The following is a 40,736-nucleotide window of genomic DNA, read 5'->3' as shown; positions in this document are numbered from 1 at the left end:
TGGTACATGAGCATTTTGAGCTGGTTTTCAACGCCGTATCGCCGACGCGCAGCAGGCTTTGAACAGGTTCTTAGCGCTTGACCCGAGTCTGCGAACGCAGCTTGTAGCGCGACCCCGGGTGCGTCAGCCGCGCGAAACTGACCAGCTTCTTGTGCGACCAGGTGCGGCGCAACACCAATAGGCAGGGCTCTTGCGCGCTCATGTCCAGCATCGCCTGCTCCGCCGCGCTGGGCAGCACCGCCTCCACGCTGTGCTCGATATCGGTCAGCGGGCAGTTCTTCATCAGGAAGTCGTTGGGCGTGCGGCTGCTGAAATCCTGTTCCAGATAATCCGGCGCGAAGACTGGATTGACGTAGCGGTCTTCCAACTGGATGGCGACCTCGTCCTCACGGTGCACGATGAGCGAGCGGAACACCGTGCTGCCCTCCTTCACCGCCAGACGCAAAGCCACGTCCTCATTGGCCGCCACCGCCTTGAGCTCGTAGACGTCGGCGCTGTGGCGATGACCGCGCGCCTCGATCTCCTCGGCGATATTGTTGATGTCCAGCAGCGGCGACTCCGCCTTGCGCTCCGCCACATAAGTGCCGTCGCCGGCGAAGCGCAGCAGGATGCCGGCCTCGGCCAGATCTCGCACCGCCTTGTTGACGGTCATGCGCGATACCTGGAACTGACGCGCCAACTCCAGTTCCGGCGGAATCTTGCCGCCGGGCAGGAATTGGCGGGAACGAATGCCTTCAAGGATGTATTCCTTGATGCGCAGATAACGCGGTTGTGCTGTGGATGACACCTATCGGAACCCAGACTATTGAACGGTTTACACAAGGATTGTAGCCCAAAGCGGCACGGCGCCCCCTGATCCAGCGCAGACAAAACCGGCCGCGGGCATTGCCGCCGCCGCGCGGCTGCGCCAAGATGGAAGTCCGTCGCCCATTTGCGAGGCTCTCAATCATGACGCTAGAGCAATGGTTGCAAGAATATGACCTCAGCCACCGCCATCCCGTCAATATCCGCATCCACAAAATCTGCGTGCCCGCCATCGTGTTCGCGCTCCTGGGCCTGCTCTACAGCGTGCCGGCGCCGCTGAATCCGGCCTGGCTGGCGGTGGCCGCCGGCCTGCTGTTTTATTGGCGGCTGGGCCGCGCCCCAGCTGTGGCGATGGCGGTGTTGTGCCTGCCCATGCTGCTGGCGCTGGACATCATCGCGCGCGCCGGCCTGCCGCTGGCCTGGCCAGCCTTGCTGCTGTTCGCCGTCGCCTGGGTGGGCCAGTTCATCGGCCACGCAATCGAAGGCAAGAAGCCCTCCTTTCTGCGCGATCTGCAATTCCTGCTGATCGGCCCGCTGTGGACGCTGCGCCGCTGGCTGTAGCGCGCTATCATCGTTTCTTTTGCCCGGAAGCTCCGTATGTCCGCCGCCCTGCCTCCCGCCGCCGCGCTGTCCAGCCGCGCGCCCGGCGTCGATATCCTCCTGATCGCCACCCCGGACTTCCACGCCGAAATCTCGCTGCAGGGCGGACAATTGCTCGGCTTCCGCGCCGCCGGCCAGCAGCCGCTGCTCTATCTGTCGCCGCAGGCCGTGTTCCAGCCGGGCAAGGCGATCCGCGGCGGCGTGCCGCTATGCTGGCCCTGGTTCGGCCCGCACCCCGACGATGCGAGCCTGCCGGCTCACGGCGTGGCGCGCACCCATATCTGGCGCCTGGACGAGATCCGCGAGGACGCTGGCGCGTTCCACGTGAAACTGTCCGGCCCTGAGCGCGATGGTCTGAGCGCCGAGATCGAATACCACCTGGGCGCAACCCTGCAGGTGGCATTGACCACCCGCAACCACGGCGACCGCCCGCAACGCCTCAGCGCGGCGCTGCACAGTTATCTGGCGGTGGGCGACGCGACGCAAGCCTCGCTGTCCGGTTTGGCCGGCGCGCGCTGCCACGACAAGGTGACCGACCGCGAGGGCCGCTGGCCGGACACCGATTTCCATTTCCACGGCGAAGTGGACTGCATCGTGTACAGCGAACGGCCGGCCGTCCTGCGCGACCCGGTCTGGAACCGTTGCATCCGCGTCACAGCCGAAGGCGCCGGCAGCGTGGTGGTGTGGAACCCGGCGGCGGAAAAAGCCGCGCGGCTGAGCGACTTGCCGGACGCCGGCTGGCGCGACTTCGTCTGCGTGGAGACCGCCAACGCCGGCGACGATGCCCGATTGCTCGCGCCCGGTTCCAGCCACCGGCTGGCCTGCCGGCTGACACTGGAGCCCTTAGCCGCCGAGTGCGGGGTATAATGGCAGACCATAGCCGCCGCGACGCCTAGTCCGGCCGGTGGCGTTTTTCAGTTCCGGAACCCCTAGCGATGGCCAGACCAGACAAGATTTCCCGTTTCCTGCCGATCTCCTTTGCCAACGGCAACAGCGTGCGCCGCTTCGGCAAGCATTGCCCCAGCTGCCGCGCGATGGTGGGCTCGGAACACATGGAAGGCATCGCCAGCAAGCAGCAAGACAAGATTTTCCTGGCGGCCCAGGCGCGCTGCCCATCCTGCGGTGCCGGATTTCCGGTGCGCTGCGTGATCACCGACGACAAGCGCGTGCACCGCGTGCTGCTGCCGCACTGGGCTTTCCGCATGTGGCTACACATGGCCACCCGCAACGACCCGCAGCCGCCCGGCGAGGACAATTGGACGCTGGAGACGCCGCAGACTCAAGCCCCCCAGGGCACGGTGCTGCCGGACAACGCCTTCGTCACCCGCTCCGAGGAAGTGCTGGGTCGTTTCCAGGGCGAGCCCATCAACGCCTGGATCGAATACCAAGGCCAGCGCTTCGTGTTCGAGCGCGCCGCGCCGCCTAGCGGCGACGCCCGGCTGGACGCCAGCGAGCTGCTGTTTGAAGGCCGACTGATCTACCGTCAGGCCTGAAGGCTTCTGAGTCAGGACAAAGAAAACGGCAGCCCTTGGGCTGCCGTTGTCATGCGCGGCCTCGGCACATGTTTACAATCCCGCGCGCAAGGGCGAGACCAGGCGAAAACCGCTGAGAAAGCGGAATGTACACGTGGTACATGAGCACTGAGCTGGTACTCACCGTGTAACGCTTCACGACGCGCAGCAGATTATGAACAGGTTTCAGAGCGCCGCGGCCGGGTAGCGCTCCCTCACCCAGGCTTCGAAGCGGCGACACATCTCCGCCTCCCCGGCCTGGTTGTCGGCGATCAGCTCGGCGCCGTGCACCAGCCGTATCGTCGCGTCCAGCCGCTGCGGATAATCCTGCGCGTATACGCGCTCCGCCGCCGCCGCGATCTGCCGCTCCGCCTCCCGCCAGGCCTCGTCCACGCTGCGCTGGCAGGCCTCGGCCAGATAGCGGGCGTTGAAGTGCTCGCCGGTCAGGCTCAGCAAGGTGGCGTCGTGGCTCAAGCTATTGCCCGGCGCCCAATAATGTTCGGCCAGCAGCGGCCCGATCGCCGGGTTGTCGGTCAGATAACCATGCTCGCGCAGGAAGTGGGCGCGGGTCTGGTACACCGCCATATGCGCCAGCAGATAGCCGTGGTAGGACGCCGCCGACTCCTGGTTCAGCAGATGCGGAATCGCCAGCAGCGGCCGCGGGCCGCATTCGACGCCGAGAATCTCGCGCTCGCAACGACGCGCCAGCGCCAGCACCGTCTCCGGGCTCAACTCCGCCTCCGGCAACCGATACAGCTCGCGCTCGAAATAGGCGACCACGGCGATGGAGCGTTCGGCGAAGGCAAAGAAAGGCTGGGTCGCCTCGATGCGCGCGCGGATCAAAGCGTCCGGCATCGGCTCGCCCGCGGCGTTGCGCGCGTAGCGCTTCAGCCAGTCGGCGTCGTTGAGCAGGCTGTCGCAGAACATGCTCTGGGTTTCGGCGTAAGCCATCGAGGTGGGCGCGAACTCCTGCGAGAAGCACGGCGCGTTCTGGGTGACATTGGCGAAGTGGGCGGCGTGGCCGCCTTCGTGGAACAGGGTGTTGATCGCGCGCGCGCCGCTGCCCACCTGATCCGGCGTGGCGTCGGCGGTGAAATTGATCTGCCCCGACACCCAGCGGCCGCCGTCGTAATAACTGGGTATCGGACCGTGGCAAAAGCCGTTCTGGTACTTGCCCTTGCGTTCGACAAGGTCCAGCTGCATCGTGGCTTGCCGGTATTGCACGCCCAAACGGCGGAAACTCAGCACCCAGCGCTCCACCGCCTTGGAGAACGGCAGATAGGGATCCATCTGCCGGGTCACGTCGCCGCTCATGTGGAAGCGCAGATTATAAGGCTGCAGCGCGTCCTCGCCCTTGTCCTCCGCCAGCCGCCGCAGCGCTTGCCGATTGGCGTCGCGGGTGCGCGCCTCGAAATCGTCGAGCACGGCGAACAGCGCCTGCGGCGTCATCTGCTCATTCTTGCGCACCTTGTATTCGAAGTAATCGGCGCTGCCCAGGCTGCGCGCCAGCGCGTTGCGCTGTTTGACGATGTCGAGGAAACCATTGGCCAGCACCCAGCGCTCGAGATCAAGCAAGGCGTCGTGCGAGCTCTTGCGCGCGGCGAGATCCGGGTTGGTGGCCATATTGATCGCCAACATGGTCAGCGTCGCCTCTTCGCGCTCGCCGCGTTCATTGATGTGGCTGAGCGCCAGGTCGCGGCGCTTGGCGAACAGCTCGGCCTCCATCTCGATCAGCCTGCGCATCTGCTGCTGCGCCGCCGCGCTGTCGACGATATTGCTTTCAAACAGCGCCAGCCAGCCTTGATAGCCGTGCAGCAAAGCGTCGCGCTCGGCGCCGGACGGCTGCTCCCGCAGCCGTTCCAGCGCGGCGCGCACCGCGACCAGCCGCTCCGGACTGGAAATGAAGGCCTTGTACGCGGCTTCGGCGCGGGCGAAGCCGTCATGATCGTCGGACACCGCCATATAGGTATCCCAGAACAGGTCTTCCTTGGTCTTGTGCACCGCCAGGTAATCGCGGTTGAGTTGGTCGAACTCCGCGCGCAGTTCGGCAATCGCAGTCATCTTGCTGATTCTCCTTTGCGCTGGCCGTGGGCCGCTTGTGACGGCCCAGGACAGTCTGTTATGAAATTTGCATTGAGTGTGCGCGCCGGGATCGCACCGGTCAAGATTCAGCCGCCGCGCGCCAGCTGCAAGACTTCGCGCCGCGGACCGGAAAACGGCGGCGGCACCACGGACAAAAGCAGGCTCAGCCGCGGCCGCTCGCCCAGCGGCTGCACCACGAAGCCCAGCCGCCGCGCCAACTGCAGCATGGCGATGTTGCCGGGCGCGCAATCGGCCCAGATCCGGTGCCAGCCCAGCTGGCGATAGCCGAAATCCAGCATCACCCTCGCCGCTTCCAGCGCATAGCCCTGGCCCCAGGCCTGCTCCGCCAGCTCGATGCCGAAACTGGCCTCGCCGCCGCGTCCCAGGCCGCGCAGGCCGACCGAACCGAGCAGCGCCTTGTCCGCGCTGCGCCAGATCGCCAATTGCCAGCCGCGCCGGGGAGAGTCGCGCTGCTGCGCCAGAAAGCTCAACAACAACTGGCCGCTGCGTGCCGGCGTGATTTCTTCCGGTGGGTAATGTCGGGCGAATTCCCCGCCGCTGCGCACCAGCGCGTAAGCGCCGTGGTCCTCCGGCCGGAAATCGCGCAGCAACAGGCGACGGCTATAGAGCAAGGGACTCAGCATAAGCCGCCCTTCTCCAGCCGCAGACGATGAATGTCGCGTTCCAGCTCGACGCGTCGATGTTCAACTGCTTGGATGGAAGTGTGTTCGCGCAGCCAGGCGCGCTCGGTCGACGCCATGCGGTCGTCGCCAAGAATGTCGCGCAGCAAATGCCGCGACAGGGGAAAAAAGAACAATGCCATGATGGCGGTACCTGTAAAGAACGATAAAGATCATGGACGTCCGGCCCGCGGGGGGCGGGCGGAGGTCCGGCATGCGCCGCCGGGCTGGTGGAGCCTGGCGACGCAGCGCAGTCTGCTACCGGGATGGCATGGCGTCAAGCATAATCTGAGCGAAACATCCGCATGACATGAAAAGAAAAAACCGGAGCGCCGCCCGCGTCGACGCTCAGCGCCACCAGCCCAGGTAGCGAGCCAGGCTGGTGGAAATCGCGGCATCGGTCAGGCCCAGTTGCAGGCCGACCAGCGCGGCGTAAAGCTGCATGCCGTGCTCGTCCGGCATATAGGGCAGCGCCCAGTCGCTGAGCATCGGATACAGCAGCCAGGCCAGCAGCAAGCCGCCGCCCAAGGCCGCGCCCACCCAGGCGCGGGAACGCGCGCGCAGCGCCAGCCGGATCAGGATGTCGGAACCAAAGAAAACCACACTCACCAGATAGAGCGCCATGACGCGCCTCCTTGCAAAGTAACGGCCACATTCCGCCGCAAACAACGCGGGGACGGCCTGGGACGGATGCTTGTTTTTGGGGCAAACAGGGCGGCAATGGCATCGCAACGATGCATGGGTGGCGCGGTGCGGCCGCGCTCGAAACGCTTGAACGACAGGCGCGGGCCGGCTTCGGCTCGGCAATGGGCTGGCGCCGGAAACACTCGGCGCTCAGCCCATTGAGTGGTTTATAGCAAACTCTCCTAATGAAAACAGCCCGCATTTCTTGCGAAACGCGGGCTGCTCAGACGGCGGGAAAACTCAGGCCGCGGCGGCGCGTCGCCCTTGCCACAACTGCAACAAGCCCGCGGCGGAATACAGCAGCAGCGCCGCCCAGATCAGGCCGAAACCCAGCGCGCGGCCGCTGTCGAACGCTTCGCCGAACAACAACACGCCCAGCGCCAGCTGGATGCTGGGCCCGATGTACTGGATCACGCCCACCGTCGCCAGCTTGAGCCGGCGCGCGCCGGCGGCGAACAGCAGCAGCGGCACCGCGGTCACCACCCCGGCCCCCATCAGCAGGCCGGTCTGCGCGGCCGAACCATGGCCGAAGGCGCCCTGCCCCTGCCACTCGAACCACAACAGCGCCAGCACCGCCAGCGGCGTCATCAGGAAGGTTTCCAGCGCCAGCCCTTCCAGCGAGGCCAGCGGCGCCTTCTTGCGCAGCAGGCCGTACAGGCCGAAGGTAGCCGCCAGCGACAATGCGATCCACGGCAGCGCGCCGGCGCTATAGGTGATCCAGGCCACGCCGGCCGCCGCCAGCAGCAAGGCGGTGTTCTGCAGGCCGCTCAGACGCTCGGACAAAAAGATCCGGCCCAACAGCACATTGAACAGCGGATTGATGAAATAACCCAGGCTGCCCTCCACCACGTGGCCGGCGTTCACCGCCCAGATATAGATCAACCAGTTCAGCGACAGCAGCAAGGAGGACAGGCCGAAAATGGCCAGCTTGCGCGGCTCGCGCACCGCCGCTGGCAGCCAGCCCCAGTGATTGCGCACGGTCAGGATGATGGCGACGAACACCGCCGACCAGGCGATGCGATGGCACAGAATTTGCAAAGCCGGCACGTCGTGCAGCGGTTTCCAGTACAAGGGAAACAAGCCCCAGCAGATAAAGGCGGCAACGGTGAAAGCGACGCCGCGGCTGCTTTCGGAAGAAGAAACAGAACTCATGGGATATCACACAGCAAGGGAGGGGCTCAGGATGACAGCTTAACCAAATTGCCGCGGCGGAAAAACCGTCAAGTAATCAACAGATTGTTCAGTAATTAAAACAATGACTTTCCATGATCGCTCTATGCTGCGTTGGCACAATCGCCGCAGTCGCCGTCCACATCAGTCAATCTCTTTGACGTTGACGTAAACGTAACTTATAGTCCGATCAAATAGAGAAAAGACTCTAGAAACCAGCCCCGGACCAGGGACCGCGCCGGCATGCCGACGATCAAAAAAACACCGGCTGGAGATGGAGCTCAACCGCTGACAGCAAAGGAGAAGCCGTCGGCGCCACATAGACCGCAAACATGCGGCGGGCGCAGACACGCCGGGCCGCCGCCCCGGATGGAGCCTGTTTACGATCGTAAATAGGTTCTTGAAAGGCGGTGGCGCCGGGCCAGCGGGTCTAAAACTTAAGGAGAAGGCCGGCCACACGCGTCCACAAGGCGCAGGCCGGCCCCATCGCCACAAGCGATGGGTCGTCCGCCGCGCGGCGCTTGCGCCCGCCGGACGCGCCCGAGAATGACAGGAGGAGAAACCATGTCGATCCGCCACGCAGACCTGGAAGAAAAATACACGGCCCCCACCGGCCAGGTGCTGATGACCGGGATTCAGGCGCTGGTGCGCCTGCCCATGCTGCAACAACAACTGGACCGCGCCGCCGGACTCAACACCGCCGGCTACGTCACCGGCTACCGCGGCTCGCCGCTAGGCAATGTCGACCAGACCATGCAGAAGGCCGAGAAATACTTGAAGGAACACAATGTGGTGTTCCATCCCGGCCTCAACGAAGACCTCGCCGCCACCGCGGTGTGGGGCACCCAGCAGGTGAATATATTCGACGGCGCCAAATACGACGGCGTCTACTCGCTGTGGTACGGCAAGGGCCCCGGCGTGGACCGCTCCGGCGACGTGCTCAAGCACGGCAACGCCGCCGGCACCAGCCGCCACGGCGGCGTGCTGCTGGTGGCCGGCGACGACCACGCGGCCAAATCGTCCACCTTTCCACACCAGTCCGACCACATCCTGGCCGCCAGCATGATTCCGGTGCTGAGCCCGTCCGGAGTGCAGGAAATCCTGGACTACGGCCTGCACGGCTGGGCGATGAGCCGCTATTCCGGCTGTTGGGTGTCGATCAAGGCGATTTCCGACACCATAGAGAGTTCGGCCATCGTCGACATCTCACCGGAACGGCTGCAGTTCAAGATTCCGGCGGATTTCCCGCTGCCCGAGGACGGCCTCAACATCCGCTGGCCGGATGCGCCGCTGGCGCAGGAAAAACGCGTGCTGCACCACCGCCTGTACGCGGCGCTGGCTTACGCCCGCGAAAACAAGCTGAACCACATCACGCTGGATTCGCCCAAGCCGCGGCTGGGCATCATCACCTGTGGCAAGAGCTATCTGGACGTGATGCAGGCGCTGGACGACCTGGGCATAGACGAGGCGTTGGCCGCCGATATCGGCCTGCGCATCTTCAAGGTGGGCATGGTCTGGCCGCTGGAGCCGGAAGGCGTGCGCCAGTTCGCCGAAGGCCTGGAAGAGATTCTGGTGGTGGAGGAAAAACGCCAGATCATCGAATACCAGCTGAAAGAGCAGCTGTACAACTGGCGCGACGACGTGCGTCCGCGCGTGGTGGGCAAGTTCGCCGAAAAGGGCGAATGGGCGCTGCCTCACGGCGACTGGCTGCTGCCGGCCGCCGGCGAGCTAACCCCGGCGATGATCGCGCGCGCCATCGCCGGCCGGCTGGCGCTGATCTTCGACAGCCCCATCATCCACGACCGGCTGAAGTTCTACGACGAAAAAGAAGCCCAGTTGGTCCAGCCGCGCGAATCCATCGCCCGCGTGCCGCACTACTGCTCCGGCTGTCCGCACAATACCAGCACCAAGGTGCCGGAAGGCAGCCGCGCCGTCGCCGGCATCGGCTGTCACTACATGGCGCACTGGATCCAGGCCGACAGCACCAAGACCTTCACCCAGATGGGCGGCGAAGGCATCACCTGGGTGGGCCAGGCGCCGTTCACCCACACCAAGCACATCTTCACCAACCTGGGCGACGGCACCTACTTCCACTCCGGCCTGCTGGCCATCCGCGCCGCGGTGGCGGCCAAGGTCAACATTACCTACAAGATACTGTACAACGACGCGGTGGCGATGACCGGCGGCCAACATGTGGACGGCTATCTGGACGTGCCGATGATCACCCGCCAGCTGGCGGCCGAGGGCATCAAGCGCATCGTGATTACCAGCGACGACCCGGACAAATACCAGAACGTCCAGGGCCTGGCCGCCGGCGTGGAAGTATTCCACCGCCGCGAACTGGACCGGCTGCAAAAAGAGCTGCGCGAGACCGAGGGCACCACCATCCTGATCCACGATCAGACCTGCGCCGCCGAGAAACGCCGCCGCCGCAAGCGCGGCGACTTCCCAGACCCGGCCAAGCGCGCCTTCATCAACCAACAGGTGTGCGAGGGCTGCGGCGACTGCGGCCAGAAATCCGGCTGCCTGTCGGTGCTGCCGGTGGAAACCCCGCTGGGCCGCAAGCGCAAGATCGACCAGTCCAGCTGCAATAAGGACTACTCCTGCGTCGAGGGCTTCTGCCCCAGCTTCGTCACCGTGGAAGGCGGCCAGCTGAAGAAATCCGCCGGCAGCAGCGCCAGCCTGAGTTCGCTGCCGGCGCTGCCGGAGCCGACGATTCCACAAGTGCATGAGCCGTTCAGCATCATGGTCACCGGCGTCGGCGGCACCGGCGTGGTCACCATAGGTCAGGTGCTGGGCATGGCCGCCTACCTGGATCGCAAGGGCGTCACCGTGCTGGACATGGCCGGCCTGGCGCAGAAAGGCGGTTCGGTGTGGTCGCATGTGCGCATCGCCGACAGCCAGGACAAGCTGCACGCGGTGCGCATCGCCGCCGGCGACGCCAATCTGGTGCTGGGCTGCGACCTGGTGGTCACCGCCGCCGAGGAAGCGCTGGCCAAGATGCGCGACGGTTTCAGCCACGCCATCGTCAACAACTACGAATCGCCGACCAGCGCCTTCCTGAAGAACCCGGACGTGCGCTTCCCCAGCAAGGCGATGAAGGACGCCATCGTCGAATCGGTGGGCGCCGGTCGCTACAGCGAGGTCAACGCCACCCGCCTGGCCACCTCGCTGCTGGGCGACGCCATCGCCAGCAATATGTTCATGCTCGGCTACGCCTGGCAAAAGGGTTTGGTGCCGGTGACGCTGGAAGCCATCATGGAAGCGGTGCGCCTGAACGGCGCCGCGGTCAAGTTCAACCAGGACGCCTTCAGCTGGGGCCGTCACGCCGCCCATGATCCGGCGCGCATCGAGGCGCTGGTCAGCCCGTCAGCGGTGGTGGCCTTTGTTCCACGTGAAACTCCGGACGCGGTGCTGCACCACCGCTCCAGCGCGCTGACCGCCTACCAGAACGCGGCGCTGGCCGAACGTTACAAGACGCTGGTGGCACGCGTGCGCCAGGCCGAGGAAGCGCTGAACCCGGCCAGCAATGCGCTGACGCTGGCGGTGGCCAAGAACTACTTCCATGTGCTGGCCTACAAGGACGAGTACGAGGTGGCGCGGCTCTACACCGACGGTCAATTCCAGCGCGAACTGGCGCAACAGTTCGACGGCGACTTCCAGCTGCGCTTCCACATCGGCGCCAGCTGGATCACCGGCGGCCAGCCGCGCAAAGTGGCTTTCGGCCCCTGGCTGCTGACCGGGATGAAGTGGCTGGCCAAGCTGCGCTTCCTGCGCGGCGGCATGCTGGACCCGTTCTCCTGGCAGTCGGACCGCAAGCTGGAGCGGCGGCTGATCGGCGAGTTCGAGCAACAGGTGGAAGCCCTGCTCGGCGGCCTGACGCTGGACACGCTGCCGCGCGCGGTGGAGTTGGTGAAAACCTGGGAAGGCGTGCGCGGCTTCGGCCACATCAAGGAGCGCAACTACCAGCAGGCCAAGAGCAAACAGGCGCAGCTGCTGAGCGAGTTGAAGCCGGGAGGCAAAAGCCGCCAGGTGGCCTAAGAACCTGTTTACGATCTGCTGCGCTTCGTGGAGCGTTGCACGGTGAGTACCAGCTCGAAATGCTCATGTATCACTTTCGCCTTGTCTCGCCCTAGCTCGCGAGATCGTAGACAGGTTCTAAGTTGAACAGATTGAAGTTGCTGTAAACGTAGTACCCGAGTGTTCCTACAGCTTGCGGGCGTCGACCATGGTCGACGCCCTCTTTTTTTCCACCCGTTCTTTCTGCCGGCTGCGCCCATCTCGAATTGAAAATGCCAATCGCATTTTCTAGTATTGAAGATGCTGCACTGCTGCCAACTCAAAACTCGAACAATCCAATAAGGAGACTTGCCATGCCCCTGACCCCTCGCCACTGGCTGCTCGCTTCCGCCTGCGCGCTCATGCTCGGCTGCGCGTCCACTCCCGGCAGCGACCGCTGTGCCGGCCAGACCCAGCCGACCTTGCCCGGCATGGCCGCGGTGGACAATCCCGATCTGCTGAACAGCGCATTGGGCCAGCCCGGCAAAGGCGGCCTGTGCGCCGGCCAGGTGCGACGCCAGGAGCCGGCGGATCAAACCGTCACGGTCTACCGCGTGTACGACAACAATAAGGTCAATTCGCGCCTGGGCCGCTGGTGGTCGTTCAATCAGCCGCGGGGCCCGGTGGCCGCCTACCGCGCCGCCAACGCTATCTGCCCGAGCTGGAGCCAGCTCAACCGGGTGGTGCGCTGCCAGCTGAAAGTGGGCGCGCAAGTGGCGGTGGGACCCGGCCAGAGCGCCGATTGCGCGCCGGACGCCAATTACCCGCCGTCGGCGGTCAACCAGGTCTACATTCCCAACTCAGGGCCGGACACCTTGTGGGTGGAGCAATGCCAGGACATGGGCGATTTCCCGCCGACCTCTTGAGCCGGGCTCCGGATCTGCAGCGCTGCGGCGCGATAGATTGGAATAGGGTTTGAAAACAATGTTTTAAACGTCGCGGCCGGCGAAGCAATCCACGATGAAATCGATCAACACCCTGACCTTGGCCGGCTGCGGCTTTTTATTCGGATACACCAGGTAGACCGCGGCGCCGGGCGTGTCGTAATCGGCCAGCACCCGGCGCAGCCGCCCCGCGCTCACCGCGCCGGCGGCGACGAAATCCGGCAGGCGCGCGAAACCGGCGCCGGCCTCAGCCAGCCGCTCGTTGAGGCTGTAATCGCTGATTTGCAGCCAATGCCGCGCCGCCACTTCCTCCACCTTGCCGCCTTGGGTGAACAGCCAGTGCGCGCCGGCGCGCTGGCCGGCGTGGATCACGCAAGGCAGCGCCGCCAAGTCGGCCGGCCGCTGCGGCGCGCCATGGCGCTGCAACAGGCTGTCGGCGGCCACGATCCAGTCGCGGGTATGGAACAGGCAACGCGCCACCAGCGACGGCGCCAGTTGCGGCGCGCTGCGGATCGCCAGGTCATAGCCGTCCGCCTCCAGGTCCAGCAAGGCCGGGCTGATGTCCAGCTCCAGCCGCACCGCCGGGTATTGTTGATGAAAAGCCAACAGTAGCTCGGCCATGAAGGCGCCGCCGAACATCGCCGGCACCGTCATCCGCACCCGCCCGCTCGCCTCCTCGCGCAGTTCGCGCATCGCCGCGGTGGATTGCCGCAACAGTTCGCGCAGCTGGCGGCAGTACTCCAGATACCGCGCGCCGGCTTCGGTCAGCGTCAGCCGACGCGTGCTGCGGTATAGCAGTTGCACGCCCAGCTCCCGCTCCAGCCGGCTCAACTGCTTGCTGATCTGGGATTTGGAGCTGTGCATCGCCGTGGCGGCGGCGGTGATGCTGCCGGCCTCCACTACCGCCAGGAACGCCAGCGCCAGTTCCGAAGAAGGTTCAATTGTTTCCATATTGATTCCAATCATTCCACATTTCCCCGGTTTTTCCCAAGCCGCGCGCCGCTTATGCTCAGTGCTCCCCACACCGGAATGCATGAAGGAGCGAAACATGAAGATTTTATTGATCGGCGCCAGCGGCCACATCGGCCAGGCCGTCATCGCCGCCCTGGACGGCCGTCACGAGGTGATCACCGCCGGCCGCCACAGCGGGGACGTCCGCCTGGACATCGAGGACGAAAACAGCATCATCGAACTATTCCGCCGCCTGCCCAGGCTGGACGCGGTGGCGGTGGCCACCGGCGGCCGCAACGGCCACCTGGCGCCGCTGAGCGAGATGCGCGCCGAGCACTACCGCGTGGGCCTGGAATCCAAGCTGCTGGGCCAGGTCAACACCGTGCTGCACGGCATGGACAAACTCAATGACGGCGGCTCCTTCACTCTGGTCGGCGGCGTCAGGGACCCGCAGAGCATCGTGCCGCTGTTCAGCAATCTATATATGGTCAACGGCGCGCTGGAAGCCTTCGTCGTCGCCGCCGCCACCGAGCTGCCGCGCCGCCAGCGCATCAATCTGGTGGCGCCGCTGCTCTTGAGCGAGTCCGCGCCGCAATACGGCCACCTGTTCCGCGGCGCGCCGCAAGTGTCCGCCGCCGAGGTCGCGCGCGCCTACAGCCTGAGCATAGAAGGCATACAGAGCGGGCAGATTTACCGTTTCGGCGCCGGCCACGGCTGAGGCGGCATGGTTGACGCCTCCCGTCTAAGCCATCAGCATGGTCGTTTGTTCCAACAAGAGAAAACGACCATGCGCCTTAAATCCATGCTCGCCGCCGGCCTGTGCGCCGCCCTATTCCACGCCGGCCCAGCGCTTGCCGCCGAAGACAGCGTCGCCGCCGCCAAAGCGCTGCTGCAGTCCATGCGTTACGACGAGATGATCGTGCAATCCATGCAGCAGATGGAAAGCACCATGCAGCAGCAAATGGAGCAGCAGCTGTGGCAAACCCTGCCGGACTGCGCAGAAACGCCGGACTGCAAAAGCAAGGCCAGCGCGCTTTTGCAGCAGGTGCTGAAAACCCAGCAAGACTATTTCCGTTCGCCCGAAACCCGCAAATTGATGAACGAGATGCAGGTCCAGGCGCTGAGCAAGAATTTCAGCGTCGCCGAAATCCACGAGATGAACGCGTTTTATCAAACCCCCACCGGCAGCAAGATGTTGCGGCTGATGCCCAAGATCATGGCGGAAACCGGCCCGCTGCTGATGAAGGACATGGGCCAGCGCCTGCTGCCCAAGCTCAAGCTGCAAATGGATGAGTTCGCGCGCCAGCACAGCGCGCGCTGAGAGCCGGTTCCAAAGTCTCGCGAGCGAAGGCGAGACAAGGCGAAAACGAGCGAAAAAGCGGAATGTACACGTGGTACATGAGTATTTCGGAGACGTTTTCAACACCGTCTCACTGAAGCGGCGGATGACAAAACGGGGCCAAAGGCCCCGTTGTCGCACTTGCGCCGCTCAGCCCTGGCGCACCACCATCGCCTGCTCCGGCGCCGGGAAGCCGCCGGCGGCCAGGGTTTCGCGAATGGCGCGGTTGCTGTCGAAATACACCTGCCAGTAATCCTGCGGCTTGCAGTACGGCCGCACCGCCAGCACCGGGCCCAAGGGCGTGAACTCCAGCAAGCCGATGTCCGGCGCCGGGCTGGCCAGCACATTGGGCACCTTGGCCACCGCCTCCCGCAACAGGCTCATCGCCGCCGCGTGATCGGCGCTGGCCGCCAGCTGGGCTTTCAGGTCCACCCGCCGCTGTTCGTTGACGCTGAAGTTCTGGATGGTGTCGGAAAATATCTTGTTATTGCCTATCAGGGTCAGCACTCCGTCCGGCGTATCCACCGCGGTGGCGAACAGGCCGATGTGCTTGACCGTGCCGACGATGCCGGCGACGCCCACCGCGTCGCCCACCTTGAACGGCCGCAGCACCACCAGGAAGATGCCGGCGGCGAAATTGGCCAGCAAGCCGCTCCAGGCCATGCCTATGGCCACGCCGGCGGCGGCGATCACCGCGGCGAAGGTGGTGGTCTGCACTCCGAAGAAGCCGAGGATGCCGATCACCAGCACGATGGTCAGCGTCACATCCAGGAAGGATTTCACATACTGGCGAATGGTGTGGTCCAGCGACTTGCTGGCCAGCTTGGCGTCCAGCATCCGGGTGGCGAACTTGATCAGCCAACGGCCGACCAGCCACAGCAGGATGGCCGACACGATATTGAGGCCAATCTTCACCGCCAGATCCGCCCAGTGGCTCCAGTTGATGGCATCCATTTGTAAATCCCCTTTTTAACGGTTTCGCAACATGATTAAAGATAGGAGCTTACTGCAAAAATACCAAACGAATCTTGCGGCCTCGCCGGCCGTGGCTTCAGGCCTCCGCCAGCGCGCGGCAGGTCTCGCCTATGCCGCCCTGAATGCGCAGATCGAACGCATGATCCATGCGCGTGGGCGTGTAATTGATCAAGGCGGTGGCCACGCCGGCCTGCGCCGCCTCCAGCGGGATCAGATTGACCGGCGACACCTCCAGCGATGAGCCCAGCACCAGCAGCAGCTCCGCCTGCAGCGCGGCGTCGAAGGCCAGGTCGATCAAGGGCACCGCCTCGCCGTACAGCACCACGTCCGGCTTGAGCACATCGTGGCACAGTCGGCAGATGGGCAGCGGGTGGTGCAGGATGTAGTCCAGCGCATGCGTGGTGCCGCAGCCGGGGCAGCTGGCGGTCAGCAGGCTGCCGTGCAGCTCCAGCACCCGGCTGCTGCCGGCGCGCGCGTGCAGGCCGTCGATATTCTGGGTCAGCACCGTCACCCGCTTGCCCTGTTGCTCCAGTTCCGCCAGGAACTGGTGGCCGGCGTTGGGCCGATAATCGCCGATCAGCTTGATGCGAAAAATATCGCGGAACGCCTGCCAGAACGCCTCCGGATCGCGGCGGAAATAATCGATGGACACCACCTCGGCCAGGCTCATGCTGCGCGACCACAGGCCGTTGGCGGAGCGGAAATCGGGGATGCCGGATTCGGTGCTCATGCCGGCGCCGGTCAAGGCCACAATGGTTTCCGCCTGCTCCAGCATCTGGCGCAGGCGGTGGATTTGCTCGGACATCTATGCATTCCAGCTAGTGAATTAAGCAAAATGTTAAGCCAGGCTCGGCCCGCGGCAACCGCGCCAAGCCCCAGCTTAACTTTTTCATGACAAAGGCTCAGCCGGCCGTTGGCACAGGGTATTTGATGGCGTTCTTGGCCATCTTGTCGCGGACCGCCGCGTCCAGATCCACCCCGGTCACCATCGCCAGCCGCGTCAGGTAGAGCAGCACGTCGGCGATTTCCTCCTGCAGATGGGTGAAGCGCGTCGGATCGGCGCGCAGCGCGGCGGCTTCCTCGTCGCTCAGCCATTGGAAGATTTCCGCCAGTTCGCCCACCTCGCCCACCAGCGCCAGCATCAGGCCGCGCGGCGTGTGGTAGCGGTTCCAGTCGCGTTCATCGGCGAAACGCTGCAATGCGGCGGTGAGTTTTTCAGTAGAGATCAGGGTTTCGCTCATCGTTCTATCCGGGTTTCACGTGGAACAACAGCCGCTTGCCGCCTCAGAGCCTGTTCAAGGCTCGCGAGCAAGAGCGAGACAAGGCGTTGCGGCTGAGAAAGCGGAATGTACACGTGGTACATGAGCATTTCGAAGCGGTACTCACCGTGTAACGTTCCACGACGCGCAGCAGACTATGAACAGGCTCTCATGCGCCAAGCACCTTCAAGGCCGCCTGCTCCCCCCACCACGCCGCCTCCTCGAACAGCGACAGGCCGCTGAGATCGGAATGGGCGAACAGGAGCGGGCCATCGGCCGCGCGCAAGGCTTGCAAGCCGGGGTTGGACAAAAAACCCGGCGCCGGGCTGGCCATCGCGTGGCCGCGCGCGGTCAACTCCACTTGCAGCAGCGACTGACGGAAACGCCAGCCGTACACGCTCAGCATGTCGGCGGCGGCGGTGGCGAACAAATCCTCGGCGCTGGCGGCCTCCAGCATTTTACGCGCATCCGCCGGCGCCAGGTCGGCGAAGGCGTGATAGCTGGTGAACACGCTCTGCTCCGGCTTGGCCGCGCGGATCAATTGATGAGTGGACACCACATAGCCCAGGCCGCGGCTGCCGTACACCACATTGTCCCAGGCCAGCGGCGCGGCGGCCGGCTCCGCCGGGAAACGGTCGATCAGGAAATTGCCTATCAGCCACGGCGCGCGCGGCGGCAGATGGCGGCGCTCGAAGCCCAGCTCCGGCAATTGGCCGCTCAGATGCAGGCTGACATGCAGCGGCGTCGCCAGGATCACCCGTTCGGCCAGCAGGCGCCGGCTGGCGCCGGCCGCGTCCAGATAGTCCACCGCCATGCCGGCGCCGGCCGGCGCCACTCGCCAGGCCACGCCCGGCCATTGCCGCTCGGCGCCGATGCGGGCGCGCAGATGGCGGATCAGCGGATTCAGCCCGTCCGGCCAAGTCAGCACCGCGCCCTCCTCGGCATTGGCCGCCTGGCCGCCGCGGCTGCAGAAATAATGCAGGCCGGCCCAGGCCGAGGTGGCGGCCAGCGCGCTGCCGTAATCGTCGCGGCAGCAGTAGTCCAGATACCACAGCAGGCCGGGCGCGGTGTAGCCGTTGGCGCGCAGCCAGTCGGCGAAGCTCAACCGATCCAGCGCGGTCCAGGCCGGGTCTTGCGAGGACAGCGCCAACGGCACGCAGAACACGCGGCGGCCATCGCGGCCGCGCTGTTCGCGCCAGGCGGCGGTCTGGGCGAGAAAACGCCGCTGCTGCGCCAGTTCGTCCGCTCCCATGCCCAGCCGCGGCAGCAAGCCTTCCTGCCACTGGCCGTTTACCCACAGCCGCTCGTCCGGCGCGTGCACGGTCACGTTCTCGTCGAAGCGCGGCCGCGCGCCGAAGGGATCGGCCTCGATCACGCCCATCTCGGCCAATAGTTCGCGCACATGGCGCGACTCCATCGACGGCAGCGGCAAATAGTGGGCGCCGGTGGGATAGCGATAGCCGCCGAAGGCGCCGGCGGCGGCGTTGCCGTCCGGCTCCGGCCCGTCCAGCACCACCACGTCGTCGAAGCCCTCCTTGCGCAGCCGCCAGGCGGCGAACAGGCCGGCCACGCCGCTGCCGACGATGGCGACGCGGCAATGCCGGGTTTCACGCGGCGGCGGCGGCGTCATGCCGCCGCGCAGCCGGTGGCCGGCGGCCATGCCCGGCCGGTTCAGCCGCAAGGGCAGGCCCAGCCGCATCACCCGCTCGCAGCCGGACAACACCGGCAGGCCGGCCAGCGCCGCCGCCAGTTGCAACACCTCGCGCCGGCGCATCAACGCAGCACCTGCGACCAGTCCTGCTCGAAGTAGTGCACCAATTGCTGATTGTTCAGCTCATTGGGCAGCACCTTCCAACGCGGCATGTCCGGCGGGAAGAAGAACATCTGGCGCGTGGCCTCCTTGTCCAGGAAACGCAGCGGCACCGTATAGCGTTCCGGCGGCGTGTAGCCGGGCTTCTTGGACGCGATGATGAAGCCCCATTCGCCGAAGGACGGCACATAGGCATGGTAGGGCGTGGTGTGCAGGCCGGCGGCGCGCAAGGTGGCGTCCACGCTCCAGAACGAGCGCGGCGCGTGCATCGGCGAGGTGGACTGCACCACCGCCAGGCCGTTTTCCGCCAGGTGACGCGCCAGCAGCCGGTACAGCGGCACCGAATACAATTTGCCCAAGGCGAAATTGGATGGGTCCGGGAAGTCGACAATGACGGCGTCGAAACTGCCGTGGTCCTGTTCCAGCCAGCGCGCGGCATCGTCGTTGACCACGGTGACGCGCGAATCGGTCAAAGAGCCCTGGTTCAGCGCGCGCAGCGGCTCGGAGCGGCTGAACAGCCGGGTCATCGCCGGGTCCAGGTCCACCAGGGTGATGTGCTGGATATTGCGGTATTTCAGCATCTCGCGCACCGCCAGGCCGTCGCCGCCGCCCAACACCAGCACATTGCGCGCCCACGGCAGCTTGGCCAGCACCGGATGCACCAGCGCCTCGTGGTAGCGGTGCTCGTCGCGGCTGGAGAATTGCAGATTGCCATTGATGTAGAGCCGCAGATCGCTCTTCCACTTGGTGATCACCAGGCGCTGGTAGGGCGTGGTCTCGGCGTGGATGATCTCGTCGCCATACACCGCCTTCTCGCTCCAGCGCGTCAGCTGGTCGGAGGCCAGAAAACCGCCGATCAGCAGCAGCAAGACCACGCCGCTGCGCGCCAGCTGCAGGCCGGGCCGGCGCAATTCATGGCGGAAGGCGCGGCAGGCCCATAGCGCCACGCCGGCGTTGAGCAGGCCGAACAGCAGCGCGCTGCGCGACAGGCCCAGCCTGGGCGCCAACACCAGCGGGAACAGCAGCGACACCGCCAGCGCGCCCAGGTAGTCGAAAGTCAGCACCTGGCTGACCAGCTCGGAAAAGCTGGCCTGGCGCTGGTTCATCGCCCGCATCACCAGCGGGATCTCCATGCCCACCAGCACCCCGATCACGAAGACCAGACCATAGAGCACCAACCGGAACGGCTCGCCGGCCCAGGCGAACACCAGGAACAGCACGGCGGCGGACACGCCGCCGATCAGGCCGACCAGCAATTCGATTTCGATGAAGGCGTCCAGCACCCGCTCGTCCTTCACGTATTTGGACAGATGGGAGCCCACCCCCATCGCGAACAGGTAACAGCCTATGATGGAAGAGAATTGCAGCACCGAGTCGCCCAGCAGGTAGCTGGCCAGCGCGCCGGTGATCAGCTCGTAGGCCAGCCCGCAGGAGGCCACGATAAACACCGATACTATCAACAAGCGATTTCGCATTGGATTGTCATTGTGGGTAGAATAGCCGCCATTATGCCCCAGCCCACGGCCTACCGCCGTGCGCGCACCGCACCGACAAAGGACGCCCGACCATGATTGCCGCCTTCCTGCCCGCCCTGCTCGCCTACCTGACTTATATGGGCAGCGGCCTCGCGCTGTTGGCGCTGTTCGCGGTGATCTATTGCTGGGTCACCCCGATAGACGAGCTGAAGCTGATCCGCGACAACGGCCACGCCGCCGCGGTGTCCTTCGCCGGCGCGCTGCTGGGCTTCTCGCTGACGCTGGCCTCCAGCGCCTGGCACCTGAACAACTGGAACAGCTTCATGCTGTGGGCGCTGCTGGCCATGCTGGTGCAGATCGTCGTCCACATGGTGGTGGCGCGCTGTCTGAAGGATCTGAGCCGCGCGCTGATAGACAATAATCTGGCGATGGGCATCCTGGCCGGATCCATCCACCTGGCGGTGGGCCTGATCAACGCCGGCAGCCTGTCCTGAACCCGGCCGCGCCTTTTCAATTGGAGCAGACACTATGAGCCTGATGTCTTTCATCAAGAAGCAGTTCATCGACATCCTGGAGTGGCAGGAACAGGAAGACGGCGTGCTGGCCTGGCGTTATCCGATGCAGGACAACGAGATCCAGTACGGCGGCAGCCTGACGGTGCGGGAATCGCAGGCGGCGGTGTTCATCAACGAAGGCAAGATCGCCGACGTGTTCGAACCCGGCATGTACAAGCTGACCACCCAGACCCTGCCGGTGCTGACCTATCTGAAGAACTGGGACAAGCTGTTCGAATCCCCCTTCAAATCCGATGTGCACTTCTTCAGCACCCGGCTGCAACTGGGCCGCAAATGGGGCACCGCCCAGCCGCTGACGATACGCGACCAGGACTTCGGCATGGTGCGGTTGCGCGCCTTCGGCGTCTATTCCTACCGCGTGGCCGATCCGCGCCTGTTCTTCACCGAGGTCAGCGGCACCCGCGACAGCTATACCCGCGACGAACTGGAACAACAGCTGCGCAACCAGGTGGTGGCCACCATGAGCAGCGTGCTGGGCGGCAGCGGCGTGCCCTTCCTCGACATGGCCGGCAATCAGGGCCTGATGGCGGACAAGATCCGCGAGGCGCTGGTCCCGGTTTTCCAGCGCCTGGGCCTGGCGCTGGACAGCTTCGCGGTGGAAAACATCTCGCTGCCGGAAGAGCTGCAAAAAGCCATAGACAAGCGCATCGCCATGGGCATGGCCGGTGATCTCAACCAGTACACCCGCTACCAGGCGGCGGAAAGCATTCCGCTGGCGGCTCAGAACGAGGGCGGCATCGCCGGCCTGGGCGCCGGGCTGGCGGCAGGCGTCGGCGTCGGCCAATTGATGGGCCAGGCCATGCAGCAGGCAGTGCAGCCGGAGGCGCCCGCCGTGCAAGCCGCGCCGGCAACGCCAGCCGCCGCGCCTGCGGCGGACAATCCGCAAGCCAAGCTGGCCCAGCTCAAGGGCCTGCTGGACCAGGGCCTGATCACGCAGGCGGATTACGACGCGGCCAAGGCCGACGTGCTGAAGAAACTGGTGGGCTAAGCTAGCGCATGTACCGTATTGCCTGCCCCTCCTGCGGCGCCGATGTCGAGTTCAAGTCCGAAGCCTCCGCCATGGCGGTGTGCGCCTATTGCCAGAGCACCCTGCTGCGCGACGCGGACAGCGTGCGCGACATCGGCAAGATGGCGGCGCTGCTCAATGATTACTCGCCGCTGCAGATCACCAGCTGCGGCCAGTACCTGGGCCGCGGCTTCAACGTCGTCGGCCGCATCCAGCTGCGCTACGACGCCGGCCTGTGGAACGAATGGTATTTGCTGTTCGACGACGGCGGCGACGGCTGGCTGTCGGAAAGCGTCGGCCAGTACACGCTGACGCTGGCCGGCGGCGCGGTGCAAGAAGCCGGCGACTTCGACAGTCAGCAACCCGGCGCGCCCTTCCGCCACGGCGATGCCGATTTCGTGATTTCCGATGTGCGCACCGCCGAGTGCACCGCCGGCGAGGGCGAACTGCCGTTCCAGGTGGGCGCCGGCTGGCAGGCCAAGGTGGTGGACGCGCGCCGCCAGGCGCAATTCCTGACGCTGGATTACTCCGACGATCCACAACACCCCCAGCTCTTCCTCGGCAATGCCGTCACCCTGCCGCAACTGCGCATGGAGCGGCTGCGCGACACGCGGATGATAGAAGAGGCCACCGGCAAGCTGAAAGGCAGCGTCGCCTCGCTGGAATGCCCGTCCTGCGCCGCGCCGCTGAGCTACCGCGCCGGCACCGCCACCCAACTGGTCTGCGGCCACTGCCACGCCCAGGTGGACGCCAGCGGCGACCGCGCCGTGGCGCTGGGCGCCGCGCAACAGCAGTTGGACACGCCGCTGACGCTGGAGCTGGGCAAGACCGCCACCATAGACAAGCTGCCATGGACGCTGACCGGCGCGCTGGTGTGGGCCGAGGCAGAGGACCCCGACAGCCGCTGGTGCGAATACCTGCTCTACAACGTGGACAAGGGCTTCCGCTGGCTGGTGGAAAGCGGCGACGGCTGGTTCATCGGCGAGTTGATGGACGTGTGGGTGGACAGCTTGCGCGCCGATTACGCGATGCTGGGCAACAAGGCCTATCAGCGCGCCTATCCCGACTACGCCGCCCGCGTCGTCTACGCCGCCGGCGCCTTCCCCTGGCGCGCCAAGCTGGGCGACCAGGTGCAGCTCAGCGAATACCAGATCTCCGGCGGCCAGAAGCGCTTGTCGCGCGAGCTGTCGGCGCAGGAACTGACCTGGAGCTGCAGCAGCCTGGCCACCTCGGTCGAGGTCGGCCGCTGGTTCGGCAGCGCCACGCCGATAGAGCCGGGCTTTTCCGCCGCCGAGGACGACGGCGGGGATTTGAAGGCCATCGCCGTCAAATTCGGCCTGGTGCTGTTATTGATCAATCTGCCGCTGGCCTTCCTGAGCCAGGATATCGGCGATGGTCTGCTGATCTGCTTCTTCGCCTGCTGCGTGCTGGCGATACCGCTCAAGCAGAAGGAATGAATGCCGATGTCGCCAGGACTCTATAAAGCATTTTGCCTGCTGGTGATCGTGATCACCACCATGCTCAATTTTTCCAATATGGACAGCCGCGCCTCCAGCTCCCGCAGTTGGAGCAGCGGTAGCGGCGGCGGCTCCTCCGGCTGGGGCAGCGGCGGCGGCGGCCATAAATGAAGACGGCGATTGGCCGGCATCTGCTGGCGGATTTTCACGGCTGCCCGCCGCAGCGCCTCAGCGATCCGGCCCGGGTGGAACAGGCGCTGCGCCAGGCGGCGCAGGCCGCCGGCGCCACCGTGCTGGCCGGCCACGTCCACCACTTCGGCGAGGCCCAAGGCGTCACCGGCATCCTGCTGCTGATGGAATCCCACCTCAGCATCCACACCTGGCCGGAACACGGCTACGCCGCGCTGGACCTGTTCATGTGCGGCCAGGCCCGCATCGACGCCGCGCTGGCGCGGCTGCGCGAGGCGCTGCAACCGGCCGAGGTCCACAGCCAGCTGCATAGACGCGGAGATCCTCTTGCCCCTCTCTCCAAGCCCTCTCCCATAAGGGAATGAGGGACGTTAACGACAACTACTCCACCAGCTCCAGGCTCACCGAACCGTCGCCATGCTCCGCCGCCAGGCGGAACTGTGGCTGGCGCGCCAGATAGCGCAGCGCGCCGGCGCCGGTGTCGAAACGCACCGCGACGCCGGCCACCGGCTGGATGTGCCAGGCCGGCTTGACCGCCGGGTTCACCACCTTGCGCTCGGCCAGATAGGCCGCCACCGCCGCGCGGTTTTCATCCGGCGAATCCACCACCACGCGGCTGGCGTCGATGCCGGGGAAATGGCCGCCGCCGGAGGCGCGGTAGTTGTTGGTGGCCACCAGGAAGCTGGCGTTCTCGTCTATCGGCTTGCCCTGATAGCTCAACTTGACGATGCGATGGCTGTCCGGCGCCGCCAGCTTGCCGTCGGCGTCGTAGCGCGCCGGCCGGCTGACGTCGATCTCATAGCTGACGCCGGCGATGCTGTCGAAGTTGTAGGAGCGGAATTCAGGGTTCAGCAACGGCTGGCTCTTGGCTCCCTTGGGATCGACGCGCAGGAACTGCCCGGCCGACATCTCCAGCCATTCGCGCACTTCGCGGCCGCTGACCTTCACCGCCTTCAGCGTATTGGGATAGATGTAGAGATCGGCCAGATTGCGGATCGCCAGCGGGCCGGCCGGGATGTCGGTGTAGTAATTCCAGCCCTGGCGGCCGCCGGCCTTGAACGGCGCGGCGGCGGACAAGACCGGCAAGCCTTCGTACTCGGTGCCCTTGACCGCGTTCTTCACATACCAGGCCTGGGCCTCGGCCACGATCTGCACCGAGGGGTCGTCCGCCGCCTGGGCGAAGTAGCTGTAGATAGGCGCGCGGGTTTCCGCCACCTTGCCGCGCACATAGTCCAGCGTCCGGCGATGCTCGGCGGCGATCAGCTCGGCCACCTTGGGCTCGGCGGCCGCCAGCGATTTCTTGGCCTGCTTGTCGTAGATGGCGCGCAAGCCGGCCTGTTTGCCGCTGACTTTCCAGCCGCCGTCGCCGCGCTCCAGCACCAGGTCCACCACGCCGATATGGTCGCCCCAGCGTCCCGGCATCACCGCCGGCACGCCGTTGATGGTGCCGGCGGCCAGGTCCACCTTGGGATAGCCGGCGAAGGCGGAAGACGGGAATTCCGCGTGGGCGTGGCCGAACAAGATGGCGTCGATGCCGGCCACCTCGGCCAGGCCGGCCACCGAGTTCTCGGCGAAACGCGCGCTATCGCCTTTTTCGAAACCGGAATGGGGCACCGCGATCACGATGTCGGCGCCCTTCTGCTTCAGTTCAGGCAGATAGCGACGCGCGGTGTCGACGATGTCCCTCACCTCCACCTTGCCCTGCAGATTGGCCTTGTCCCACTGCATGATCTGCGGCGGCACAAAGCCGATCACGCCGATGTTAAGCGTCTGCGGCTGGCCGTCCTCGTCCTTGAATTCGCGCTTGAGCAGCACATAGGGCTGGAAATAGGGCTGACCGGTCCTGGCGTCCACCACATTGGCGTTGACGTAGGGAAAGGCCGCCGTCTTCAGCGCCTGGCCGAGAAAGGGCAAGCCGTAATTGAATTCGTGGTTGCCGATATTGCCGGCGTCGTAACCCAGCCAGTTGAGCACTTTGTAGGCGGGATGAACCTCGCCGGCGCGCAGCGGCTGAACCTTGGCCACCAGATCGCCCAAGGGATTGCCCTGCAACAGATCGCCGTTGTCTATCAGCAGGCTGTTGCGCGCCTCTTGCCGCGCCGCGCGGATCAGCGTCGCCGCGCGCGCCAGGCCGAAATCCTGCGTCGGCTTGTCCTGGTAGTAGTCGTAATCCAGCAGGTTCATGTGCACGTCGGAGGTTTCCAGCACCCGCAGTTTCAGCGGGGCGGCCCAGCCGTTTGCGGCCAGCGCGGCCAACAGGGAGGAGACGAGGAGAGGCGCAAGTTTCACGGGACAGCCCTTTTCTGGTTTTATCGCGCCCGCATTATACGCCCGCCGTCGGCCGCTCCAGATAGAAAGCACCCCAGGCGCACATCGCGTCTATCACCGGCCGCAGCGTGTCGCCCAGCTCGGTCAGCCGGTAGTCCACCCGCGGCGGCACCTCCGCGTAAACCGTGCGCGCGATCAGGCCGTCGCGCTCCAGTTCGCGCAGCTGCTCGGTCAGCACCTTCTGCGACACACCGCCCAGCAAGCGGCGCAGTTCGCCGGTGCGCCGGCTGTCCTCGGACAAATGGCACAGGATCGCGCACTTCCATTTGCCGCCCACCAGCCGCACGGTGGCGTCGATGGGAAAATTCAGTTCACTCATGCGGGCACGGTTACCTTTTGGTGCTTATGAAACAAAAAAGTGCATACTTATCAACAACTTGATCCATTGCTAGCATGGCCGCTCCCATTTTACAGGAAGCGCCATGAAAACCCTGATCATCGTTGCCCACCCCGATCTGGAACAATCCCGCATCAACCGTCGCTGGATGGCCGCGCTGAGCCGGCATCCGGAGCGCTACACCGTGCACTCGCTCTATCAGGCCTACCCTGACGGCAAGATCGACGTGGCGCGCGAGCAAGCGCTGCTGAACCGCCACCAGCGCATCGTGCTGCAATTCCCGCTGTACTGGTTCAGTTCGCCGCCGCTGTTGAAAACCTGGCAGGACCAGGTACTGGCGGAGGGTTTCGCCATCGGCGCATGGCCGGAAGACTGGCGCATGCGGGACAAGCGCATCAGCGTGGCGGTGTCCACCGGCATACGCGAGCGGGACTTCGCGCCCGACGGTCGCTATCTGTACCGGATGGAGGAAGTGCTGCGGCCGTTCGAGCTGACCTGCCGCTACCTCCGCGCCGAATGGCTGCCCGGCTTCGCGCTACACGGCGCCGAGCACGATCTGAGCGATGCCGAGATCGAGGCCAGCGCGGACGCGTATCTGCGGCACCTGCAGGCCGAGGCAGTATAAATCCACTCGCGATGAAAAATGCCCGGCCGGAGCCGGGCATGATCTTGTCTGGAACAACGAACTTATTCCTGTTCCAGTTGGAATTATTCCAGCAAGCCTTCCGCCTTCAAGGCCTGCTGCACGAAGGGCAGCGCCGCCACGCGTTTCTGGAAATCGATCAGCGCCGGGAAGTCGCCCAGCGAACGCTGCACGAACTGCGCCCAGTTCAGGCAGGTGAACAGATAGGCGTCGGCCACGCTGAAGCGCTCGCCCAGCAGATACGGCGTTTTCGCCAGCTGCTGCTCCACCAGCCCCAGGCGGCGGGTCAGCTTGTCCCAGGTCTGCTGCTTGAGTTCATCGCTATTGGGATAGAACAGCGGCGAGAAGCCCTTGTGCACCTCGGTGGCGATATAGTTCAGCCATTCCTGCAGCCGATAGCGCTCCAGCGTGCCATTGGCCGGCGCCAATTGCTTGGCCGGCACCTGGTCCGCCAGGTATTGCACGATGGCCACGCCCTCGGCCAGCAGTTCGCCGTTGTCCAGCAGCAAGGCCGGCACATAGCCGCGCGGATTGATGGTGGAGAAGTCCACCCCGCCCTCGGTCAGATGCGGCTGAACCTTGAGATTGACCTTCTCGGTTTCAAACGGCAGGCCGCTGGCGAACAACACGATATGCGGCGACAGCGAGCAGGCGCCGGGGGACAAATACAGTTTCATCGTTCATCTCCTGTCAGGATCGTTCAGAACAAAACACACTGCATGCGAAAACCCCGACAGCCTGAGCCAAATCAATGACGCTTGCAACCCTGCCGCCGATAGGGCCGCTGTCGCGGAGACTCAGCCCAGCAGGGAAACGATCCAGCCCGGATGAATGTTCCAGCCGGCGAAACCCGCCAGCCAGAAAAACACGCCCAGCGCGCCAAAACCCCAGGCGCACAATAGCGGAATGAAATTGGCGGCCAGCGCCGCCACCGCGGCGCAGGCGACGGCGATGGACAGGCCGGCGTCGCTGACGTCGAACAGCTCATGGCGCGCGTTCAACTCCTCGAAGCCCTGCTCCTTGGACTTGGCCTTGAGCTGCAAGGCCTGCGCCTCCGCCGCGTAGCGGGCGATATCGTGTTGAATCGCCGCCTGCTCCGGCCGCAAGGCCGCCGCCGCCGCCGGATTGGCCAGCGCCAGCAAGCGCGCCTGGCGCTGGCTGCTTTCCGCCAGGTGCTGCTTGATCTTCTTGGACTGGTATTCGGACCAGCTGTCCACCGCGTCCGCCTTCAATAGCTGGCGCGCCTGCACGATATTGTCGTCCTTCAGCTTGCCCAGCCCCATGAACACCGACAGCAGCACCACGGTCAGCGCCACCAGGCTGTTCAAGTACTTCTTCTCCGCTTCCACGCTGATTTCCAGTTCCATCTCACGCTCCCGGCTGACGATAGGGGGTTCCCATCGCCATAACGCAATACAGCGTCAAACCGTGGACAGGGACAATGGATCGTCAGGACGATTTTTTGGAAAACAGTCGCGGACGAGAGTCCGTTCCGGAACCGGCGGCCGCCTGCGGCCGGGTCTTCAGCGCCACGAACAAGTCTTCCACCTGCTGGCGCGCCCACGGGGTGCGGCGCAAGAAGGCCAGGCTGGATTTGACGCTGGGATCGTGATTGAAGCAGCGGATCTGGATGCGCCGGCCCAGCTCCGGCCAGCCGTAGTGGCCGACCAGCTGGTTCAGCATCTGCTCCAGCGTGACGCCGTGGGTGGGATTATTGGCTTGGCTTGCGTTCATGCATGTGTTCTCTGGCTTGGGCCGGCGCAGTGTACCCCGCGCCGGCGCCGCGGCAAAGCCGCGCTCAGGCCGCCGGCTCAGGCCGCCGGCTTGGGCTTGCGCTGACGCGGCGCGCGCTTGGTCGCCGGCTTGACCGTTTCCGCCGCCGCGCCGCCGTTGCGCTGCGCCACCCCCATCGCCAGCGCCAGCCGGCCTAGCCGCTGCTGCTTTTCCTGGCTGATGGGGCCGGCCGCCTGCAATAGCAGAATCGCCAGTTCCAGCGCGAAGCGGCGCTGCTGATCGGTGGGCAGCAGCTGCTCCAGCGTCGCCAGCGCGCGTTTCTCGTCGTTGCGCACCAGCCAGGTCTGGCGTCGCACCGCCTGCTTGAACTGCTCCAGCGTCAGGTCTTCGCCCAGCGCGGTTTCCTGCATCACCCGGCGGATAGCGTTGAATGGCCGCACATCCACCACGCCATTGCCGATGGCGACATAGATCAACAGCCGCAGAAAACCGTCCACCGGCCCGCCTTCGGCGTAATGCGCTTCCAGTTCCTGGCGCTTGAGCCGCAGCATTTCACTGCGCTCCCAGCTGCCATCCGCCTTGCGCACCCCGTATTCGCGCTGCGGCTTCAAACCGGCCAGCGCCGCGCTCCACGGCGACTCGAACAGCGCGCGGAAGCTCAGCTCCTGCCAGGCGTCGCGGCCGTCGCGCCAGCCGTCCAGCGTGGTTTCCACCAATTGGGCATAGCTCTGCTGCCACTGCCAGAAGGGATTGTCCTCCGTCACCGGCCGCCGCTCCTCGCGCACCCGCTCCGCCCATTGCCGCACCCCGGCCAGCCAGGGATTGCGGCTGGAAAACCAGCGCCGCTCCAGGCGAGACGGGTGCATTTCACGCAGCCAGCGCGCGGCGTGTTCATTGCCGTACAGCCGCAGCCACGGCGAGACAAAGGTGTCGTACAACTGCTGGTTGACCTCGCCCACCCGGCGCACCACCTCGAAAGCGGCCTCGCCCTGGCGGCCGTCGCCCAGCGCCAGGATATCGTCGATGTCGCGCGGCTCGAAGCGGATCACATAGCGCCCTTGCAGATACTCCAAGCCGGCCATTTCAGGATGGGTATCGGTGATCACCGCCTCGTACAAGCCCGGCGGCAGCACATCGATCAGATCCAGCGCGCTGGCTAGTTCGCTGTGTTCCTTGTTGGCCACGCCGGCGGATACGAAAATGCCCAGGTGGCCGACCTGCTCGTGCAGGCAATAGACTATGGTCTGTTCATTGACGCGGATGTCCTCCACGCTGCCGTAAAGATCGGCGATCCAGAACAGCGCCTGCTGCGGCGGAGTGATATTGTCGCCCCAAGAGGCGAACACCACGATGGGCGAGCGGATATTGCGCAGATCCACCGCCTGCCGCCCCTGCTCCAGCGTCACCTCGCCGTGGCTCAAGCGGTTTCCGACGAACAGGTTCTGGGTGATCCACTCCATCTCCGCCTTGTTCAGCAGATAATGGCCGCCCCACCAGCGTTCGAATTCCAGAAAGCGCTCGCGCTCGGAATCCACCTTGGCGTACAGGGTGTACGGTTTCTTCCAGTAGGTATTGGCCGGGTCCAGCTGCTCGAAATTGCTGACCAGGTTGGCGCCGTCGAACTGCCCATGGCCCAGGTCGCCGGCCAGCGAAGCCATCCAGGTGCCGCCGTACAGGCCGCCGGAATAACGCATCGGGTTCTTGCCGGCCACGCCGGCCCAATAGGATAAGGGCGAGCCGGCCAGCAGAATCGGCCCCACCAGTTCCGGCGCGGTGGCCGCCAGCATCGCCAGCGCCCAGCCGCCCTGGCAATTACCGATGACGAAGGGCTTGCCGGCGCTGTGCGGATGCAGTTGATTGACCTTTTGCAGAAAGACTTTCTCGGCGCGCCACACGCATTCAATCGTCTGCTTGGGCTCGGGCACCGGGAAGAACATCACGAAATAACAAGGATGGCCCTGACGCAGCGCGATGCCGATCTCGCTGTCCATCTTGAAGCCGCCTATGCCCGGCCCATGGCCGGCGCGCGGGTCTATCACCACGAAGGGCCGCTTGGCCGGATCCGGCCTGGGGCAACCATCCGGCGGGCGGATCGCCGACAAGGCGTAATTGACCGGCTGCTCCAGTTCGCGGCCATCGACGATGATGTCGTAATCGAACACCAACACCGGCGGATGACCGGAAGCGGCGTGCTCCAGATAAGTATCGCCGCGCTGGCGCAGGATGTCGCAATACAACACCGAACGCTGCCAGGCGTCCACCCAGTAGTCCACCAGCGCGCCATTCAGCGCGGCGAGCCCGGACGCGGGGAAAAACGGGAAAGAAGAAGCTGGCTGACTCATGCGAAAGCGCTCCGGCGGCGAGACGGGGATGCCGCATTTCACTCTAGTCCAAATCGCCGTCGTGAACGGGAAAAAGCCCGCCATCAAATCGCTTGCCGCGACGCTTTACATTTGGTAACAATTGCGAATGGCCGACTCATACTTAATTGACAATCGTCGCCCAGAATACTGGAGTAAACCTAAACCGACGCCGCTCACGCCGCGTCGCCGCCATTGACGGAATGGCCCGCCCTATGAAACCGCTGATACCCCTTGTTTTAGCCTGCCTGCTCGCCGGCGCCGCCCAGGCCGCGCGGCCGGAAATGGACTGCCCGCCGATGGGCAGCTTCGCCGGCCGGCCATGGAAAATCGACCCGGCCAAGCGCGACGCCTTCATCGCCCAGCACCAGAAGGCGCTGCACGACAAGCTGAAGATCCAGCCGGCGCAGGAAGCCGCCTGGCTGGCCTTCGCCAGCGCCAGCCGCCCCGGCGCGATGCCTCCCTGCGGCGACAGCGGCGACACCGCGCCGGAACGCATGGAACAGCGCGTGCTGATGGCGCAGCGCCACTTGCTGAACCTGCAGAAGCGGCTGGAAGCGCTCAAGTCCTTCTACGCCCAGCTCAATCCGGAGCAGCGCAAGATCATGGACAAGGACAGCCCACCGCCGATGGGCGGCAGAGGCCAGGGCCCGATGCGCAAGCTGCAGGCAGGCCAGTCCAGCGAGCCGCACAACTGAGAACCTGTTTATGATCTGCTGCGCGTCGTGGAGCGTTACACGGTGAGTACCAGCTCAAAATGCTCATGTACCACGTGTACATTCCGCTTTTTCGCTGGTTTTCGCCTTGTCTCGCCTTAGCTCGCGAGATCATAAACACCTTCTGAGAACCAGGCCGGAGCCAAGCGCCGGTCGCAGCCCACCCCCGCGCCCCGCGTCCTTCCATCCGTCTCCTTTTGTTGCCCCGCCCGGTTTTTTAACATTCCGCAACAAGCGCGCGGCCGTCAGCAATACTTGCCTGACATCCATCGCCAATACTGACTGCGTAATCAACCTCGGTAGGAGTCTTCAATCATGACCAAGCTGTTCAAGCCCATGCTGATCGCCACCCTGCTCGCCGCCGGCGTCGCCGGTTCCGCGCTGGCCGCCGACGATGCGCCGTCGCAAAATCCGATGCCGATGATGGGTAAAGGCCGCCACATGGACCCGGCCCAGCGCGAAGCCATGGCCGCCCGCCACCTGCAGGCGCTGCACGATCAATTGAAACTGCAAGCCAAGCAAGAAGCCGCCTGGAAAACCTACACCGAATCGATGAAGCCGGGCGAACGGGCGATGCCGCCCAAGCCGCAGACTGGCGAAACCGCGCCACAACGCATGGAACGCATGCTGGACATGATGAAACAGCACCAGGACGGCATGCAGAAGCGCCTGGACGCGCTGAAAACCTTCTACGCCCAGCTGACACCGGAGCAGCAGAAGGTGATGGATCAATGGCACGGCCCGATGGAGCATAAAGGCCGCATGGGTTCGATGGCCAAGCCGCAGCCCAAATAAGCGCCGCGCGCCGGCCAAGAAAAACGGCAGCCTGAGGCTGCCGTTTTTACTTGCTGACTCCGCGCCTATCACTCAAGCGCGTCCAAACCACCTGTCGCCGAAGTTGACCAGCAACACTCCGCCCACCACCAGCGCCGCGCCCAGCAGCCGCGGTAGATTCACTTCGCGCAGCGGCATCGCCAGCCAGCCGAAACGGTCGAACAACAGCGACACGCATACCTGACCGGCGATCACCAGCGACAGCATCGCCGCCACGCCCAGCCGCGGCGCCAGCAAGGTGGTGCCGAACACGAACATCGCCCCCATCGCGCCGCCCAGCAGCATCCACCATTCCACCCGGCCCAACTGCGCCAGATCCTGCCATTTCTGGCCGGTGGCGACCGCCAACCCACCCAGGCACAGGCTGCCCACCGAGAACGACACCAGGGCCGCCAGCAGCGTGCTATTGCCCAGCACGCCCTTGAGCTGGTTGTTGATGGCGGCCTGCAGCGGCACCACTACGCCAATGGCGAAAGCGAATAAAGGATAAATAGGGTTCATGACGATCCTGTCGAGGCAACGGAGAGTTTCACGTGAAACAGCGCTCACGCCGCGGTGTTGCGATGGAAGGCGATCTTCTGCGGGTTGCGGGTATACGCGCAAAAGCCTGGCTTGGGACCCACCTTGGGGTGGTTGCGACAGGTATTCGGCCGCCGCTCGTAGATGGTGCACAAGCGGGTTTTCTGATCCAGCTGCATGCAATCGCCGTTGGCGCGCCGCGCCAGCGTGAACAACTCACGCTTGAAATTAAAATGCTGGATCAAGCGCTGTTTTTCCAGGCGCTTGGCGATGTTCTTGATCGGCTCTTCCAGCTCGAACTCGTCCACCACCCCCATGCGCACCAGGTCGGACAGCCGCACCTCCACCGGCATGGAGCAGCAGCTGCCCATGCAGTCATCGCACAAACCGTTCTTGTATTTGACCCAGGTGTCCAGGCGCTCGATGTCGGCCACGTTTGATTCCCCGTGCTGCCGGCGTGGCCGGCGAATGATTTAAGAATTGTTCCGGATAGGCAAAAGAAAGAAGCGCATTTTACCCGCCTCCCCGCCTTTGGCGCGCAAACCCTTATTGCGGCCGCTGCTTGAAGAAGGTCAAGGGCGCGGTGTACGCCACCTCGCTCGGCGGCGGCGTCTTCAGGATGTGCTTTTTCATCTTGCCCATCACATGCATCTCGCAGGGCCGGCATTCGAACTTCAGCGTGTAAGTCTCGTTGCCGGACTTAAGCGTCATCGGATCGGCGCGCACCTGGCCCATCACCCCCTTCACGCCCTTGGCCTGCTTCGGACACAGATTGAAGGAGAAGCGCAGGCAGTGCTTGGTGATCATCAGGCTGACCTCTCCCTCTTCCTCGTGCGCCTCGTAGGCGGCGTCGATGAGCTCAACCCCGTGCTTGCGATAGAACTGCCAGGCCAGATTGTTGTAGACATTGGCTAGATAGCTCAGCGTCTTCTCCGGATACGGCGCCGGCGGCTGCAACGCCGCCTTGCGCGGCTGGCGCGGCCAGGCCTGCACGCGCGCCGCTTCCAGCCGGGCGATGGCGTCGCGGCGCAGCGCGTTGATCGCCGAGGCCGGCGCGAACCACGGCTGCGACAGCTGCAGCGTCACATCGTGGGCGACGAACATGGTATTGCCCAGCTTCCCCAGATTGTCGCGCAGGCCGGCCAGCGCCTTGTCGGCGTCCTTGGCCGGCTCCAACGCCAGCGGACTACAGGCGGAGGCGCTGACGCCGTCCTCGTCGGTAATGTTCAGTTCCAGGCCATCGGCGTTTTCGCTCAGCGTCATCCACACGCCCACCTTGCGCTCGGCGGACTTTTTCAGCAGCGCCAGTTCCCAGGCGTGATCGCGGTTGCGACAGATGTCCACGCCCGGCTTGAGGCCGGCCAGCACCGAAACGTCGTTGGGAAACACCCGCCACAGCAATTCGCCGTCCGCGGTCTTGCCCACTTGCTGCACGGTATTGGCCTGCACGCCCACCACTTCGCGCTTCTTCATGAAGTTGATGCCGTCGCCGTTGCTCATGGTTTCGGCGGTGGCGATCTCCAGCCAGTCCGGGCCCACCTTGCTGACCACGCCCAGGCCGACGCCGACGAATTTGGGCGAATCGAAGGCGCCGATGTCGATCTTGCGGCCGGTGGCGAAGTAATCGGTGCCGCCGCGGTGGAAGGTCTTGTCCGGGTCCGGCGCGAAGAAGATCTCGCTGTCGCCGCTGGAGGCGCGCGCCAACTCCGGCCGCCGCTCGATGATTTCGTCCAGCAGCAACCGGTAATGGGCGGTGATGTTCTTCACATAGGACACGTCCTTGTAACGGCCCTCGATCTTCAGCGAACGCACGCCGGCGTCCAGCAGCGCTTCCAGATTGGCGCTCTGATTGTTGTCCTTCATCGACAGCAAGTGCTTGTCGAACGCCACCACGCCGCCGTCCTTGTCGGTCAGCGTGTACGGCAGCCTACAGGCTTGCGAGCAGTCGCCGCGGTTGGCGCTGCGGCCGTTGTCGGCGTGGCTGATATAGCACTGGCCGGAGAAGGCCACGCACAGCGCGCCGTGGATGAAGTACTCGATGGTCGCCGCATCGCCCACCGCGTCCGCCGCCTTGCGGATTTGCGGAATGGTCAGCTCGCGGGCCAGCACCACTTGGGAGAAGCCGGCGTCGGACAGGAAACGCGCTTTTTCCGACGTGCGGATGTCGCACTGGGTGGACGCGTGCAGCTGGATAGGCGGCAGGTCCAGTTCCAGGATGCCCATGTCCTGGATGATCAGCGCGTCGACGCCGGCGTCGTACAACTGCCAGATCAGCTTGCGCGCCGGCTCCAGCTCCGCGTCGTGCAAGATGGTGTTGAGCGTGGCGAAGATGCGCGCGTGGTAGCGGTGAGCGAACGCGGTCAGGCCGGCGATGTCCTCCACGCTATTGCAGGCATTGTGCCGCGCGCCAAAGCTGGGCCCGCCGATATACACCGCGTCGGCGCCGTGCAGAATGGCCTCGCGGCCGATTTCGGCGGTCTTGGCGGGCGATAGCAACTCGATCTGGTGCGACAACAGGCTCATGGCGTTTCCTGACATTTAGTATAGGTGGCCGCGTCGGGCGATGGCGGCCGCAAAGGGCCGGAATTATAACGGAATCATGGAGTTATAGATAGAGATTTGCTGCGCCGGCTTTCAAGTTTGGCCAGCGGCAGCCCGCTGCCGCCTTGGGCGGCGCGTCAGTATTTGGAACAGACAAAATCCGTATCAAAGCTTGCCCCCGGAGAGCCCCATGTTCAACCGCCTGACCATAGCCCAGCGTTTAAGCGCGCTCGTCGTCGCCCTGCTGGCCATTCCCATCCTGATCGGCCTGTTCGGCCAGCACGCGCAGCAGGGCATACTCGACGACTTCGCCACCACCTACAACGACCGCGTGGTGTGCCTGAAGCAACTGAAAATCGTTGCCGACAGCTATGCGGTGGGCATTGTCGACGGCGCGCACAAGCTACAGGCCGGCAGCATCAGCGCCGACAGCTTTCTCGGCGGCCTGGCCAGCTCGCAAGCGGCCTTGAAAAAACAATGGGGCGATTACCGCGCCACCTATTTGACCGCCGAGGAAAAAACCCTGGCCGACCAGGCCGAAACGGCGATGCGTCACGCCGACGCCAGCGTGGCTCGGCTCAAAACCCTGGCCCAGTCCGGCGACCGCGCCGCGTTGCAACACTTCCTGGACAAGGAGATGTATCCGGAGATCGACCCCATCGCCTCCCGCATCGGCGCGCTGATCGATCTGCAGCTACGGGTGGCGGCGGAAGAATTCGCCCAAGCCCAGCAACGCGCCGCCACCAGCCACCTCATCGCCTTGCTGCTGCTGGCCGGCGGCGTGGCGATAGGCGCCGGCCTGGCCCTGGTCATCATCCGCTCGCTGCTGGCCGAGCTCGGCGGCGAACCGCGCGACGTGGTGGCCTTGACCGAGCGCATCGCCAACGGCGACCTCAGCCAGAGGCTGCAGGTCAAGGCCGGCGACCAGCACAGCATCGTCGCCTCGATGGCGCGGATGCAGAGCGGGCTGATCCGCATGGTGCGCGCGATGCAGCACGTGATCACCCAGCTGGGCAACAACGCCACCGAACTGGCGGCTGCGGCGGAACAGGTAGCCGCCAGCGCCGAGGAACAGACTCGCGCCGCCTCGTCGATGTCAGCGTCGGTGGAACAGCTATCGGTCAGCATCTGCTCGGTGGACGACAACACCACCGACGTGGCCACCGAATCCGTTTCCACCGGCGAACTGGCCACCCGCGGCGAGTCCATCATCGACCAGACCCTGCACACCATAGAATCGGTGGCGGAAATGGCGCGCGCCTCGCAGTCGCAAGCCGACCTGATGAGCAGCCGCTCGCAGCAGATTTCCAATGTGATCCAGGTGATACGCGATGTGGCGGACCAGACCAATCTGCTGGCGCTGAACGCGGCGATAGAAGCGGCGCGCGCCGGCGAACAGGGCCGCGGCTTCGCGGTGGTGGCGGACGAAGTGCGCAAGCTGTCCGAGCGCACCGCCCAGTCCACCGCCGAGATCAGCGGCAGCATCCGCGAGATGCTGGATAGCAGCGCCCACGTGGTGCAGAACATCCACCACACCGTGGACCACATGGAAGTGGGCTTGCAGCAGGCCAGCGACGCCCGCTCCGCCATCACCGGCATCAACGACAAGGTGGCCAGGGTCAAGCAATCGCTGAGCGCGATCTCGGTGTCGCTGCACGAGCAGCAGGCCGCCGGCACCGGCATCGCCGCCAATGTCGAGAAAGTGGCGCAGATGTCCGAGGAAACCAGCGCCGCCGCCAGCCAGACCGCCGACTCCGCCTGCCAGATGGAGCAAATGTCGAACGAGCTGCAAGCTAGCATCAACTACTTCACCTTGCCGCAATCCGGACAAGGCCAGCTCGAGGAAGCATCGCGCCAAACCAGCCATTCACTTGCGGCCGCGAACTGAAGCGCCAAAACCCTTCTCTCTCCGCACTTGGCCTGGCGCTTGCCAGGCTTTTTTTTATTCTGGCAATGGCCCGCCCCGTTTTTTGGACTATGGGACAGCGATGGGTCGACAGGCGCGGCGGATGAATATTGCATTGCAGCAATGTCGTCAAACGAAAGCAGCCACCACTGATCCACCTGATTCAAGCAGCAAAACTTCGTTATCGCGGCGGATAGTTCGTTGGCAGCCCAAAAACTGATCGCAAAGCAAAAAAGTACACGGTTTTCACTCGCATTCAGCACTTATCTCCCGACTTTCCCCAACTTTTCACCACAACTCAATGTGCATGGCAGCATTGCAACATTATGACGAAATATTTTGCAATACCAATGAGATACCAATTGAGAACCAGTAAAAGACCAGATAGTTTTAGCGCAGGACATCCGCCAGAGATGTTGCCACGTGATTGGAGTGACTGAAATGCCTAAACTGACCAAGCTTGCCCTGCTGCTATTGAGTGCGCTGCCCTGTGCGGCGATGGCGGCAGAAGACGCGATTCCGGCCAACGACACCTCGCCCACCCAGGGCGCGCCGGCCACCTTTGAACCGGTGGACGTCTACGACCTGATCACCAAGTCGGAAACCACCGTCAGCGCCATCTATTACGGCCGTAACCGCCAGGCGGACTGGCCGGCCCCGCCCAATGGACAGAACCGCGACGACATCACCGTCAACGCGCTCAACCTGGGCCTGAACTTCCGCTCCGGCTACGCCTGGAACAAGCTGGGCTTCGACGCCGCCGCCCACGCCGCCATCCGCCTGGACAACGGCAAGGGTTGGTCGGAAGTGCTGTACCACGATATCAACGACAGCACCCAGCCCGGCGGCGTGGACAAGAGCAGCGCGGTCTTGAGCCAGGCGGCGCTGAAATTCCGCCAGCACGAGGACGGCCAGGGCTTCTCCGCCCGCGCCGGCTACACCCCGATAGGCATAGGCACGCTGGGTACCTCCGGCGGCCTGCAATCCCACGCCTACCGCGGCGTGGAAATGAAATACAAGTTCGGCGACTTCGAAGTGGGCTATGGCTGGGCCGACCAGTTCCGCAATGAATGGGACACCCGCTTCCGCGACATGAGCAACTCCTGGGAACAGGGCCGCAGCAATGGCAGCGCCGCCAAGCGCGTCGACTACGTCAACAGCCTGGGCTTCCGCTACGCGCCCAAGAACGGCTTCGTCGACTTCGGCATCGGCGAAGGCAAGGACTACCGCCGCAACGCCCAGATCGCCGGCTCCTATTCCTGGCAGCTCAATGGCGACGACAAGCTGACCGCCACCGGCTATTACTTCACCGCCAAATACCAGACCCAGCTCTCCGCCATCCAGAACCCCAAGAACGAATACCACGCCAGCGGCAGCCTCAGCTACGCCACCAACGGCTGGACGCTGATGGGCGGCCTGGGCTACACCAAGGCGCCGGACTCCGGCGAGCTCAACTTCCGCCTGACGCCGTGGGGCAATAGCGATAACCGCAACTTCATCCAGACCTGGGGCCAGCTGGACGACTTCGTCTGGGACGGCACCACCGTCTACAAGCTGGGCGTCAATTACGACCTGGCCAAGATAGGCGTGCCAGGACTGACCGTGGGCCTGTCCGGCAACTACGCCACCGGGATGAAAAACCCGGGCAAGGCCGACACCAAGGCGCACGAGGTGGATTTCAGCGTGGGTTACAGCGTGCAAAGCGGGCCGCTCAAGGGCGCCAGCATCGGCGTCTATCCGGCCAGACTTCGCACCAACGGTTTCTACGGCAAATCCGATCGCAACGACGTGAAAGTCATCGCCTCCTATAGCAAGACTTTCTGATCCACGCATTCCGGCCGCGGCGCGCCCGCGGCCACACTGGCATTGCAGTGGTATCGCTTTCATCAAAACCACTTCAATGCCACAATGCCGCAACAAGACATTCAAATAGCATAATATTGCACCCTGGCCGCCACGGCTGACGCCGGCGCCGGCCTCAAAGGAGAAACCATCATGAAACTCAACGCCTTCGCTCGCGCCGCCCTGCTCATCACCGGCTGCGCCGTCGCCCTGCCGGCGCTGGCCGCCGACAAACCGGTACTGGAAGTGTGGACCATGAGCTTGTCGCCCAAATTCGACGGCTACTTCAAGGATCTGGTCGGCAAGTACAACGCCCAGAACCCCAATGTCGAAATCAAATGGACCGACTACCCCTGGGACGTGATCCAGTCCAAGTTCACCGCCGCCGTCGGCGCCGGCAAGCCGCCGGCCCTGGTCAACCTGAACGTGCCCTGGGCTTACGACTACAAGCAAAGCGGCCTGCTGCAGCCGCTGGACGGCGTGATCAACAAGGGCCAGTACGTGGACGGCGCGATCAAGGACGTGACCTTCGACGGCAAGGTCTACGCCTTCCCGCACTACAACGGCGCCAACGTCATCGCCTATAACGCCGAACTGTTCAAGAAAGCCGGCCTCAATCCGGCCAAGCCGCCCAAATCGCTGGACGAGCAGCTGGCTTACGCCAAAACCATCAAGGCCAAGACCGGCGTCGCCGGCTTCGCGCCGGCGCTGGGGCCCACCAAGATCGAAGGCTTTCTGATCCAGAACGGCCTGCCCCTGCTCAAGGACGGCAAGCCGGTGTTCAACAGCCCGGCCCACGTGGCCATGCTGAAAAAACTGGGCGACGCCTACAAGTCCGGCGCGCTGCTGAAGGACAATCTGTTCGCCCAGGACAACTTCCAGGTCTCCATCGCCGCTTACAACGGCGGCCGCATGGCCATGCTGGTGACCACCCCGGCCTCGCTGACCCGGGTGCGCGACGAAGCGCCCAAGCTCTACCAATCCACCCTGGTGGCGCCGGCGCCCATCGGCCCCACCGGCATCGCCGCCGGCGGCTGGATGTTCAACTTCGGCGTGGCGCGCAACGTCAACAAGGCGCTGCTGCCGGAGATAGGCAAATTCGGCAACTACCTGACCAACGCCGACAACCAGCTCGCCTTCGCCAAGCTGGCGGGCACCCTGCCCACCGCGCGCAAGGCGGCGCAAGACCCCTACTTCCAGAAAGTGGCCAATGACGCCGGCGCGGCGGAAAAAGCCGTAGGCGTGGCCGCCGCCAGCCTGGACAAGACCCGCACCATCTACCTGGCCGGGGTCAAGGACCCGGACGTGCTGTCCGCTCGCCTGGCCGCCGCGGTGGAAAAAGCCGTCACTGGCCGCCAGGACCCCAAGGTCGCGCTGGACGAGGCGGCGGCGTTCTGGAGCGGCAAGCTCTAAGAACGTGTTTACGATCTCGCGAGCTAAGGCGAGACAAGGCGAAAACGAGTGAA

The 40,736-nt window shown here is 64.6% G+C and carries 39 protein-coding genes; 18 read left to right on the top strand and 21 right to left on the bottom strand.

Annotated features, from left to right (window positions below):
• Positions 1-70: 70 nt before the first annotated feature.
• A complete protein-coding gene (gene hutC, locus ACE3QM_RS19525) occupies positions 71-787 on the bottom strand; it encodes a histidine utilization repressor (RefSeq protein WP_374424203.1) in 717 nt (238 codons plus the stop codon).
• A 161-nt stretch (positions 788-948) separates the two neighbouring features.
• On the opposite strand from hutC, the gene ACE3QM_RS19520 reads away from it, so the two are divergent.
• The 3 genes from ACE3QM_RS19520 to ACE3QM_RS19510 all read left to right on the top strand — a co-directional run bounded on the left by ACE3QM_RS19520 (position 949) and on the right by ACE3QM_RS19510 (position 2,897).
• Positions 949-1,365 (top strand): DUF962 domain-containing protein, encoded by a 417-nt coding sequence (locus ACE3QM_RS19520; RefSeq protein ID WP_374424201.1) that lies wholly within the window; start codon positions 949-951, stop codon positions 1,363-1,365.
• A gap of 36 nt (positions 1,366-1,401) precedes the next feature.
• Positions 1,402-2,271 (top strand): D-hexose-6-phosphate mutarotase, encoded by an 870-nt coding sequence (locus tag ACE3QM_RS19515; RefSeq protein ID WP_374424199.1) that lies wholly within the window; start codon positions 1,402-1,404, stop codon positions 2,269-2,271.
• Between the two features lie 68 nt (positions 2,272-2,339).
• Positions 2,340-2,897, top strand: coding sequence for a hypothetical protein (locus ACE3QM_RS19510; RefSeq protein WP_374424197.1), 558 nt, complete (start codon positions 2,340-2,342; stop codon positions 2,895-2,897).
• 204 nt (positions 2,898-3,101) lie between these two features.
• Here the strand turns inward: ACE3QM_RS19510 and ACE3QM_RS19505 are convergent, their stop codons facing one another.
• The 5 genes from ACE3QM_RS19505 to rarD all read right to left on the bottom strand — a co-directional run bounded on the left by ACE3QM_RS19505 (position 3,102) and on the right by rarD (position 7,513).
• Positions 3,102-4,976 carry a M3 family metallopeptidase gene (locus tag ACE3QM_RS19505; protein ID WP_374424195.1) on the bottom strand — a complete coding sequence of 625 codons (1,875 nt, stop codon included), beginning with the start codon at positions 4,974-4,976 and terminating at the stop codon, positions 3,102-3,104.
• Between the two features lie 107 nt (positions 4,977-5,083).
• Positions 5,084-5,641 (bottom strand): GNAT family N-acetyltransferase, encoded by a 558-nt coding sequence (locus ACE3QM_RS19500; protein ID WP_374424192.1) that lies wholly within the window; start codon positions 5,639-5,641, stop codon positions 5,084-5,086.
• Positions 5,635-5,820, bottom strand: a complete 186-nt coding sequence (locus ACE3QM_RS19495) for a hypothetical protein (RefSeq protein ID WP_231461156.1) — start codon at positions 5,818-5,820, stop codon at positions 5,635-5,637. Before ACE3QM_RS19495 ends, ACE3QM_RS19500 begins: the two co-directional genes overlap by 7 nt.
• A gap of 205 nt (positions 5,821-6,025) precedes the next feature.
• Positions 6,026-6,301, bottom strand: a complete 276-nt coding sequence (locus tag ACE3QM_RS19490) for a hypothetical protein (protein ID WP_231461157.1) — start codon at positions 6,299-6,301, stop codon at positions 6,026-6,028.
• A 300-nt stretch (positions 6,302-6,601) separates the two neighbouring features.
• Positions 6,602-7,513, bottom strand: a complete 912-nt coding sequence (gene rarD / locus ACE3QM_RS19485; RefSeq protein ID WP_048408508.1) for an EamA family transporter RarD — start codon at positions 7,511-7,513, stop codon at positions 6,602-6,604.
• Positions 7,514-8,095: 582 nt separating this feature from the next.
• Between rarD and ACE3QM_RS19480 the strand changes: the two genes are divergently transcribed.
• Together ACE3QM_RS19480 and ACE3QM_RS19475 are read left to right on the top strand one after the other, a co-directional pair.
• Entirely contained in the window at positions 8,096-11,572 is a 3,477-nt protein-coding gene (locus ACE3QM_RS19480; RefSeq protein ID WP_374424189.1) for an indolepyruvate ferredoxin oxidoreductase family protein, read from the top strand.
• Positions 11,573-11,904: 332 nt separating this feature from the next.
• Positions 11,905-12,456 (top strand): hypothetical protein, encoded by a 552-nt coding sequence (locus ACE3QM_RS19475; RefSeq protein WP_374424188.1) that lies wholly within the window; start codon positions 11,905-11,907, stop codon positions 12,454-12,456.
• A gap of 63 nt (positions 12,457-12,519) precedes the next feature.
• Here the strand turns inward: ACE3QM_RS19475 and ACE3QM_RS19470 are convergent, their stop codons facing one another.
• A complete protein-coding gene (locus ACE3QM_RS19470; protein WP_374424187.1) occupies positions 12,520-13,425 on the bottom strand; it encodes a LysR family transcriptional regulator in 906 nt (301 codons plus the stop codon).
• A gap of 97 nt (positions 13,426-13,522) precedes the next feature.
• Between ACE3QM_RS19470 and ACE3QM_RS19465 the strand changes: the two genes are divergently transcribed.
• Both ACE3QM_RS19465 and ACE3QM_RS19460 read left to right on the top strand, forming a co-directional pair.
• The gene (locus ACE3QM_RS19465; RefSeq protein WP_374424186.1) at positions 13,523-14,143 is read left to right on the top strand and encodes a short chain dehydrogenase; all 621 of its coding nucleotides are present in this window, start codon (positions 13,523-13,525) and stop codon (positions 14,141-14,143) included.
• A gap of 69 nt (positions 14,144-14,212) precedes the next feature.
• Positions 14,213-14,746: a DUF2059 domain-containing protein gene (locus ACE3QM_RS19460; protein ID WP_197081379.1), complete on the top strand. Its 534-nt coding sequence runs from the start codon at positions 14,213-14,215 to the stop codon at positions 14,744-14,746.
• Positions 14,747-14,914: 168 nt separating this feature from the next.
• Here the strand turns inward: ACE3QM_RS19460 and ACE3QM_RS19455 are convergent, their stop codons facing one another.
• From ACE3QM_RS19455 to ACE3QM_RS19435, 5 genes are all read right to left on the bottom strand, one after another.
• Positions 14,915-15,718 (bottom strand): mechanosensitive ion channel family protein, encoded by an 804-nt coding sequence (locus ACE3QM_RS19455; RefSeq protein WP_374424183.1) that lies wholly within the window; start codon positions 15,716-15,718, stop codon positions 14,915-14,917.
• Positions 15,719-15,815: 97 nt separating this feature from the next.
• Positions 15,816-16,544: an NAD-dependent protein deacylase gene (locus ACE3QM_RS19450; RefSeq protein ID WP_374424181.1), complete on the bottom strand. Its 729-nt coding sequence runs from the start codon at positions 16,542-16,544 to the stop codon at positions 15,816-15,818.
• 97 nt (positions 16,545-16,641) lie between these two features.
• On the bottom strand, positions 16,642-16,980 hold the full coding sequence (locus ACE3QM_RS19445; protein WP_374424179.1) for a nucleotide pyrophosphohydrolase: 339 nt from the start codon (positions 16,978-16,980) through the stop codon (positions 16,642-16,644).
• Between the two features lie 187 nt (positions 16,981-17,167).
• Positions 17,168-18,772 carry an FAD-dependent oxidoreductase gene (locus ACE3QM_RS19440; protein WP_374424177.1) on the bottom strand — a complete coding sequence of 535 codons (1,605 nt, stop codon included), beginning with the start codon at positions 18,770-18,772 and terminating at the stop codon, positions 17,168-17,170.
• Positions 18,772-20,283 (bottom strand): polyamine aminopropyltransferase, encoded by a 1,512-nt coding sequence (locus tag ACE3QM_RS19435; RefSeq protein ID WP_374424175.1) that lies wholly within the window; start codon positions 20,281-20,283, stop codon positions 18,772-18,774. Before ACE3QM_RS19435 ends, ACE3QM_RS19440 begins: the two co-directional genes overlap by 1 nt.
• A 92-nt stretch (positions 20,284-20,375) precedes the next feature.
• Between ACE3QM_RS19435 and ACE3QM_RS19430 the strand changes: the two genes are divergently transcribed.
• The 5 genes from ACE3QM_RS19430 to speD are packed head-to-tail and all read left to right on the top strand — an operon-like array spanning position 20,376 to position 23,875.
• Positions 20,376-20,777 (top strand): DUF350 domain-containing protein, encoded by a 402-nt coding sequence (locus ACE3QM_RS19430; RefSeq protein WP_048408518.1) that lies wholly within the window; start codon positions 20,376-20,378, stop codon positions 20,775-20,777.
• Between the two features lie 40 nt (positions 20,778-20,817).
• Complete coding sequence (locus tag ACE3QM_RS19425; RefSeq protein WP_331282546.1) at positions 20,818-21,846, top strand: SPFH domain-containing protein; 1,029 nt, start codon at positions 20,818-20,820, stop codon at positions 21,844-21,846.
• Between the two features lie 8 nt (positions 21,847-21,854).
• Positions 21,855-23,321, top strand: a complete 1,467-nt coding sequence (locus tag ACE3QM_RS19420; RefSeq protein WP_374424173.1) for a DUF4178 domain-containing protein — start codon at positions 21,855-21,857, stop codon at positions 23,319-23,321.
• 6 nt (positions 23,322-23,327) lie between these two features.
• Positions 23,328-23,492 (top strand): hypothetical protein, encoded by a 165-nt coding sequence (locus ACE3QM_RS19415; protein ID WP_231462646.1) that lies wholly within the window; start codon positions 23,328-23,330, stop codon positions 23,490-23,492.
• Complete coding sequence (gene speD, locus ACE3QM_RS19410) at positions 23,489-23,875, top strand: adenosylmethionine decarboxylase (RefSeq protein WP_374424171.1); 387 nt, start codon at positions 23,489-23,491, stop codon at positions 23,873-23,875. The genes ACE3QM_RS19415 and speD overlap by 4 nt, the downstream gene beginning before the upstream one ends.
• A 16-nt stretch (positions 23,876-23,891) precedes the next feature.
• On the opposite strand, the gene ACE3QM_RS19405 is transcribed toward speD, so the two are convergent.
• Positions 23,892-25,799: a bifunctional 2',3'-cyclic-nucleotide 2'-phosphodiesterase/3'-nucleotidase gene (locus ACE3QM_RS19405; protein ID WP_374424169.1), complete on the bottom strand. Its 1,908-nt coding sequence runs from the start codon at positions 25,797-25,799 to the stop codon at positions 23,892-23,894.
• 34 nt (positions 25,800-25,833) lie between these two features.
• A complete protein-coding gene (locus ACE3QM_RS19400) occupies positions 25,834-26,157 on the bottom strand; it encodes a helix-turn-helix domain-containing protein (protein WP_107801315.1) in 324 nt (107 codons plus the stop codon).
• 103 nt (positions 26,158-26,260) lie between these two features.
• Here ACE3QM_RS19400 and ACE3QM_RS19395 point away from each other — a divergent pair, with 103 nt between their 5' ends.
• Positions 26,261-26,800, top strand: a complete 540-nt coding sequence (locus ACE3QM_RS19395; RefSeq protein WP_374424167.1) for an NAD(P)H-dependent oxidoreductase — start codon at positions 26,261-26,263, stop codon at positions 26,798-26,800.
• Positions 26,801-26,883: 83 nt separating this feature from the next.
• On the opposite strand, the gene gstA is transcribed toward ACE3QM_RS19395, so the two are convergent.
• The 4 genes from gstA to ACE3QM_RS19375 form a co-directional block, all read right to left on the bottom strand.
• Entirely contained in the window at positions 26,884-27,495 is a 612-nt protein-coding gene (gene gstA, locus ACE3QM_RS19390) for a glutathione transferase GstA (RefSeq protein ID WP_048408525.1), read from the bottom strand.
• A 120-nt stretch (positions 27,496-27,615) separates the two neighbouring features.
• A complete protein-coding gene (locus tag ACE3QM_RS19385; RefSeq protein ID WP_374424164.1) occupies positions 27,616-28,185 on the bottom strand; it encodes a DUF4337 domain-containing protein in 570 nt (189 codons plus the stop codon).
• 82 nt (positions 28,186-28,267) lie between these two features.
• On the bottom strand, positions 28,268-28,552 hold the full coding sequence (locus ACE3QM_RS19380; protein ID WP_048408527.1) for a VF530 family DNA-binding protein: 285 nt from the start codon (positions 28,550-28,552) through the stop codon (positions 28,268-28,270).
• 77 nt (positions 28,553-28,629) lie between these two features.
• Positions 28,630-30,894, bottom strand: coding sequence for a TerB family tellurite resistance protein (locus tag ACE3QM_RS19375; RefSeq protein ID WP_374424162.1), 2,265 nt, complete (start codon positions 30,892-30,894; stop codon positions 28,630-28,632).
• A 233-nt stretch (positions 30,895-31,127) separates the two neighbouring features.
• Between ACE3QM_RS19375 and ACE3QM_RS19370 the strand changes: the two genes are divergently transcribed.
• Both ACE3QM_RS19370 and ACE3QM_RS19365 read left to right on the top strand, forming a co-directional pair.
• Positions 31,128-31,610 (top strand): Spy/CpxP family protein refolding chaperone, encoded by a 483-nt coding sequence (locus ACE3QM_RS19370; RefSeq protein ID WP_231460971.1) that lies wholly within the window; start codon positions 31,128-31,130, stop codon positions 31,608-31,610.
• Positions 31,611-31,943: 333 nt separating this feature from the next.
• Positions 31,944-32,423, top strand: coding sequence for a Spy/CpxP family protein refolding chaperone (locus ACE3QM_RS19365; RefSeq protein ID WP_374424160.1), 480 nt, complete (start codon positions 31,944-31,946; stop codon positions 32,421-32,423).
• 72 nt (positions 32,424-32,495) lie between these two features.
• On the opposite strand, the gene ACE3QM_RS19360 is transcribed toward ACE3QM_RS19365, so the two are convergent.
• The 3 genes from ACE3QM_RS19360 to ACE3QM_RS19350 form a co-directional block, all read right to left on the bottom strand.
• Positions 32,496-32,963 carry a DMT family transporter gene (locus tag ACE3QM_RS19360; protein WP_374424158.1) on the bottom strand — a complete coding sequence of 156 codons (468 nt, stop codon included), beginning with the start codon at positions 32,961-32,963 and terminating at the stop codon, positions 32,496-32,498.
• A gap of 44 nt (positions 32,964-33,007) precedes the next feature.
• A complete protein-coding gene (locus ACE3QM_RS19355) occupies positions 33,008-33,352 on the bottom strand; it encodes a YkgJ family cysteine cluster protein (protein ID WP_197081385.1) in 345 nt (114 codons plus the stop codon).
• Positions 33,353-33,527: 175 nt separating this feature from the next.
• Entirely contained in the window at positions 33,528-35,504 is a 1,977-nt protein-coding gene (locus ACE3QM_RS19350) for a U32 family peptidase (RefSeq protein ID WP_374424156.1), read from the bottom strand.
• 208 nt (positions 35,505-35,712) lie between these two features.
• Between ACE3QM_RS19350 and ACE3QM_RS19345 the strand changes: the two genes are divergently transcribed.
• The 3 genes from ACE3QM_RS19345 (at position 35,713) to ACE3QM_RS19335 (ending at position 40,683) form a co-directional block, all read left to right on the top strand.
• A complete protein-coding gene (locus ACE3QM_RS19345; protein WP_374424153.1) occupies positions 35,713-37,410 on the top strand; it encodes a methyl-accepting chemotaxis protein in 1,698 nt (565 codons plus the stop codon).
• A 459-nt stretch (positions 37,411-37,869) separates the two neighbouring features.
• Positions 37,870-39,252, top strand: a complete 1,383-nt coding sequence (locus ACE3QM_RS19340) for an OprD family outer membrane porin (protein WP_231460966.1) — start codon at positions 37,870-37,872, stop codon at positions 39,250-39,252.
• Between the two features lie 171 nt (positions 39,253-39,423).
• A complete protein-coding gene (locus ACE3QM_RS19335; protein ID WP_231460965.1) occupies positions 39,424-40,683 on the top strand; it encodes an ABC transporter substrate-binding protein in 1,260 nt (419 codons plus the stop codon).
• The last annotated feature ends 53 nt before the right edge of the window (positions 40,684-40,736 follow it).

The organism is Chromobacterium sp., assembly GCF_041912965.1.
Taxonomy (GTDB): domain Bacteria; phylum Pseudomonadota; class Gammaproteobacteria; order Burkholderiales; family Chromobacteriaceae; genus Chromobacterium; species Chromobacterium aquaticum.
The sequence above is the reverse complement of the archived record's forward strand: the minus strand, read 5'-3'. Positions and strand labels throughout refer to the sequence as shown.

Bases quoted from the DNA above. Each gene is read 5' to 3' on its own strand.
- ACE3QM_RS19520 (WP_374424201.1), top strand. From the start codon at position 949: ATGACGCTAGAGCAATGGTTGCAAGAATATGACCTCAGCCACCGCCAT.
- ACE3QM_RS19515 (WP_374424199.1), top strand. From the start codon at position 1,402: ATGTCCGCCGCCCTGCCTCCCGCCGCCGCGCTGTCCAGCCGCGCGCCC.
- ACE3QM_RS19510 (WP_374424197.1), top strand. From the start codon at position 2,340: ATGGCCAGACCAGACAAGATTTCCCGTTTCCTGCCGATCTCCTTTGCC.
- ACE3QM_RS19505 (WP_374424195.1), bottom strand. From the start codon at position 4,976: ATGACTGCGATTGCCGAACTGCGCGCGGAGTTCGACCAACTCAACCGC.
- ACE3QM_RS19500 (WP_374424192.1), bottom strand. From the start codon at position 5,641: ATGCTGAGTCCCTTGCTCTATAGCCGTCGCCTGTTGCTGCGCGATTTC.
- ACE3QM_RS19495 (WP_231461156.1), bottom strand. From the start codon at position 5,820: ATGGCATTGTTCTTTTTTCCCCTGTCGCGGCATTTGCTGCGCGACATT.
- ACE3QM_RS19490 (WP_231461157.1), bottom strand. From the start codon at position 6,301: ATGGCGCTCTATCTGGTGAGTGTGGTTTTCTTTGGTTCCGACATCCTG.
- rarD (WP_048408508.1), bottom strand. From the start codon at position 7,513: ATGAGTTCTGTTTCTTCTTCCGAAAGCAGCCGCGGCGTCGCTTTCACC.
- ACE3QM_RS19480 (WP_374424189.1), top strand. From the start codon at position 8,096: ATGTCGATCCGCCACGCAGACCTGGAAGAAAAATACACGGCCCCCACC.
- ACE3QM_RS19475 (WP_374424188.1), top strand. From the start codon at position 11,905: ATGCCCCTGACCCCTCGCCACTGGCTGCTCGCTTCCGCCTGCGCGCTC.
- ACE3QM_RS19470 (WP_374424187.1), bottom strand. From the start codon at position 13,425: ATGGAAACAATTGAACCTTCTTCGGAACTGGCGCTGGCGTTCCTGGCG.
- ACE3QM_RS19465 (WP_374424186.1), top strand. From the start codon at position 13,523: ATGAAGATTTTATTGATCGGCGCCAGCGGCCACATCGGCCAGGCCGTC.
- ACE3QM_RS19460 (WP_197081379.1), top strand. From the start codon at position 14,213: ATGCGCCTTAAATCCATGCTCGCCGCCGGCCTGTGCGCCGCCCTATTC.
- ACE3QM_RS19455 (WP_374424183.1), bottom strand. From the start codon at position 15,718: ATGGATGCCATCAACTGGAGCCACTGGGCGGATCTGGCGGTGAAGATT.
- ACE3QM_RS19450 (WP_374424181.1), bottom strand. From the start codon at position 16,544: ATGTCCGAGCAAATCCACCGCCTGCGCCAGATGCTGGAGCAGGCGGAA.
- ACE3QM_RS19445 (WP_374424179.1), bottom strand. From the start codon at position 16,980: ATGAGCGAAACCCTGATCTCTACTGAAAAACTCACCGCCGCATTGCAG.
- ACE3QM_RS19440 (WP_374424177.1), bottom strand. From the start codon at position 18,772: ATGCGCCGGCGCGAGGTGTTGCAACTGGCGGCGGCGCTGGCCGGCCTG.
- ACE3QM_RS19435 (WP_374424175.1), bottom strand. From the start codon at position 20,283: ATGCGAAATCGCTTGTTGATAGTATCGGTGTTTATCGTGGCCTCCTGC.
- ACE3QM_RS19430 (WP_048408518.1), top strand. From the start codon at position 20,376: ATGATTGCCGCCTTCCTGCCCGCCCTGCTCGCCTACCTGACTTATATG.
- ACE3QM_RS19420 (WP_374424173.1), top strand. From the start codon at position 21,855: ATGTACCGTATTGCCTGCCCCTCCTGCGGCGCCGATGTCGAGTTCAAG.
- ACE3QM_RS19415 (WP_231462646.1), top strand. From the start codon at position 23,328: ATGTCGCCAGGACTCTATAAAGCATTTTGCCTGCTGGTGATCGTGATC.
- speD (WP_374424171.1), top strand. From the start codon at position 23,489: ATGAAGACGGCGATTGGCCGGCATCTGCTGGCGGATTTTCACGGCTGC.
- ACE3QM_RS19400 (WP_107801315.1), bottom strand. From the start codon at position 26,157: ATGAGTGAACTGAATTTTCCCATCGACGCCACCGTGCGGCTGGTGGGC.
- ACE3QM_RS19395 (WP_374424167.1), top strand. From the start codon at position 26,261: ATGAAAACCCTGATCATCGTTGCCCACCCCGATCTGGAACAATCCCGC.
- gstA (WP_048408525.1), bottom strand. From the start codon at position 27,495: ATGAAACTGTATTTGTCCCCCGGCGCCTGCTCGCTGTCGCCGCATATC.
- ACE3QM_RS19385 (WP_374424164.1), bottom strand. From the start codon at position 28,185: ATGGAACTGGAAATCAGCGTGGAAGCGGAGAAGAAGTACTTGAACAGC.
- ACE3QM_RS19380 (WP_048408527.1), bottom strand. From the start codon at position 28,552: ATGAACGCAAGCCAAGCCAATAATCCCACCCACGGCGTCACGCTGGAG.
- ACE3QM_RS19375 (WP_374424162.1), bottom strand. From the start codon at position 30,894: ATGAGTCAGCCAGCTTCTTCTTTCCCGTTTTTCCCCGCGTCCGGGCTC.
- ACE3QM_RS19370 (WP_231460971.1), top strand. From the start codon at position 31,128: ATGAAACCGCTGATACCCCTTGTTTTAGCCTGCCTGCTCGCCGGCGCC.
- ACE3QM_RS19365 (WP_374424160.1), top strand. From the start codon at position 31,944: ATGACCAAGCTGTTCAAGCCCATGCTGATCGCCACCCTGCTCGCCGCC.
- ACE3QM_RS19360 (WP_374424158.1), bottom strand. From the start codon at position 32,963: ATGAACCCTATTTATCCTTTATTCGCTTTCGCCATTGGCGTAGTGGTG.
- ACE3QM_RS19355 (WP_197081385.1), bottom strand. From the start codon at position 33,352: ATGGGCAGCTGCTGCTCCATGCCGGTGGAGGTGCGGCTGTCCGACCTG.
- ACE3QM_RS19350 (WP_374424156.1), bottom strand. From the start codon at position 35,504: ATGAGCCTGTTGTCGCACCAGATCGAGTTGCTATCGCCCGCCAAGACC.
- ACE3QM_RS19345 (WP_374424153.1), top strand. From the start codon at position 35,713: ATGTTCAACCGCCTGACCATAGCCCAGCGTTTAAGCGCGCTCGTCGTC.
- ACE3QM_RS19340 (WP_231460966.1), top strand. From the start codon at position 37,870: ATGCCTAAACTGACCAAGCTTGCCCTGCTGCTATTGAGTGCGCTGCCC.
- ACE3QM_RS19335 (WP_231460965.1), top strand. From the start codon at position 39,424: ATGAAACTCAACGCCTTCGCTCGCGCCGCCCTGCTCATCACCGGCTGC.